We start from the raw sequence: 57671 nt of genomic DNA on the forward strand, positions 1-57671 counted from the left end.
AAATTTATAAAAAACAATCACATCCCTGAAGAATATAAAGATCCAACAGATCGCATAATTAATTATTTTCACGCTTTAAATAGTACCATTTCAAATGTAGATGAAGACATTGAGAAATTAAACTACCAACCACAAAATTCAATTAACGTTGTTGATGTACCCACAAAATATTCAGGTGATGTAAATAAAAAGCAACAAGATAAAATTACTACTTTCCTTAAGAAAAAAGGAATAGACACAGAAGTATTTAATAAATAAAACAAAATGTTTTTTCTATATCACATTATTTTACTTGCCCAAAAAAGATGTTGTACTAACATCTTTTTTGGGCTTGTTTTTGATATTCGAGTTAATTTCATCATCCCATCTTTTTGAAACATGCCTTCGCTATTTTGACAATTCAATATATTTATTACACAATAAAATTAATATAGCATATATATTTTTTCTAAATAAAAAGAAATGAGGAAAATCATTATGAAGATACGTTTAACATTTATTATCTTAGCAATACTATCCACCATCGGCTTAGTACTTGTTTTAGCAAAATATCCAACAGGCCCACACACAATCAACTATAACGAACCTTATACAGTACTCATAGCCATTACGACAATAGTTATAATGGCTTTACCAGCACTCATATTAGGTATATTTAATCATCTTGCATGTAGAATCATATCGGCGATATTACAAATAAGTGCACTGATGATGTGGGGGTTTTTAGTAATCATTAGCTTAATTATGGGACAAATTGTCATTATGCTTATGGCTTCCTTAACGATACTTGCATTACTTGTTAGTTCTATTGTCACACTTTCAGTGCACCCATCTACTTCAGATAAAATAAATTAATCAAATAAAGGGGCAAGAAAGGTAGAATTTACAGTGAAATTCTCTTTGTTGGGACCCCATCCCCAACTTGCTTTGCTTGTTGAATTTCTCAGTGAAATTCTCTTTGTTGGGGCCCCATCCTCTTGTAAAAAATGGTTTGATATGTGTGTATATTTTTAATTCTATCATTTGACTGATTGTATGTTATGAAAGCCTGGGACATCGATAATCTATGCCCCAGGCTTCACTCACAATCCTATATTATATATAACAATATTGCTACGGTTGTTTATAGACCTCAATCATACCTTTTGATAGAGAATTAATATCAATTTAGCCAGCAATTACAATTTTACAACTCACATGATTATATATGTATTCAAAACTTCATTTCTTTTTTAATTAAATATGGATAGCAATTATGAATTTCCGTCGCTAAGGCTTCTTCCTTAGTTATCATTTTAAAATAGACGAAAAAACATCTAATTACAACTTGGTGCGCAACTATCACTACACGTCTCTGCTGTTGATTAAGCTCATTTTCAATGAAAGTAACCACTCTATCATAGACATGTTGATAACTTTCTCCTTGTGGTGCTTTTTGCGAAAAGCTATGTCTAAAGTATTTATAATTAGGATCACGGAAATATTTTTCGAACCGTTTGTCTTTACAAACTTCTTCTTTATTTTTACCTTCAAAAACACCTAACGAACGCTCTCTTAACGTCTTTGTATATATTGTTGGAATATCATAAGGAAATAGCTCCTCATACGTTTGCCTTGTTCTTTTTAAATCTGATACATATACATTGTCAATGTATTTATTTTTAAAATAAACAGATAGTTCTTTAGCGCTTTTTATACCCCTTTCCGTCAAAGGGACGTCTAACTGTCCACAAAAATATAGATACCCGTGTTTATTATCATAATTGGACTGTGACTCACCATGCCTCACTAAATAAATTTCCATTCTGTCTCCTCATTTCTGACTTAGCTGCTTTTACTTAATAATAAATTAATAGATAAGCCAATTAAAACAAACCCTACAATATAATCAAATATAGCTTTGAATCTCGGTCTGCTGAATAATAATTTAATATATTGAAAGATGAATACACAAAATAAAAACCATAAGCATATAACTACAACAACTGAAAAAGCAAATAACGCAACTTCAGATTTCATATGTATATTACCGTTAGAAAGGAACTGCGGGAATATACTAACATAAAATAATAAAGCCTTAGGGTTAAGACTTGTACTTAAAAAACCTTGTCTAAAAGAAGTGATATAACTCACATTTCTGACATCAGCTAAAGCTTGTTTACTAAAATCAACAGAACTGTGCGCACTCAAAATACTTTTGATTCCGAGATAAATAAGATAACAAGCACCCAATATTTTTATTGTTAAAAAAACAAAGTGTAAACTCGTAAGTATGTATATAATTCCAAAAATAGCTAATGAAGAGTATAAAATATGCCCCGTAGTAATACCAAATGCGGCCATAAAACCATTCATTTTACTTGAATTAATAGTGTTTTTCATTACAATAATGAAATCTGGCCCAGGTACTATAATAATCAATAATGTGATAATAATAAATGTAATTAAACCGTCCATAAGAAACCTCCTCGATGTCGTTTTACAATTCATTATTACATATCACCAATGGCGAATGAAACCGAACAGATGCCTTTAAATCAAAGTAATAATTTTCTCAATTTTGTTGGAAATTTTAAAAATCAAAACCTTTAATGTTGTCAGATAAATAGCAATCTGATAATATTAAATTGTAGTTATTTAGTAACTACAAAGTCTTTTATATTCATGAACATAATACTCCTGGATGGCGTAACCCAGCGCCATCCTTTTTTATGTTTTATAACATGAAAAAAGCACCCACACCATTTTTATTGGTTTGGATGCTTTGATAACTATAATTAATGTAACTCAAACGATTAAAGACATCATCAACATCTATCATTGAGTTACGTGCGTATAGATAAACACACATGCTTTAATTGTGTTAATTGATTACTTTCAAATAATCAAGCAACACATTTTCTACCTAAATTAAACTTAATCTATACTTATTATTTTTTTCTTAGTGCTTTTAAAATTAATGAAATAATAAAGATTAAAATAATTGAACCTAATAATGCTGGAAAGATGTGAATTTTACCTAATTGTGGTCCCCATTCACCTAAAATCATAGTACCAACCCATGATCCTACAATACCAGCAATAATATTTCCTAGAATACCTCCTGGTACGTCTTTACCTAAAATTAAACCTGCGATCCATCCAATGATACCGCCGACAATAATCATACCTATTAATCCAAACATAATTGATTGTCTCCTTTACTTATATATTTTATTCACTAGTATGAGATACCCCATGTCAAAAATGATTAAACGTTTTGTAGGAATTTTTATTTTACTGATACAAGCTATTTTGCTTTTATTTTTTCAATATTTATTATTATCAACCTCAATCCTATTATGTTAAGCTATTAAAGATGACTAAAATGAACTATTTATAAAAATATTTAAAGTAGGTATTTTACATGCAACATAAAAATAAATTTCAACGTATTAACCAAATTATACAAATTATAGGTTTCCTTTCATTTTTAGCAATTCTCACTATCATTACACTTAACTTTTTTATAAAAGGACACTTACAAGGTCATTTTGAAATAGGTTTTAATATTCAAAGTAATCAAGTCTATGTAGTAACGACACTAATCATAGTTACAATCATCTGTACTATATTATCAGCTATTCTAAACATGCTTTCTAATAAAAAACAAAATTACAAACATTAAATGTTAATGATGGTGCTACAACTTCAAAGTATAACCCCATAGGTATACTAATTGATAAAATGACATCTTGATGTCAACGTAGATACTTTCATCATGAATAGAAGATGTGGCACATAAATTTACATATTTTATATAACTTAAGAACTAAAAGACATATAGAGATTGAAGAATTAACTACTAACTTAACAAGAAAAATGGCACGCATAACAAACCTCTTCAAATTTGGGAATGGTAAACTATTATCATCAATCAATATTTAAAGATGTTATGCACCTAACCATTTTTCAACGCATAATCTTAACTCATTTTGGGATTCAATCTCATAACATTACTGAAATATCGTCGAAGGATATGTATCTAAAAATCTAGCTTTCAAATTCACTGCTTTTTCTGCCCTTTTTAAATATTCAAAAACACAAAAATAACCCCGTAAGCCTATACTTACGGGGTTTTACAATAAATAATATATTATTGTTCTTCTTTAACATATGGTAATAAAGCCATATGACGAGCACGTTTGATAGCTGTAGTCAACATACGTTGATATTTCGCTGAAGTGCCTGTTACACGACGTGGTAAAATTTTACCACGTTCTGAGATAAAACGTTTTAATAATTCAGTGTCTTTATAGTCGATGTGTGTAATACCATTTGCTGTGAAATAGCATACTTTTTTACGACGACGTCCGCCTCTTCTTGGTCCACCTGCCATGGTTAACTGCCTCCTTTGACTCATTTTATTTTATTCGTTCATTATTAGAATGGTAAATCATCATCACTGATATCAATCGGTCCATTAGCATTTGCAAACGGATTATCCGACTGATTTGAGTTTGATGAATTATTGTTGTTGTAAGATGTATTTTGTCCTGATTGCTGACCACCAAATCCTTGACCGTAGTCTTGGAAATTATTGTTCTGTGAACGTTGGCCACCATGTTGTGCATTTTTAGGTTCAAGGAACTGAACACTATCACATACGACTTCAGTAACAAAAATACGACGACCTTCTTGATTTTCATAACTACGTGATTGTATGCGACCATCAACGCCAGCTAAACTACCTTTAGACAAGTAGTTATTTACATTTTCTGCTTGTCTACGGAAGACTACACAGTTAATAAAGTCAGCTTCGCGTTCCCCTTGAGCATTCGTGAAAGTACGATTAACTGCTAGAGTAAATGTCGCTACACTTACGCCTGAGGGTGTGGTTCTGTATTCTGGATCTTTCGTTAGACGACCTACTAATACAACTCGATTTAACATTTAAACGCCCCCATCTAAATTATTACTTATCTTGGTCTTCACGAATAACGATGTAACGAATGATATCATCATTAATCTTAGCTAAACGTTGGAATTCGTCAGTTGATTTATTGTTATCAGTTTTAATACGTACGATGTTATAGAAACCTTCTTTGAAATCATTGATTTCATAAGCTAGGCGACGTTTACCCCAGTCTTTTTCTTCTAAAACTTCTGATCCTTCTGAAGCTAAGATACCATTGAAACGTTCAACTAACGCTTTTTTAGCATCCTCTTCAATGTTAGGACGTACGATATACATAATTTCATATGTTCTCATAGTTTATTTGCACCTCCTTGTGGTCTATACGGCTTATCAATATTTAATGTGATAAGCAAGGAATAATTTTCATTACTCACAGAAAATAATTATAGCATAGAGCTTTACTTTTTACAATCAATTTCAGATGAATCTTACCCTTAAATATTGATGAGCATTATTTATTTTTGAAAATATCAATACATATTATTGGTTTAAGACTCCTCTGAGACTGCCCTCGTTGTTCAAACGCAATCATCCTATTTATGTTATACATTACTTTATATTCAAATTATATTAATGTTACTTAATAGATAGTTGATACTTCATTTTAGTTATAATAACATCAAAATTATATTTCATATAATTGCACTTAATATTAAATTCATTATAAAGGAGTCGTTTATGTTAAAGAAATTTTCTTACTCAATCATTTCACTTTCAATTTTCGCTACTAGCCTTAATTTTATAGATACTCAAGCACAAGCGTCTTCATCTTCTGTAAGCGAAAAAGGTACAATGGGGTATGGCTATCAACAATACTTAAAAGACCATCCTAAAAAGCAACCTCATAAAACACAAAATCGTTCTACTTTCTCTGCTGAATCTAATATTACTGAAACAAATAATGGTGAAAGAGTCTTAGATATTTCTGAATGGCAAGGACTTTTAACTAATGAACAAATAAAACAACTAAAGAAAAATTATGATTTTATTATTTTAAGAGCACAGTACGGTTCAGAATACGTTGATAAGACTTTTGAAAAAAATGCAGAATTATTAGAACAAAATAAAATGAAATACGGCGTGTACTCTTATAGCATGTACGAAAGTCCAAAAGATGCACGTTATGAAGCTAACACTTTATCTCAACGCGCCCCCAAAGCCGCCTTTTACATCAATGATTATGAAGAACAAACCGTTAAATCCGGAGATGATGAAACAGCGACACAAGCATGGGCAAACGAAATGAGAAAGCTTGCTGGAAACAAGAAGATCCTTTTTTATTCATATGAAAACTTCATGTTAAATCATGCATCAAATGCTGTCAGTTCATATGATGGCTACTGGTTAGCAGCATATCAAGCTGAGGAACCAAACCGAGAGAAAGTGCTATGGCAATATACAAATAGTTACTACTCTCCTGAATTAAATCAAAATGTCGATGCAAATTATATTGACGAAAATGTGAATTCGTCTTGGTTCACTTCATAAATACGAACACATACGAACAAAAACACTTCACTTTAACGAACGTTTGTTCTAAAATACATATGAGGTGTTTTTCATGAGATTAAATTTAGATTGGAATAAAGATTTCCAAGAGTTTCAAGATATCTTAAATAGTGGCATTCACCCAGAATGGCTATACTGCGCTAAAGCAAATTTAGTTCTCGAACCCGCATACACTGGTGAAGGCAAACAATTTTTTAGTACACAAGACATCATTAAAGCAAGCAAAATCATTCCATTTTTTTAAGAATTTGGAATCCTTACATAAGAGCAATGAAAGTTTGATGAAAAGCTTCATTGCTCTATTAATAAATAATTCTATTTCCTAACTACAAATGATCGCATCATTAATAATTATCATTGTAGTATGTTGACTAATTTATCTCCTAATTTTCAATTTTATTATCAAAAAAACACCCTAAAACTAGAATTTGCTTCTAATTTTAGAGTGCCTCATTAATATAAATACATGCTTTAAGTTAAACATTAAAACGGAAATGAACAATATCCCCATCTTGCATGATGTAATCTTTACCTTCTAAACGTTGTCTTCCCGCTTCTTTAGCACCATTTTCTCCACCATGTTGTACATAATCTTCATAGCTTGTTACCTCTGCACGAATAAAACCACGTTCAAAATCAGTGTGAATAATTCCAGCACATTGTGGTGCGGTCATTCCTTGTTTAAATGTCCAAGCGCGCACTTCTTGCACACCGGCAGTAAAGTAAGTAGATAAACCTAACAAATCATATGTTGTTCTAATGAGTCTGTCTAAACCTGGTTCTTCAATGCCTAAATCTTCTAAGAACATTTCTTTATCTTCATCATCTAATGTAGCGATTTCTTCCTCAATTTTTGCACTAATAACGATAACTTCTGAATCTTCGTTTGCTGCATATTCACGAATTGCTTTCACTTTATCATTATCTTTATCTCCAATTTCATCTTCGCCAACATTAGCAATGTATAACATTTTCTTAGATGTTAATAACTGAGCTTGATTAACCCACTTTTGATCATCCTCATTGAAATCAATACTGCGTACTGGTTTACCGTCTTCTAACGCTTCTTTAATTTGTGTTAATATACGTAATTCCATCTCAGCTGTTTTATCTTTTTGACGAGCCATCTTCTCTATTTTCGGTAAACGTTTTTCAACAGATTCTAAATCTGCTAAAACAAGTTCCATATTAATGACTTCTATGTCATCAAGCGGATTAACACGCCCTGATACATGTGTTACATTCTCATCGTCAAACGCACGAACCACCTGACATATAGCATCTACTTCACGAATATGTGAAAGGAATTTATTTCCTAAACCTTCGCCCTTAGATGCACCTTTAACAATACCTGCAATATCAGTAAACTCAAAAGTTGTAGGAATTGTTTTTTTAGGTTGAACCATTTCTTCTAATTTTATTAAACGTGAATCTGGCACTTCAACGATACCAACATTGGGATCAATCGTTGCGAAGGGATAGTTTGCTGCTAATGCGCCAGCTTTAGTAATTGCATTAAATAGGGTAGACTTACCTACGTTAGGCAAACCTACGATACCTGCTGTTAAAGCCATTATTCATTCTCCTAACTTTCTTTGTCTTGATGAGATTCAAGAACTTTTTTCATTTTCTTATTAAACACTTGCCGTGGAATCATAACACTGCGCTGACAATGTTCACATTTAATACGAATATCAGCACCCATTCTAATAATCTTAAAACGATTTGTTCCACATGCATGTGGTTTTTTCATTTCTACTATATCATTTATTCCATACTTTGACGTCATGAAATGACCTCCAATGATGATTAGCTTTTTTCTTCATTATAATTTGAAATGACTGGTTGTGGCATGCGAATACCTTCTTGTCTAAACATTTTTTGAGCTTCCTTACGAATAATACGAGCGCCTGAAAATCCTTCACCAGGAATTGTTTCCGCTGAAATTCGTATAGTAACCTTATTAGATTCTATCGCATCAATGCCATCAACAACTGGATCGCTGACAAATAAGTAATATTTACTACGTAAAGAAACAAATAAACGATTGAGTTTCTTTTCAACTTGATCTATATTTTCATCAACTGATACTGGTAGTTCTACAATAGCAGTCCCATTTGTAATTGAAAAGTTCGTAATTTCCCCCATGCTACCATTAGGTAAAATAGTCAGTTCTCCCGAAATTGTATTAATTCGCGTTGATCTTAAACCAATAGATTTCACAGTACCTTCTGCTACCGTAGTTCCTGAACTATTGATTTTAACATAGTCACCCACATCAAATTGATTTTCAAAGATAATAAAGAAACCTGTAATAATATCTTTTACTATTGTTTGCGCACCGAAACCAACTGCAATACCTACAACTCCAGCACTAGCGATGATACCTTCGACGCTAATACCAAACTTACTTAAAATTGTTGTGATAACAACAAACCATACGATATATTTTACTATGTTTTGTACAAGAGAAATCAGTGTTTTTGAACGTTTTTTATTTCCTTTTTTGCTTTTATTTTGAATTTTAAATGCTTGCTCAATAATCTTATTCAAAATTGCTATAACAACAATCGCTACAAGGATATAAATTAAAATCATTATTACTTTAGTAATTAAATTTTCATATGTTTCAACCTTTGTTAAAGGTTCGAACAATGAAGATAAAATATGTTTAAGTTGATTCATATAAAATATGCCCTCCCTTTCATTTTTTTCATAATTCATTTATTATAACTTAATTTATTCATTTAGATAATACGTCTATGGTTTTAAAATACTATCCTTTTGAGGTATATTTATAAAACTATGTATATGCTTCCTATTTATAAAGGCTAATTTTTTAATATTCCTTATAATCTTTATTAAGTTGACGAATCAAGCGTTTGAATTCTGCTTCAGATTTAAATTCAAACGTGATTTTCCCGACATTTTTAGATGTCGAAATATCTACTTTCGCACCATATTGCTTTTTTAAAAATCTTTCCTGCTGTTGAATCATTTTAGGTTTACTTTCCTTAGTCTCTTTGTCAACTTTCCTTGAGATGTCTTTACTGACTAAACCATTGACGTACTCCTCTAAATACCTTACACTCCAAGACTCCTGAGCGGCTTGTTTTGCCGTCTTTTTTATTTTACTGGCGTCTTTCAAAGTTAATAACGTACGCCCATGAGCACTAGATAACGCCCCGTGTTGAACCATTTGAGCAACATTTTTAGGTAACTGTAATAACCTAAGCATATTGGCAATATAAGGACGTGACTTACCTAATCGTCTCGCAACCTCTTGTTGTGTAATATTCAAATCTGTCATCATTTTTTTATAACTTTCTGCTTCTTCAATGGCATTTAAATCTTCTCTCTGTAAATTTTCAATAATTGCCAATTCCATCATATCTTCATCAGATAGTTCTTTAATAATAGCTGGCACTTCTGTTAATCCCGCCAACTTAGATGCTCTAAATCGTCGCTCACCCACAACAATATAGTAACCTTGAACAGTTTGACGTAATACAATAGGCTGTAATATACCATGTTGTTGAATTGATGAAGCTAAATCATTGAGTCGTTCTTCTTCAAACGTCTTACGTGGCTGATAAGGATTAGGTCTAATTAATTCTAGTGCAATAAATTGCACACTATCATCATTATTCATTTTCAACCTCTGATCATCTGTATATGCCATCTCTTTTCCACATCTTTCTATCTTAATTTAAGTATCTCTAATGAATAATCAATCCTCATTGATTCATTACTTATTTTAAAAAAGTTCAATCCAATAATACAAGCCTTTCAAATTAATACTAATGGCTTAATATGAAGCTTATTACGTCACATATTTTCAGATGTATTTCTGATAATAAATTAATTGTTAAATCAAAATTTTCAGAAAAATCATTGACAAATAAATTCAAACTATGTAATCTATGTATTAACAATTTAAAAAACATTTTACACACTGTAAAAAGGAAAGTAAAACTTACACTGCTTATACAGAGAGTCTTCACACGCTGAGAGAAGGCATTGAAAGAAAGTTTGAAAATGGCCTTGGAGTGTTGATGCCAATATGAGGTATCAACGGGTTCGCCCGTTATAGCGATACAGTATTAACATTGATGTTAAATGGCGTACTGGAAATTTTATACGTCACAATTTATCGTTAATACTCATTTATTCACATATGGATTAAATGAGTTTTTGTTTTATTTAATGATGTTACGATAAAAAGATTGTGTATCAGCTATTTTCAGTATACTGTTTTAACACTATGGCGTACTGATTGAGGTTACTTTAGCAATAAAGTAGCAAACAAAGGTGGTACCGCGAAGTTTAAGCTTTCGTCCTTTACATCCGAATCATTCGGGTCTAAAGGACGGAAGCTTTTTTATTTTTACTGAATAGGAGGAGCTAGCTATGAAGGATACAGATTTAGCTCAAATTGCTTTAACACAAGATCACACTGGCGCAATTGCCAATCCAATATATTTATCTACTGCATATCAGCATCCTCACCTAGGTGAATCAACAGGCTATGATTATACACGAACTAAAAATCCAACAAGAACAGCCTTTGAAGAAGCTTTTGCACAACTTGAAAAAGGCATTGCTTCATTTGCTACTTCCAGTGGTATGGCGGCGATTCAGTTAATATGTAATATATTCAAACCAGGTGATGAAATTCTCGTTGCATTTGACCTATATGGTGGAACATTTCGGTTATTCGATTTTTACGAAAAACAATATGGTTTGAAGTTTAAATATGTAGACTTTTTAAATTATGAAGAAGTGGAAAAAAACATCACTCCACAAACTAGAGCATTATTTATTGAACCAATCTCAAATCCACAAATGATTGAAATTGATGTAGAAACATATTATATCCTTAGCAAAAAACATCAACTATTAACAATTATCGACAACACTTTTTTAACACCTTATCTTTCGACACCACTCGAAGAAGGTGCAGATATCGTTCTGCATTCAGCAACAAAATATATTGGCGGACATAACGATGTGTTAGCTGGAGTTGTAACTGTTAAGGATGCTCAATTAGCTGAACAATTGAATCAATTCCATAATATGATTGGAGCAACTCTATCACCTCTTGATAGTTATCTTTTACAAAGAGGTCTAAAGACATTACATCTTCGCATAGAGCGTTCCCAAGAAAATGCTCAAAAACTTGCACAACGATGTCGCCAGTCAGATTCAATTGATGAAGTTTTATATAGTGGACGAACAGGCATGCTTAGTTTAAGACTGAACCAAGCATATAGCGTCGCTAAATTTTTAGAAAATTTAGAAATTTGTATATTTGCAGAAAGCTTAGGTGGTACAGAAACATTTATCACCTTCCCTTATACACAAACACACGTTGATATGCCAGATGAGGAAAAAGACAAACGTGGAATTGATGAATATCTCATCAGATTGTCCGTAGGTATAGAAGACTATAACGATATAGAAGCTGACATAATTCAAGCATTAGAGAATTCTAAAGTAGGAGTGATTTCATGAGTTTATCTAAAGAAACAGAAGTAATATTCGATGTGCGTAGAGGTAAAGACTACGACTCAGCTAACCCGCCACTTTACGATTCATCTACATTCCATCAAAAAGTGTTAGGCGGTGAGACTCAATATGATTATGCACGAAGTGGTAACCCTAACCGAACTTTACTTGAAGAGAAACTTGCACGTTTAGAAGGTGGTAAATATGCATTTGCTTATGCTTCAGGCATTGCTGCAATTTCAGCCGTTTTACTCACATTAAACGCAGGGGATCATGTTATTTTACCTGATGATGTTTACGGGGGCACATTTAGATTAACTGAACAAATACTCAATCGATTCAATATTGAATTTACTACAGTTAACGCTACACATATAGATCATATCACTGAAGCTATTCAATCAAACACAAAACTCATCTATGTAGAGACGCCTTCAAATCCACTTTTCAAAATTACAGATATTCATGCTGTAGCAACGCTAGCAAAGGAACATAAGATACTATTAGCTGTTGATAATACGTTTATGACACCTTTGGGTCAATCACCTTTAGCACTAGGCGCTGACATAGTTATTCATAGTGCAACTAAATTTCTAGGTGGACATAGCGATTTAATTGCAGGTGCAGCAATTACTAATAATAGAGAGGTTGCAAATGCATTGTACTTATTACAGAACGGCACGGGCACAGCCCTTTCTGCATATGATAGTTGGGCACTTGCAAAACATCTTAAAACATTACCAGTTCGTTTTAAACAATCTGTTCATAATGCTGAACGTCTTGTTCAATTTTTGAGTCAAAGAGAGGAGATTTCTGAGGTGTATTACCCAGGAAATAATCCTACACATCTCAAGCAAGCTTCAACTGGAGGTGCAGTGATAGGTTTCCGACTTAAAGATGAATCTAAAGCACAAAAGTTCGTCGATTCTCTTACTTTACCACTTGTATCAGTGAGTCTCGGTGGTGTAGAAACTATCCTATCACATCCCGCAACAATGTCTCATGCAGCAGTGCCAGAAGATGTGAGACGTGAACGTGGCATCACTTTCGGGTTATTCCGTTTAAGTGTAGGTCTTGAGAATCCAGAAGAACTCATCGCAGATTTTAACTACGCTTTAAAGGAGGCTTTCAATGAGTCATTTACTGAACCAATTAAAGAGCAACGTTTTAGTAGCTGATGGCGCTATTGGAACAATATTCTACTCGGAAGGTCTTGATACTTGTCCGGAATCCTACAATCTTACTCATCCAGATAAGGTCGAGCGGATTCATCGTTCTTATATCGAAGCTGGTGCAGACGTCATTCAAACGAATACGTATGGTGCTAACTTTGAAAAATTAAAGTCCTTTGGTCTTGAACATAAAGTTAAAGAAATTCACCAAGCTGCAGTTCAAATTGCTAAACATGCAGCAAATGAGGACACAATTATACTTGGAACGGTAGGTGGATTCAGAGGCGTCCGGCAAGAGGATATCAGTCTTTCAACAATTCAATATCATACAGAACTTCAAATCGATACATTAATTGATGAAGGTGTAGATGCCCTTCTATTTGAAACTTATTACGATTTAGATGAATTAACTCGCATCGTCACTGCTACACGACAAAAATACGATATTCCAATCATCGCTCAACTCACCGCTTCAAATACGAATTACTTAGTTGATGGCACTGAAATTAATGCGGCATTGAAATACGTAGTTGAATGTGGCGCCAATGTAGTTGGATTAAATTGTCACCATGGCCCACACCATATGCAACGATCATTTTCACATATAGAACTTCCTAAACATGCGTATTTATCGTGTTATCCAAACGCTAGTTTATTAGATATCGAGAATAGTGAATTCAAATATAGTGATAATGCTCAATATTTCGGAGATATAGCTCAAGAATTAATTAATGAGGGAGTCAGATTGATAGGTGGTTGTTGTGGTACAACACCTGAACATATTCGCTATATTAAATCAGCAGTTAAACATTTAAAACCCGTTAAAGATAAAAAGGTAATCCCTATTAATAAAGCTTCATCTCAAAAGCAAACGCGAGTTCTTAAACAAAACCTTACTTCTAAAGTTAAAAATGGCCCAACAGTCATCGTAGAACTTGATACACCTAAACATTTGGATACTGATACATTTTTCGATAATGTAGGAAAATTAGATGAAGCTGGCATAGATGCTGTTACATTGGCGGATAATTCATTAGCTACCGTAAGAGTGAGTAACATCGCAGCGGCAAGTTTAATTAAACAACGCTACGATATTGAGCCTCTTGTACATGTAACATGTCGTGACCGTAATTTAATAGGATTACAGTCTCATCTCCTAGGTTTATCACTCATTGGTGTCAATGAAATACTAGCTATTACCGGAGATCCTTCTAAAGTAGGCCATTTGCCTGGAGCTACAAATGTCTATGACGTGAACTCAAAAGGCCTTACAGAACTTGCACTAAGATTTAACAAAGGTATTAACACTGACGGCGATGCGCTGAAAAAACATACTAACTTTAACATCGCTGGTGCGTTTGATCCTAACGTACGAAAATTAGATGGAGCCATTAAACGACTTGAAAAGAAAGTAGCAAGTGGCATGAGTTATTTCATAACTCAACCCGTTTATAGTAAAGAAAAAATTATTCAAGTATATGAAGAAACAAAACATTTAAATACACCTTTCTTCATAGGTATCATGCCAATCGCAAGTTATAACAACGCACTTTTCTTACATAATGAAGTGCCTGGCATCAAAATGTCAGACGATGTACTTAACCAATTCAAAGCTGTTAAAGATGATAAAGAAAAGACTAAAGAATTAAGTTTAAGACTTTCCAAAGAACTCATTGATACAGTACATGAATACTTCAACGGTCTGTACATTATTACACCTTTCCAAAAGGTAGATTATTCATTGGAACTCGCAGCATACTCTAAATCAATCACTGCCAACAAGGAGGCAATATTATGACAACAATTAAAACTTCAAACTTAGGATTCCCAAGATTAGGTAGAAAAAGAGAATGGAAAAAAGCAATCGAAAATTATTGGGCACATAAAATTGACAAAGCAGAATTAGATCAAACACTGACTGATTTACACAAAGAAAATCTTTTACTTCAGAAAAATTATCATCTTGATAGCATTCCAGTTGGGGATTTCTCTTTATATGATCATATTTTAGATACGTCTTTATTGTTCAATATTATCCCTGAACGTTTCCAAGGACGCGAAGTCAATGATGATTTATTATTTGATATTGCTCGTGGTAACAAAGAGCATGTTGCAAGTGCACTTATTAAATGGTTTAACACCAACTATCACTACATTGTACCTGAATGGGACAACGTAGAACCTAAAGTTGAAAAAAATACGTTATTAGAACGTTTTAAATATGCACAATCAATTAATGTAAATGCGCATCCTGTAATTGTTGGTCCTATCACATTTGTAAAATTATCAAAAGGTGGTCATCAATCGTTCGAGGAAAAAGTTGAAACATTACTTCCTTTATATAAAGAAGTTTTACAGTCACTTGTAGATGCAGGTGCTGAGTATATTCAAATTGACGAGCCTATTCTAGTGACTGATGACAGCGAAAGTTATGAAGACATTACTAGAAAAGCATACGACTATTTCGCAAATGAAGGTTTAGGAAAATATCTCGTCATTCAAACTTACTTTGAACGTGTTCACTTAAAATTCTTAAGTTCATTACCAGTGGGCGGTTTAGGATTAGATTTGGTACACGATAACGGCTATAACTTAAAACAAATTGAAGATGGTGATTTCGATCAAAGTAAAGCACTTTATGCAGGAATCATTGATGGCAGAAATGTATGGGCGGCTGATATTGAAGCAAAAAAACAATTAATCGAAACATTACAACAACACACACAACAGTTAGTCATTCAACCTTCATCATCACTTCTACATGTTCCAGTATCACTAGATGATGAAACACTTGATGAATCTATTGCAGAAGGATTAAGTTTTGCTACTGAAAAGTTAGACGAATTAGATGCATTGCGTCGCTTATTCAATGATAATGACCTGTCAAAATATGAACATTACAAAGCACGTTATGAACGCTTCCAAAGCCAATCATTTAAAAATCTTGAATACGATTTTGAAAGTGTACCGACACATCGTAAATCACCATTTGCTAAACGCAAGCAATTACAAAACCAACGTCTAAATTTACCAGATTTACCTACGACTACGATTGGTTCATTCCCTCAAACTCGTGAAGTCCGTAAATTTAGAGCAGATTGGAAAAATAATCGCATTACAGATGCTGAGTATCAAGAATTTTTACAAAATGAAATCGCTCGTTGGATTAAAATCCAAGAAGATATTGGTTTAGACGTACTTGTACACGGTGAGTTTGAGCGTAACGACATGGTTGAATTTTTTGGGGAAAAACTTCAAGGTTTCCTAGTAACAAAATTCGGTTGGGTACAGTCTTACGGTTCTCGTGCAGTTAAACCACCAGTTATATATGGAGATGTGAAGTGGACTGCCCCACTTACTGTAAAAGAAACAGTATACGCGCAAAGCTTAACTGACAAACCAGTAAAAGGTATGCTTACAGGTCCAGTTACTATTTTAAACTGGTCATTTGAACGCGTAGACGTACCTAGAAAGGTTGTTCAAGATCAAATTGCCTTAGCCATTGATGAAGAAGTGTTAGCTTTAGAAGAAGCAGGTATCAAAGTCATTCAAGTTGACGAACCAGCGTTGCGTGAAGGCTTACCTCTACGCTCTGAATATCACGAACAATATTTAGAAGATGCTGTACATTCATTTAAATTAGCGACATCATCTGTGCATGATGAAACACAAATTCATACACATATGTGCTATTCTCAATTTGGACAAATCATTCATGCTATCCATGATTTAGATGCAGATGTTATTTCTATTGAAACTTCTCGTAGTCACGGAGACTTAATTCAAGATTTCGAAGATATTAATTATGATTTAGGAATTGGATTAGGTGTTTACGATATTCACAGTCCACGTATTCCAACCGAAGAAGAGATTACTACTGCAATTAATCGTTCATTACAACAAATTGATCGTTCTCTATTCTGGGTTAACCCAGACTGTGGTCTAAAAACACGTAAAGAAAATGAAGTGAAAGATGCATTAACAGTGTTAGTCAATGCAGTTAAAAAGAAACGTCAAGAATCTGAATCAACAACAGCATAATACGAGCTAGAGGTGAGGCAAATGTCACAGTATCCACTTTGGAATCAATTAAATACTTTAAAAGAGGCTCAGTGGGTCGATTTAACACATACTTTCGACCCAAATATCCCTCGTTTTAGCGAATTTGAAAAAGGTGAAGTCTCAACGCTATTCAATGTTAAAGATCATGGGTTTTATGTACAACGTTGGAGTATCGTAACTCAATATGGAACACACATTGATGCTCCAATCCATTTCGTTGAAAATAGAAGATATTTAGAAGAATTAGATTTAAAAGAACTTGTTTTACCATTAATTGTTTTAGATTATTCTAAAGAAGCTGCACAAAATTCAGATTTTATCGTATCACGTAAACATTTAGAAGATTGGGAACAACAACACGGTCGCATTGAAGCAGGTACTTTTGTCGCATTACGTACTGATTGGTCAAAACGTTGGCCAGATATAGAAAAATTTGAAAATAAAGATGTAGATGGCCATCAACATCTTCCAGGTTGGGGCCTTGATGCATTAAAATTTCTCATTGAAGAACGTGGTGTTAAATCCATAGGTCACGAAACATTTGATACTGATGCCTCAATTGATACAGCTAAAAATGGTGATATTGTTGGCGAAAGATATATCTTAGGTCAAGACACATTCCAAGTCGAATTACTTACCAATTTAGATCAATTACCTACCAGAGGTGCAATTATCTATGCAATCAGCCCAAAACCAAAAGATGCACCAGGCTTTCCAGTTCGTGCATTCGCAATAAAACCTTAATTGATGTCTTTCATCTAGCGTTCTCAACCACGTGGTGGTTCAAGTGGTGCACAACCGCTATGATATTATTCCATCAATGTTCATCATCATAATATTTGAATAGCAATGAACTCTTTCTAACTAAGTAAAAAGCTATAAACGAAGTTTTTAAAACGACTTCGTTTATAGCTTTTTTAATACACACTTTTATGATATAAAAACCGTGCTCCACTAAATGTTAAACTTCATATTTAGATACAACCGTAGCGATACCTTGACCGCCACCGATACATAAAGATGCCACACCTGTTGGCTTAGCATCACTTAATTGATGTAATAATGAAACTAAAGTACGCGCACCCGAAGCCCCTATCGGATGTCCTAGTGCAATCGCACCACCATTAACATTGACTTTATCTTGCGGTAATTGCAACTCACGGTTTACAGCAATTGATTGCGCTGCAAAAGCTTCGTTTAATTCAAAAATATCAACATCATTTATCACTTTATTAGAACGTTTTAAAGCTTTATGTATCGCTTCAACTGGACCAATACCCATAATTGAAGGCGCCACACCACTCGCACCAAAACTATCTAATACAGCTATAGGTTGTAAGCCCAATGCTTTCGCTTTGTCCTCCGTCATAACGAGCATAGCAGCAGCACCGTCATTGATACCGGATGCATTACCAGCAGTTACTGATCCATCTTTTTTAAATGCTGGACGGAGTTGTGCTAACTTATCAATTGTCGTTTGAGGTCTAATGCCTTCATCTTGAGAAATAATTAGGGGGTCGCCTTTACGTTGTGGTACCTCTACAGGTACAATTTCAGCATCAAATACACCAGCTTGTTGTGCACGTGATGCTTTTTGTTGAGAATCGAATGCAAATTGATCTTGTTCTTTACGACTAATCTGATACTGTTCAACTAGATTTTCGGCTGTGATACCCATATGGTAATCATTAAACTTATCAGTTAAACCATCAGCTATCATACTATCTTCTAAAGTTTGATTTCCCATTTTAAAACCGAAACGACTATTTTTAAGAAGCATTGGAGATTGAGACATACTTTCCATGCCTCCAGCGATAACAATCTCATTATCTCCCGCTACAATAGATTGATAGGCAAGTTGAATCGCTTTTAATCCAGAACCGCAAACTTTATTTACAGTAAAAGAAGGTACCGCTTCTGGCACACCACCATGAATCGCAGCAATACGAGCAGGATTTTGTCCTTGACCTGCCTGTAATACGTTTCCTAGAATAACTTCATTGATTTCATTAGGATCTATTTGACTATGTTCTAAAATTTGACGAATAACTGTTGCACCTAGTTCATAGGCAGGTATATCCTTAAATACACCACCAAACACGCCTATAGGTGTTCGATATGCTTCAGCTAATACTATGCGTGACATGTCATATTCATCTCCTTAATATAACTTATACTTTTCTAAAAATGAGGGAAGAAGCAAACCTTCTTTTCTTATTGTCATTATATTTGGATATTCAAATCTATTATTTAAGAGTTTATCTCTTACCTTCATTGTATTTAAATGAGTATTACATACTTTAATTGCAGTAAACACATTCCACATTATATTACCAAATTTACATAGAAAAATTCCATTATGATCTATCATCATCAAATGCATCACTTTCTTTCTAAGCAATGATCAATTTTAATTTCATAATCACTCTCACTTCACTAAATATAGTTAATCCATTGTTGTAAAAAAAGAGGAAACCATAAAAGAAATACTCATGTCTATACAAACGGGGTAGTCTAACCGTCCCACTTAACACAAGTCATCTTTATAAGATTTCCTTAACATCTACTATTATATCTACGATGATTTACATTTCTAAATTTTATTATGCAATCAGTACTTACTTTCCTTTATATTTGTCACCCATGCTTCATAATAGAAGCAAGTAATCTAAACTTACCTTTCCTATCAATTCACTGGTAAAGTGTTTTTTAGAATCACCAAAATCATTGATAATAGATTAAGAAGCCATATTTAATCGTCTTGATGTCCCATAGACTTTTATGAATAAGTATAAAACAATCGCCATTGTTAAAAAACAGTTGAGACATATCATCTATTATTTTGATTATTTATTCAAAACACGAAATCATTGATTTATTTGCACTATTTTTCCGAAAATGAATCCTATCAACGTATATTTATAAAAATTACATTAAAAGATTTTGACTAAAACCCTGATTTATTCAACAACCTTTTAATATAGATGAAAGTTATTTATTTTGATACTGCTTAATCGCATCTTGTATCGTATCGTGTAAACTAGGTTCTTGTAACCAATGTTGGAACTTTTCCATAATTTCCCTTGGAGTCGTAATGTTTTCAGGAAAATTAATATCTTTCATACCTTCAAACAAATCTCCAAAATGACTTTTTTCACCTTCAAAATTCTTCATAAAACGATAAAAGCTCAATACCCTAACCTCCTATATTTTGCAACAATAGGTATATATTACCAAAATGAAGGCATTTACAAAATACATTTGTTTAAATTTAAGTAAAAAATTAATAGTTGAGGTCTTATTTATATGTTAAAAGTATTTCTTTTTTAAAAACTAATAAATTTTATTAAAACTTGTATTACTAAAAATCAATTTTATACAATCCCTAAAAAGTCTATTATTTTTGTCATTTTGACTAATATACTTGTCATAATGACAAATATATTATATAGTTTATATGTAAGGAAGTGATACAATTTGCGCAATAGACTTAAAGAATTACGAGCCCGTGATGGATATAACCAAACAGAGCTTGCTAAAAAAGCTGGAATATCACGACAAACGGTGTCTTTAATAGAACGCAACGATTTTACACCATCTATATTAACCGCAATAAAAATTGCAAGAATCTTTGGTGAACCTGTTGAAGATATCTTTATTATGGAGGAGGAAGACTTTTGAAAATAAAAAGGTATGCACTTCTATGTTTATTAGGAGGATTAGTTGGAGGCATCATCGGATACATCATAGGAGCTATTAACTGGGAGAAGTTATTTAATTATGCACAGTTCGCTAACTTTAAAGTTGTGCTTTATACAACCATCGTAGCATCATTAATAAATATTATACTTACTGTGTATTTATTTATAGTCCAAAATGCGTCACTTCACTATAAAGCTAAAATTGACGCAAATATTTCAGATGATTTAGCAGATACATATGAAAATAAATCATACATCAAATCATTGAAAGTAAGATTTATTTACACAATGCAATTAATTGTCGCTTTTATTGCAATTTTAATACCCGTCATAGGAAATGCATCTGAGAATCACATCGCTCTAATAATGATTCCTTTCATTATTACAATCATTTCATCCATAATGATTGGGATATTTTATAGAAAATTTGATGCTCGATACCCTAAATTAGGAGAGAAACGTTACACTGAAAAAGCATTTAATATTATGGACGAAGGAGAGCGATACATCACACTCGTTTCCTCGTATAAAGTGCACCAGCAGAATATTGTATTACTTTTTATAGGAATTATGACCCTGGGGATATTCTCAATAACTACAGGCATGAATCAATCACTAGGCATAATTTTGTTTATCATTTTATTTATCTATAATTCATTGGGATATTTACTGAAAGTCAGTAATTTTTATAAATCAGAACAGAAATCCTAAAACTAATTTAAAGAAAAGGAGTAAATTATGGAAAACTTATTAGAAGTTCAGCAACTCAATAAATCATATAAGAATTCAGAATTCCAGCTTACTGACATCACATTCTCTGTTAAACCTGGCGAGGTAGTGGGTTTAATTGGGAAAAATGGTTCAGGTAAGTCTACCCTCATTAATACACTTGTAGGAAATAGACATAAAGATAATGGTTCACTGAAATTCTTCGATAAAGAGGTGACAGAGAACGACTTCAAATATAAAGAACATTTAGGTGTAGTTTTTGATGATTTACGTGTTCCAGATAAATTAACTCTACAATCTATCAATAAAGTTTTTACTGAAATATATGATGCTTGGAACAGCGATACATTCTTTTCTTTAATCAAAGCATTTGAACTACCAACAAATAATCAAATTAAGACATTCTCAAGAGGAATGCGTATGAAAGCAGCTTTAACAATTGCTTTAAGCCATGATGCTAAATTATTAATCTTAGATGAAGCTACAGCAGGTATGGACGTATCAGGACGTGAACATGTGTTAGAAATTCTAGAGGATTATTTAGGAGACGATCGTGCCATATTAATTTCATCACATATTTCTGAAGATATTGAACAGCTAGCTACTCAGCTCGTTTTTATGCGTGATGGTCGAATTATTTTAAAAGAAAGTAAAGAAGTTTTATTGAGCCAATACGGCATCATCGATCAACCAGTTGAGCATTTCAATATTTCAAATGAGTATCTAATCGCAACGCGCAGACGTAATGATCGACAAATCAGTTTAGTGAATAACTATCAAAAAGTACCTGATGCACAACCACTAAAGACAATCGATGATGCAACTAAAATTATTATGCGAGGTGAAGTATAATGAAAGGTCTTACTCTTAGTATATTTTATACAGCTAAAAAATCATTTTTCATCTACTTAGTAGTCGGAATTATTGCTGCAGTCGTTTTCTCATTTTTAAATCCAACGATGAACAGCTTTCTTGCTATCATTTTTTTAATATCTCCTATTACGGATAACTTCAAACGTGAAAAGGACTCAAGATGGATGAATTACATATCCACACTTCCTGTTAGAAGAGCTGATTATGTTAAAAGTTATTATATTATTTTTCTCTTGTGTGCATTAGTTGGGATACTTGCAGGCGTACCTAGTGTCGGTCTAATCACACAAAGTTTAAGTATGGTATTCATTTCACTATGTGTTGCCATTGGTGGCGCAGGGACTTTCTCCATTATGTTTCCTCTAACATTCAAATTCGGTTCTGAAAATTCAAATGTCATTGTGATGACTACAACATTTGCTGTCATTATTATCTCTTTCTTATTCTATATCGCATCAATGATATTGAGTAATCAAACAGGAAGTGGCTCTATGATTACAATGCTGAGCAACACACAAAGCTATGTTGTATATTCCATTTATGGAATACTTGGATTGATTTCAATTATTATCTCTTATATTTTATCGATTAAAATTTTTAACAAGCAAGAACTATAATATTAAAAACCCCCTAAATTTTCGGTAATTGAAAATTCAGGGGGTTATTTATATCTTTTAAGTTTTTAATAATTTATTTTCATTTAAAGATAATTATTTATTAATATATTTATAAATAGTTAATTAAAAATGGGATAAAGGAGTATTTTAATGACATTATTAACTAAAGTTTTAGATACTTTAACAGGCATATGTGTTGCTTTATTGTTTACCAAGTATTTTGTAAATTATGCAAATGATATGTTTGACTGGCACTTAAGATGGTATTTCCTAGAAAATGTACCTCATTTAGCACTCATTTTGTTTATTCTAGTATTTATCTTTGCTGTTCCTTCTGAAATGATTAAAGATAAAAATAAGAAAAAGCATAATGATTCATAATCAATAGGTATATAATCATCATATTTTAAGTGTCACTGGTTCAATAGAACCCAACTTATCGAATTAGATGATAAATAAATATATCTCGTAGGAGTTTAAAAAGAAAAAGGCACGCTTTTCCTATACTAATCTCGAACTACTTTATAAACATTCGTTACTCAATCTAAAACTTTGTTCTTCATTTCTATCAAAAAGGCCTACTGCATTTGAACTAAATTTCGAGTTATTAGTTGAATTATCAATTAATTCGTATATCAATGTCTCTAATAAACTCTAGATTTATCTTACTTCTCAGTTTTTACAACTAATACACTGATATGTTTATATATGTATTAAAGGAACAGATTAAAAAAGAGAAGACCCATATACATTAAATTTAAACTAAAACTTGTGATAACTTTTATCTTTAATGCATATGCTAGCTTTTTAATGGGTATTTTTAGTAATACCATCGATATAAGAAAGGGGGAATATGATGAGTAATATCACAGTTTATAATGTCATTGAATTGGGCGTAAACAATCTTTTAGCCGATTATGACAATTGGAATGTTGAAGAAGTATTAGATAAAGAAACTCAACATTTCCCAAACACTTTACATTGGCAATATGGTCATGTATTAACAATCTTTGAACAAGCATTATCATTGGGCAATCAACATGTCGTAGATGTTGAAAAATATAATAAATTGTTTGGATATGGTTCAAATCCTAGAGACTGGAAGGGACAAGATGTACCTGCTATCAACGAAATCAAACAACACATTCAAACATTACCAGAACGTGCTAAAAAATTAACACACGAGCAGTTAGCTCAAAAATTAGACCAACCTATCGCAGGTTGTAACACACTTGATGAATTATTAATGTTAAATGCTATCCATGTGCCATTACACACCGGTAAAATTGAAGAAATGACACGTGTACTTCGTGAAAAATAAGCACAATATATTTAAGCGTCTGGATTATCATCCCCAGACGCTTTTAAAATGTTTAGAGAATTATCAAATTTTATTTGAATGCTTTCGCTAAAACAAAGATAAACATATCTTTCGAGGAGTTTTATCTAGTATACGTACATTCTTCCCTCAACAAGCTAAAAACATAAATATCTGAGAATTCCCCTTGTAATCGTTCATTACTTCTCAATATACCTTCTTGCGTGAACCCAAGTCTAATTGGTATAGCTCTGCTTTTCTTATTTTTAGTAGACATTCGTATTTCTATACGATTAATATCATACACTTCATATACATAGCGAATTAACGCTTGAGTACATTTAGTCATAATACCTTTCTTTTGAAAGTCTTCAGCTAAATAATAACCAATTGAAGTTGTTTTATTAACTAAATCTAAGTAATGCAATCCTATGACTCCAATCAATTCTTTATTACTCCATATTCCACAATGAAATCCATTACCATCGATAAATTGTTGCAACGCCGAATGGATAAAGTGTTTACTATCTTCAACTTTCTTCGTATGTTCAACAAAAGGTAGAAATTCAGCTAAATAGTCACGATTGCTATCTACTAATTTAAATAACTGTTCGGCTTCTCGTTCTTCTAATATTTTTAATTTAATATTTTTATTTATTTGATAACTAAACATACAAAATCATCCTTTTTTAGAATTTTCTGTTATTTTAGTATACACGAATATAGGATTATGTCATAAAACTTGATTACTAGAATTCGATATTCTCTAAGTCACAAGTGTGTATGTAGTTCTCTTGTTTCTATTGTCTTATACCTACAACCAATATTAGAGTGAAAAAGCTTAACTTAAGATAGATCATCATCAACAACACAAACGTTAAAAACACTGAGATAACTTTTTAAAATATACTTCTCAATATTGATTAGTAAAATCCAAAATATGAATAATAAGTAGACATTAAACAATCTTTATTTTATTCTATAAATAATAGAAAATAAATTATTAGATTAAATTATTATTTTTTATTTCTAATTTAAGTTGAAACCGTATGTAATGGGAGGAAATCATAATGATATATTCTATCGGTAAGAATTTAGGTAATAAATTAACAGGTATAGAACAAGCTATGATCAATAGATTAAAGCTATTTAAAGATAATTTAGTCCCAAATAAACTCATATTCACATCTTGGTCACCACGTTTATATATGCATGCACATTCGTTAAACATCGATTCAAAAGATATTTTCAGTCTTTACGATTTTCTACAAGATAGTATTAACTTTGAGAAAAAACATATTGATTGGATAAATTATTGGCAAAATATATGTAATTATACCTTAAAATTCGTTGAAAATACGAATGATATTAAAATATACGATAACGACACATATAAAATGTATGTGCATTTTGTTGATTCAAATTATCAAACTTTAGACTATATTAACCATTTTGATATACAACAACGTAAAATTCGAAGAGATTTTTACGATACAAGAGGCTTTTTAAGTTGTAGTAGAATTTTAACCTCTCAACAAAAAGTCGTGATGGAACAATTTTTTACACCTACACAAAAAGTTAAATTTCAAAAATATTACAACCCTGAGCACGAACATCCTACGGTACAATCTATCATTTATAATACTTCACGAGGCGTTCGTTTTTTCAACGATGAAAATGAACTTTTAGCGTTTGCAATTAATGCGCTATATCATTTAGGAGACGTATTTTTATGTGATAAAAACATCGTTACAGGGCCAATCATTGATCAAACTGATACTAAAATACCAGTTCTCGCCGTTTTCCACAGTACCCACGTAAAAAATATCAATGATATATATCATTCTGAAATCAAACAAGCGTATAAACCTGTTTTAGATAACTTATCCCGATATTCAGGAATCATAGTATCTACTGAACAACAAAAAACAGATTTATCTGTAAAAATTAATAACGTTATTCCCATTTACGTTATACCTGCAGGTTATATTGATACAAATGAATCTCATCATAGTAGTGACAATAAACCATTGCCTAACAAAATGATTTCTATCGGCCGTTATTCTCCTGAAAAGCAATTAGGTCATCAAATAGAACTAATGTCTAAGCTAGTTCCAGCATTTCCAAATTTACAGTTACATTTATTTGGGTTTGGTAAAGAAGAAACACATTATCGTAAATTAATAGCTCAATATCATTTAGAAAATCACGTGTTTTTACGTGGCTTCATTTATGATTTAAATCAAGAAATAGAGACCGCCTATTTATCTTTATTGACAAGTAAAATGGAAGGGTTCAATTTAGGTGTACTTGAAACGATTGCTAAAGGCGTACCTACAGTAAGTTATGATACCAAATACGGACCTTCTGAGTTAATTGTTAATCATAAAAATGGCTTTTTAATTGAACAAGATAATAAAGAACAACTCTATCACAGCGTTAAAAAGTTATTACTCGATTCTAACTTAAGAGAACAATTTTCTAAGGAAAGTATTAAACATGCCCAAATATTTAATGACAAAAATGTTTTTGATACATGGCTCACTGTTTTCAGAACGTTAAAAGTTAATTTATAATCGCCAATTTATTAAGATATATAAGGGTGAAGAGAAGTGTGAAACATCATACATCATCTTCACCTTTAATTTATTCTATAATATTTCATCTTTAATCTGTGCCTTTTGATATTGAACATAGCCTGATATATAATGTTCGATATCATCAATCCGAACTCGATACCCATGGTGTTTTATGAAGAAACTACCAAGAATTCGCTTTGGATTTTTGAAGTACATTGCAATTTCAGGATAGAAAAATCCTACTCGTTGATATTCTGCTCTTGTATGAATCACATTGATTAATTTTTCTTCATCAATCAACTGAGTCACAAGCTCTTGACGATGTGTAGCTTTTGCTTTTTGAATAAGCTTATAGGTTGCCATTAACATTTCTAAAAATGTTGGGAATGTTGTTTCACGTTGTTCAATATATTCCAAATAGGTGTTCACATTCTTAATCCCAAATTCAAAATATTTATCTTGCGGACACAATTGAACTAACTCGTTCGTGCAATACCCAAGCCAATGATCATGGTATTGCCAATACTCTTTTTCAATAAATCGATCCATTAACTTCTTCACAACTTCCAACCATTTATCATTATGATCTTGGTGATATAAGCGTAATAATGCTAAAGCTGCTTCACCATCATAATAAATAATTCTAAATGATTCTTTCACAGTTAAATCCGGATAATTTAAAATATGAGTTGTTTCGTATGTATCTTGATTAATCATTGATAAAATTCCTCGAGCAACTTTTTGTGCCACGCATAAGTATTGCTTATTGGGGTTATGCTTTAAATATTCACAAACCGCAAATATAAAGGCAGCATTTTGTCCTAATTTTATTTCGTTAATATCTTTTGTATCATCAAAGATATATCCAACACCTTCATTATCATAGAAATAATTCTCAATAACGTAGTTAATTGCCTTTTCGACTATAGTTAAATCTTCTCCTAAATAATCTAAACCCTCTATTAATGCATAAGTTGAAGAAGCATGTCTTAATATATTATAGAAATTGATTTCTTTATCAAAATGTGGAAAATAACCATATTGATATCTTCCAGTATCTGATAGCATATTTCCTAGGAAATATGTACCACTTTCAATTAATTGGTCTATTTCTTTATGTAAATAATCGACCTTTCTTAATCCTTTTTTATAACCTTCATCGTGTAATTCATATATCTTTTGTTCGTCTAAGATAAAACCTTTAGTTTTGAACTTAATGACTTCTTTGTTTTCATAAAAATCATAAGCAAACTTTTTCTTATGGTTCGTATACTTTCTTAAATAGTTATTTATATTTTGTTCAGATAGAATAAGCTTCGTTTTCCCATCTGTTTTCACTGGTTTAATAAATGCATTAGTGTTTATTTCTTCAGGTAAAAATGATAAATTCCAGTATTGATCTAAAGCTATACCAAAATCAATATAATTTCTTCTAGTTTGCGTTAATTCATCTTTAACATCTTTAAATAAAGTAACTTCTTCTTCAGTAACAATGTCTATTTTTACCCATGAAGGAAACGCTCCTGTTTTCTGTCTAAACTTTTGAATTTCTTTAGTAATATCCCTTCTAAGGTAATTAGGCTTTTTTAATAATTTAACTTTGGCTTTTATATTAGATTTTCCAAGGCTTAAAAAAGTATATTCTTTTATTTCTATTGTTTTTTCAACATAATTAATCAATCTTTCTATATGATTTTCCATACTCATCTTTTTTCTCCTTTCAATTTAATATGATTTCAAACCAGGTCATATAGACCTGGCTTGAAACAACTTATAAATGAATCAATAGTGCTATTTTTCTTTATTATCTTTTTTACGACGTCTTCCTAATAATAATGCTCCTAAACCTGCAAATAAAGTTCCAAGTAATGTGCCTTTAGAATCATGATCTTCATTAGCGCCTGTATCAGGTAATTTATCTTTTGCATTTTTATCAGAGTCCGAGTCACTGTCTGCGTCTGAATCACTATCGGAATCAGAGTCGCTGTCTGCGTCCGAGTCACTGTCTGAATCCGAGTCACTATCGGAGTCCGAATCGCTGTCGGAGTCGGAGTCACTATCGGAATCCGAGTCACTGTCTGAATCGGAATCACTATCTGCGTCTGAGTCACTGTCTGAGTCGGAATCGCTATCGGAATCCGAATCGCTGTCAGAGTCTGAGTCGCTGTCTGAATCCGAGTCACTGTCTGAGTCCGAATCACTATCTGCGTCTGAGTCGCTATCTGAGTCCGAATCACTGTCGGAGTCGGAGTCACTGTCTGAATCTGAGTCACTATCGGAATCCGAGTCACTGTCTGCGTCGGAATCACTATCTGAATCGGAGTCACTGTCTGCGTCCGAGTCACTGTCTGAATCCGAGTCGCTATCTGAGTCCGAGTCACTGTCTGAATCTGAATCGGAGTCGCTGTCTGAGTCCGAATCACTGTCTGAATCCGAGTCACTATCGGAATCCGAATCGCTATCGGAATCCGAATCACTGTCTGAATCGGAGTCACTATCTGAGTCCGAGTCACTATCTGCGTCGGAATCACTATCTGAATCCGAGTCGCTGTCTGCATCCGAATCGCTATCGGAATCGGAATCACTATCTGCGTCTGAGTCACTATCTGAGTCAGAATCGCTGTCTGCGTCGGAATCACTATCTGAATCCGAGTCGCTATCGGAATCTGAGTCACTGTCTGAGTCAGAATCACTATCTGAATCCGAGTCGCTATCGGAATCTGAGTCACTGTCTGAATCCGAGTCACTGTCTGCGTCCGAGTCACTATCTGAGTCCGAATCGCTGTCTGAATCTGAATCACTGTCGGAGTCTGAGTCACTATCGGAATCCGAGTCACTGTCTGAATCCGAGTCACTGTCTGCGTCCGAATCGCTGTCTGAGTCTGAGTCACTATCGGAATCCGAGTCACTGTCTGCGTCCGAATCGCTGTCTGAGTCTGAGTCACTATCGGAATCCGAGTCACTGTCTGAATCCGAGTCACTGTCTGCGTCCGAATCACTATCTGAATCATCGTCAAAATAACCATTATCTATACTAAAGTCATCATGATCAGTAATCGTTACACGAACATCTTCCCCATCAGCATCTTTTTCATCATCATTTCCAGAATTTGCTGTAGTTTGAGTCATGCCTTCCGGTTTCTCAAAATGAATAATGTAATTACCACTATCTAAATTATCAAATTGATACTTCCCATTTTCATCAGTTGTTGTAGTGCTAATTATATTTCCTTTTTCATCCTTTAACGTTACTTTAACACCAGAAATTCCTTTTTCATTGTCATCTTGGATACCATCTTTATTTGTATCTTTCCATACATAATCTCCAACACTATATTTTGGTGTTTTGTAGAAACCACTATCAATTGTGAGATTATCAGCTCCGTTAATGACGCCTGTTGTTGTTATACCGTTGGAGTCTACAGTTATATCCTGACCTGAATTCGCTTTTGTCGGTGTATAACCTGATGGTGTCTCAAACTCGACTGTGTAGCTTCCATTTTCTAATCCTTTAAATTGATAATGACCACTTGCGTCTGTTGTCGTTGTGCCAATGGCATTTCCATTTTTATCTTTTAACGTCACTTTGACACCAGAAATCCCTTTTTCACTGTCGTCTTGAATACCGTCTTTATTTGTATCTTCCCATACATAGTCACCTAAGTTATATGTTGGCTTGTAGAAACCTGAGTCTATTGTTTTATTATCTGCATCTTTGACTGTGACTGTTGTTTTCGTACCATTTGAATCTTTACCTTCGTCACTTCCCGAATTTTGTTTAGTCGATGTGTAGCCTTCCGGCGTCTCAAATTCTATTGTGTAATCCCCGTTCTCTAAACCTGTGAATTCATATTTACCATTTGAATCTGTTGTCGTTGTGCCAATGGTATCTCCATTTTTATTTTTTAACGTCACTTTGACATTTGAAATTCCCTTTTCATTGTCATCTTGGATACCATCTTTATTTGTATCTTCCCATACATAATCTCCGACACTATATTTTGGTGTTTTGTAGAAACCACTATCAATTGTGAGATTATCAGCTCCGTTAATGACGCCTGTTGTTGTTATACCGTTGGAGTCTACAGTTATATCCTGACCTGAATTCGCTTTTGTCGGTGTATAACCTGATGGTGTCTCAAACTCGACTGTGTAGCTTCCATTTTCTAATCCTTTAAATTGATAATGACCACTTGCGTCTGTTGTCGTTGTGCCAATGGCATTTCCATTTTTATCTTTTAACGTCACTTTGACACCAGAAATCCCTTTTTCACTGTCGTCTTGAATACCATCTTTATTTGTATCTTCCCATACATAGTCACCTAAGTTATATGTTGGCTTGTAGAAACCTGAGTCTATTGTTTTATTATCTGCATCTTTGACTGTGACTGTTGTTTTCGTACCGTTTGAATCTTTACCTTCGTCACTTCCCGAATTTTGTTTAGTCGGTGTGTAGCCTTCCGGCGTCTCAAATTCTATTGTGTAATCCCCGTTCTCTAAACCTGTGAATTCATATTTACCATTTGAATCTGTTGTCGTTGTGCCAATAGTATCTCCATTTTTATTTTTTAACGTTACTTTAACACCAGAAATTCCTTTTTCATTGTCATCTTGGATACCATCTTTATTTGTATCTTCCCATACATAGTCACCTAAGTTATATGTTGGCTTGTAGAAACCTGAGTCTATTGTTTTATTATCTGCATCTTTGACTGTGACTGTTGTTTTCGTACCGTTTGAATCTTTACCTTCGTCACTTCCCGAATTTTGTTTAGTCGGTGTGTAGCCTTCCGGCGTCTCAAATTCTATTGTGTAATCCCCGTTCTCTAAACCTGTGAATTCATATTTACCATTTGAATCTGTTGTCGTTGTGCCAATAGTATCTCCATTTTTATTTTTTAACGTTACTTTAACACCAGAAATTCCTTTTTCATTGTCATCTTGGATACCATCTTTATTTGTATCTTCCCATACATAATCTCCGACATTGTATTTAGGAGTTAAATAAAAGCCAGTATCTACAGTCATATTATCAGCATTATTAATTGTTCCTTTGGCAACAACTACTTTACGTGTACCATCACGTTCACCATCTGAATCTATTGCATCATTTGTAGAATTATTTGCGGGAGATGGCGTGTAATTATCAGGAATCGCAAACTCGACTGTGTACGTTCCATTTTGTAAATTATCAAACTGATAATGTCCAGATTGATCAGTAGTTACACGTTGCAATTCTCTATTGTTACTGTCTTTAAGAGTAACATAAACACCTGCTAAACCTTTCTCATCATCATCTTGAACACCGTTTTTATTTTTATCTAACCATACATAGTCACCCAGACTATATGTAGGATTATCCCCTTGTGCTGTTGAAGAACCATTGAGATAAGACACCGTTGTAGACTTCGTTCCACGGTAAAAATCATTTGTATTGGTAGTACCATCTCTTGTTAACCAATATTCGGTATAAACATTTCCAGTTCCCGTTGGTCTCACTGCTTGAGTTACAATATACTTTTTACCATTTGCCATACTTCTAGCAAAATTGATATCAACTCTAGTACCATCTGCACTTACTTTAGGTGCAAATTGACTTGTCACATCTTTTACATTAGAACTATTTAAATCAGGATTGAAGCTATCTACCATCGCATTGGTATCCGTCACTTCGTAAACTTTCACTTCACCTGGTATAAATTTACCATTTTTTACTGTTGAGAAATATTTAGCATATTTAGGGTTTTGGTTATTTTGGTTTAGATAAACAACTTCGTTATGTTTATTATTTACATTATCCACATTTGCTACCGCTGCTGTAGTTGTATTGTCCTTTTTATTACCATAATCCACAATGAAGTCTTTTTTGACTACTTCGTTAGCAATCGTCACTTCCATAGGATAATTCTGATTATCCTTAATTGCTGTTTCCCTCTTAGGCGTCGCAATTAAATCAAAACTACCTGTAATATTTTGATATTGATCAACATAGTTAGTAAATGTATAAGTCGTCGTATTTGTAGTTTTATCATATACACCATTAGCTACAATAGAGCCATCCTTACTACGTAGTTGAGTTTTTATTGCAGGAAGTTCTAAACCACCCGGTCTAATATACTGACCATACTTAATAGTAAAAGTATCTCCCTCTTTTATGCTGTCATCTAATTCATAATTTGCTTTTAAATTAAATTGTTCGTTACTTGTTGGCCATATTACGTTATTAGCGTGATTATTACTCTTATTAAGTGAAAGCGTAGGGTTTGTGATTTTAACTTTATCATTCACATTTTTACCACTATTAGGCTCAGCAGCTAAACTCATTAAATTCATGCGTGGACTTGCACTCTTATGTGGTGAATTTTTTGATTGAGATGTGTTTAGAGCTAATGGCGTATCGACACCATAATCAGGGTTAGAAAAGTCTTTTTTTAGTGCTTCAGCAATGATTGCTTCATTGATTTGTTCTCTAGATGCAGCTTTTAAATCTAAATTATCTCTAACTGCATTTGTAATTGCTTCTGTTTCATTAGAATCAACACCTAAACTAGCTACAGCACTTCGTGTGTAATCTTGCTTATCATTGACTGAACTATCTGTTGAAACAGAAGGTGTTTTTAATTTAGTTGTCGTGTGTTCAACATCTTGAGTAGGTTCATCATTAAATTTTGTTTTATATACTTTTTGTTCTGATGGTTTTGAATCTAATTGTTTAGAAGGTGCTGACTGATTATCTGTACTGTCGTTATTTGCTTGTGATGAAGTTTTCTCACTTTGAGTTGGAGAGTCATTTGTGTCTAAATTTGATTTATTAGTAGACATTTGAGCTTGCTTAGTAGAATGTTCGTCTGTTTTACTTTCTTTAGATGTCGTTGAGGATGAATTTAAATTATCTTTTAAAGATGGATTATTCTTCTCAGTCGAATCTTGTTGTGTAGTTGAGGTTTTGGGTGTTTCAGCTATTGATTCCTCATTAACAGTTGGTGCTTCAACTTTTTTTACTTCAGTTGCATTGTTTACATTTGTTGTTTTCTCAGAACTATGTGATCCGTTGTCTAAATCGACTTGATTAAGTTTTGAGTTTTCATTATCACGACTACCTTTCTGTTCTTCTTTTGAAGCTGATTCTAATTGATTGTCTTCAGCCGCTTTAGCCTCATTGTCTGCGGCACCAAACATTAACGTAGCACCCACGAGTATTGAAGCTGTACCTACTGTGAACTTCCTAATCGAGTACTTGTTTACCTTGTTGGATAGAAAATCCACTCTCTTGTTAATTGGTCCTTGTCTTCTCTTTTTCATACTATACCTCCAGTTAAAATAAATATTTTACAAGGAAATAATTTGAATATTTACTTGTAAATTGCATTTACATTTTTATGTAAATACTTTATAAGCATAATTTATCCAATAAAGCAAAACAATACTTTTTTAAAAAAATAAATTAATATAATAATATAAATTACCCCAATTATTTTTATAATTACTTTTAATTCCTTTCATTTTTCGGCTTTTATTTCTATAAATAAAATTTAAAGATGCTTTATTATAAAAGTATAAAAGCATTTAACTTTTAGGAGTAAAAATGCTCTATAATGGAGGTTAGAAACTAATAATCTTTGCTACTAATTCTAAATTAGCAGTACAAAACAGATGAAAAATTAAATAATTATTTCTTTCTATAAAAACTTTAAAAGAATGATTATTTAATAATAAAATTATGTAATTTATTTTTATAGATATCTTAAAAACTTTACATTTTCTATAGAATTTTCGTTGGTAAGAGAGTTAAAACAAGGTTTTTACAAACATCTTGCAAAATAAATTGAACCACCACATATTTAAATTAATCTTTATCAAATTTCAATACAGTCTTAACTATAAATTTTTAATATTTACCAAATGTATTCATAAATAAAGCTTAAATTATAGGATTGTTTGGAAATATGAATCATAGAGAAGACTATTAGCTGTAAGTGCTAGAAACCTCAAAATAGTGATAGTCAATTTTATACAAAAACTCTATCTAATTTTTCAAACCCAAAGATAAAGCGATTGAGCTAAATGATTTTTCTTTCACAACTCTCCTGTAGAAAATCTTTAAGTTAAGAAATTTTTGAAATTATCTAATACGTTTAAAATGATATCTAGTCAATCTCTTGAAGAAGATCCTAAGAAATTTGAGGAATTCGAGTGATAAAATTTGTTTCAATTGAGAGGATATTCTATATATTTATTCATTTTAAAAATAAAACTTTCTCAAACACCAAATATTTTCTAAACTATTACAAAAATCTAATTGCTTTTCATTCATTAAATAATACAACAAATTATATTTAATCAAAAGAATTTTCTAATTAGATTATTTTAAATTATAAAAAATATACAATCTTTAACTTTAATAATAAATTAAACGTAATTTATCATACAATCTATATCTCCAACATTTAAAACTGTTGATAGCAAATAAACAGCTATGATTGTCACACAATTCTGTAAATTATACACATATAATCCAGCTGCTGTGGATAATCACACCCTAACTTAAAACGTTGCTATAACAACTTTTCTATTTTTTACCTATCTAGTTATCCACAAATCACTTCTCATCTTTAAAAACATTAATAATTTTTTAATCTTAATTTTATATTGAATTAATGACCTTGGATTACGATTGAAAAGAAAATGAAAATAAGGGATGAAAATATGGATTTCGTTAAATCAAAAACTGACTTATTTAGACTCATAGACAATGAAGCTCAAACATCGACATCTAAGATGGTTTTATTCTTAATATTAGGAACTATATTTTTAGATGCATATGATATTACTATTTTAGGTACAATGACTGATCAACTCACTCAACAGTTTCACTTATCACCAGCAACGCTATCTATAGTAATGACCTCTTTACCTATTGGTGCATTATTTGGTGCATTACTTGGTGGTACATTAGCACATCAGTTTGGACGCAAGCGTATTTTATCAATTGCCTTACTAACACTTACTGTAACCTCTCTTGGTGCGGCACTCGCACCAAATGTAATTATTCTAATAATATGTCGTTGTATAATGGGGTTTGCTATTGGAATGGATAGTCCAGTTGCTTTCACTTTTATTGCGGAAATAAGTAATTTAAAGCACAAAGGAAGAAATGTTAACTATTGGCAAGTCGTTTGGTATGTTGCAATAGTTACTTCTGCTTTAGTGGTCACTGCGTTCTTTATGCTAGGGGCTGGTGCACATTTGTGGAGATATGCAGTTGGATTTGGTGCACTTATTGCTTTTGTCTTGTACATCTTGCGAATTAAATATTTACACGAAAGTCCGACATGGGTGATTAATCATTATTCTTTAGAAAAAGCAACTGAATTTATAAGAAAATATTATCATAAAGACATCCACCTAGAGGGAACGCTTGAAGATGATTTAAATTCTGATGTGACTTCGCCACATAATTCTTGGACAGACTTATTTAAACCGAGATATATAAAAAGAATTATCCTGGCGACTGCGATTTCAACATTACAAGGTATGCAGTACTATGGTGTCGGTTTATACATACCTATTATTGCAACTTATCTTATTAGTAAGGATAAAATAGGTGTATTATTAGGTACTGCTATAGTCAATATAGCAGGTATTCTAGGCGCATATTTAGGTGCTCAATTGACTTATAAATTAGGTACACGCAAGCTTACAATGATAGGCTTCACACTTGTATTACTTTCAATGGTATGTGTAGGACTCTTTTATCATCATCTACCAATGCTTCTTAACACTTTCCTTATTGGATTATTTTTATTTGGCCATTCAGGAGGTCCTGGTACTCAAGGAAAAACAATTGGTGCCTTATCATTTCCGACTCATTTACGTTCACAAGCTACTGGCTTTGTAGAATCTGTAAGTCGTACTGGTAGTATCATAGGTACTTTTGTCTTTCCAATCATTCTTGCTACAGTAGGTCTAACGAATACTATGTTAATCTTGTCTATTGTCCCTTTACTCGGAATTATCATAACAGTATCTATAAAATGGGAAGCTGTCGGTAAGCATATTGAAGTAGAATAAGCATTAAAAAACCCCTTAGTACGTATGTCATTGAAAATATGCACTAAGGGGTTTTATTTAATTAGTTAGGAAATGTTCCAGGATTAAAACTACCGCCCCACCGATTAAATGGCCAGTATCTCAAAACTACTTTTCCAACAACTTGATTTTTATCTAAAAGACCTACTTCATCCATGCGACTGTCAATACTGTTTTGACGATTATCACCTAAAACCAAGTATTTACCACTAGGAATTTTCATATTGCCATTCGTACCCTTAAGATCTTTAGACTTAAAGTTTTCCGTTAGATATTCTCCAACTTTATGTTTTTTATTTTCACTTAAATAAGGCTCATCTACTTTTTTACCGTTTAAATATAGTTGATCTTTTTTATATTCTACTGAATCACCTGGTTTACCAATAAGTCGCTTAATATAATCTTGCTTCGCGTTAGCATGAAAAATCACTACATCTCCTGTATCAATATGATCAAGTGTTTTTGCTATACGACTTACTATCACTTTTTCTCTATTTTCAAATGTTGGATGCATAGACGCTCCTTTGACTGTATAAGAAGCAAATAAAAACTTTTGCACAAGTGTGACGATAACAATTGCAACGATTATGGCTACAATCCATTCTATTATTTCTTTCTTCATTATTATGGCTCCCTTGATATGTTTTTATGTCATTTATTACTAAGCTTACATGGGCTCATAAAAGATTACTGAACAACACCATTTTTAACTTTAATGTGTTTTCCTTTTTCAATTTTGTCATATTGTTTTTTAGGTACGACAACGACACGCTTTCCTTGTTTGGTCTTTACAGTAACAGTATAAAGTTTCTCATGAGGCTTCATTTGTTGTTTCAACATATGAAACTGAGCATCTACACTGTTTTTCTTTTCATGTTGATTTAAAAACGAATGTGCAAAAATATAATAGAATAATCAATTATTATAATAAGTTGTAGCAATATATTGAGATGAGTATGGTGCACTTGAATCATAAGGTCTTTGAGACGGCATCAAAGAACGAGATTGTGCTTTTTGTCTTGATACACTTTGTTGTCCTTTATTTTTGGTTGCTGTTACACGACTTGATTTTGTTGCTTGTTGGGCAGCACGCTGACTAGATTGTTGTGCATTGCGAGACGCATTTATTGCACTAGAACGACTCATACTTGTACTTGAAGAAGTTGAACCTCTAGATGCAGAAGCTGCACTGCTACTTGAACTAGAACTTGCCGAACTGGAACTACTCGTTCCTCCTGACGTTGTTGCATGAGAATATGTACTGACAATACTTAAAGAAGACGTGAGAAGTACCATTATTACGCAACTTGTTTTAAATAATAGCTGTTTCATTTTGTCACCTTTCTTTTACTTCGTAACTTCATCTTTCGAAACGGCTTTGCCTTCAACATCATCATCACCATAAATCATATATGGTGGTCGATATACATGAATTTTCTTCCCATCCTTTACAATATATGGTTTTTTATTACCATCACCTAGTATATGTTCATACACGTGATCTAAATCAGCTTTTTCTATATGTGATTTACCTTTTTTATCTTTATATTTAATCTCAACATTTGGCGTTTCAGAATCTCCATCATTTAATATTTCATAATAAACATAATCATATTTATCAGATTTTTGACTTTCCTTAGATGGCTCTTTTTGTTTTCCAGAACCTCCACATGCACTTAAAGTAACAGTTATGGTAAGTATACTTATGATCATAAAAACTTTTTTCATATTAATACTCCTTTTCTCCATTCATAAATTCATAATAAATTATAACAAACAATTTTTAAATTATTATTAATGATTAACTAAAACCTTATTTTTAAAAATTCAGTTTAAATTAAGCGCCATGGATAATCCGGAAAATTAAACCAAAAGCATTCACTTATATGTATTTTGATAAATTATAAAACAAGTATCTTTCAAACATGTAAGTTTCATGTCTATAAATGTAAGTTTAGATAAAGGCAAGGATATCCCAACCATCCTACAATTTAAATATAGATAACTAAAGGAGTGAGAGGATGGCTATTTTAACAGCAAATCAATTATCAAAAGTATATGGTCACAAACAAAAATATCGAGCTTTAAATAATATAAGTTTTTCAGTTGAAAAAGGGGAATTTGTAGCTGTCATGGGTCCTTCTGGATCAGGTAAAACGACTTTACTCAATGTGTTAAGTTCAATAGATACTATTTCAGGAGGAACTGTGGAAGTTGAAGGTAAAGAAATTAATAAACTGAGCCACAAAGAAGTGGCAAATTTTCGAAAACAATATCTCGGTTTTATTTTTCAAGATTATAGCGTTTTACCCACATTAACAGTAAAAGAAAATATTATGCTACCACTCTCAGTACAAAAATTCCATAAATATGAAATGGAACAAAATTATAAAGAAGTGGCTGAGGCATTAGGTATTTATAACCTGGGAAATAAATATCCAAGTGAAATTTCTGGCGGTCAGCAACAACGTACGGCGGCAGCCCGGGCATTCGTCCATAAACCAACGATTATTTTCGCAGATGAACCTACTGGCGCATTAGATTCTAAAAGTGCTCAAGATTTGTTACACCGTCTAGAAGATATGAATAAACAATTTAATTCAACCATTATGATGGTGACACATGATCCTTCAGCCGCTAGTTACGCTGAGAGAGTCATTATGTTGAAAGACGGTGATATACACTCAGAAATCTACCAGGGTAACGATTCAAAACAAACATTTTACCAAGAAATTATGAAACTTCAAACCGCATTAGGTGGTGTCAGTCATGACATTTAACCAACTTATCCTTAAAAATTTAAGAAAAAATATTAAGCATTATGGAATGTTTCTATTTTCATTATTGATTAGCATTATACTTTATTTTAGTTTCTCAACTTTAAAATATTCAAATAGTATTAATAACTCAGATTCTTCAACTATTATTAAAAATGGTGCTACAATTGGTGCCACAATTCTTTTTATCATTATTGTTGTTTTCTTAATGTATGCAAATCATTTATTTATTAAAAGGCGTACAAAAGAGTTTGCCTTATACCAACTGATAGGTTTAACACGTGGAAATATTCTAAGAATGCTCAATATAGAACAACTAGTATTTTTTATTGTAACAGGAATTTTAGGCACTTTAATTGGTATTTTTGGTTCAAAACTTTTACTTGTTATCGCTTCTAAATTAATGAAGTTAAACACACATATCTCTATTGGCTTTGAACCCCAAGCTATACTTATTACTATCGTAATGTTAGCTGTCGCTTTTTTATTGATAATGATACAAAATTACATTTTCTTAAAAAAACACAGCATTTTAGCTTTGATGAAAGACAATTATACCCCGGAAGCTACCCAAAAACGGATAACTACGTTTGAAGCAATCGGCGGCATTTTAGGAATTATAATGATAGTATTTGGATATTATATGTCTACTGAAATGTTTGGTGTTTTTAAAGCCTTAACAACTGCTTTGATTACACCTTTTAGCATACTTTTTTTAACTATTGTTGGTGCTTTCTTATTCTTTAGAAGTTCTGTATCACTTATTTTTAAAACACTAAAACATATCAAACATGGTCGTGTAAATATCACAGACGTTGTCTTTACATCATCTATCATGCACAGAATGAAGAAAAATGCGATGTCTCTCACAGTTATTGCTATCATTTCAGCTTTCACGGTTAGTATTCTTTGCTTCGCGGCAATTACACAATCTAATACTAATACAACTTTAGAAATGACTTCTCCAGATGATTTTAATATAAGCCAGAATAAAATAGCTGCGCAATTTAAACATAAACTAGATCAAGGAAATTTAAAATATCATCAGCGGACTTATGAAGTAATCAATCCAAAAACATTAAGCGACCACGTCATGAAGAGTAAAAATGGTTCTGATATGTCTACTAATACAACATCACTAATGATGAACTCACATCTCAAAGGTCATGAAGCTAAAATAACGAATATACAATCATCAACAGGATTAATAGATATTCATTTAAATCATAAGATTACAGTTAAAGGAAAATCTAAACAATCTATTATCGTTAAAGACAAAGATAACTCTAAAATATATCCATCCCAATTATCATTTGGAGCTCCTATAGTTGAGGTGAGTCCGGAGGTATATAACACATTAAAAACTGACAATATTGTTAATAAGATGTACGGTTTTAATTTCAACACTCACAAAGATGTGAAAAAAGCAGAAAAAATTGCCTCAAAAGTTAATCGTAATATTGTATCGCACGATGAATATAAGAAATTTATAAACCAAAGCAATGGCATACTTATCTTTGTAACATCATTCTTAGGAATAGCATTTTTAATGGCTGCTGGTTGTATTATTTACATTAAACAAATGGATGAAACTGAGGATGAACTTGATAACTTTAAGATATTACGCCGTATAGGATTTACCTACACTGATATGTCTAAAGGTTTACTATTAAAAATTGCATTTAATTTTGGATTACCGCTTCTCATTGCTTTATTACATGCATTATTTGCAGCACTTGCATTTATGAAACTTCTAGGAAATGTCTCAATGTCACCTATATTCATAGTAATGATTATATATACAATTGTTTATTTCATTTTTGCTATGATTTCATTTATACACTCGAGTCGTATGATTAAGCATTCTATTTAGTAACTCAATTCACAAAATTATTTTAATAAAGGACGGTTTTTATTATGAAATTCAAAGAATTAATCAAACAATCATATGAGGATTTAAAAAACTTAACAATTAATTGGTTTAACGTACTCAGTTTAACTGTAATCATATTTATTTTAAGTAACATTGTCACACCGCTTATTGGTATACCTGTGGGTTTACTCGGTGGTGCATATATCCTAAAGAGACGTGAAGAGAAAAATAAATAACCATAATACAAAAGCCCTCAACATAGAGGTCAGTGTGACCTCCCTATTGAGGGCTTCCTTACACTATAAATTTATTTATTTGTAATACCGTCTGCTTCTTCGATTCTCATGATATTATCCATAATACCTAGATAGAATTGACCTAATTCTCTACCTGTATGTGTTAAATCAAATGCATCCATACCTACTAAATCTAAATGGTCCCAATCATGTTGAACGGGTCTCACTTGCCAAACACCTTTATCAGTAGCTGGTGTATGATCATCAACTTTTTTAAAGGCTTGATTAGAAGGATGTTGTGATGATATAACTGGAACTACACCATCATTCGGTCTAATTTCTTTGTTTACATCTTTACCAATAATACGACTGGTTAAGTTCAATAAAAGAATTTCACTAGAATTAGGTAATTCATTACCAAGAGGTCCTGTGTGAGTCGCTGACCCTGTATAAGTAGTGTAGACAATATTAGGATTTAGACTTGTTTGTTGATTAATTTTTTCAGCACCTTGCGTTGTCAGATCATTAACAGCTTGATCTTCAGTATTCCAAATCTTACTTTTGGATACACGTTCCGCGTAATCAATGTAACTTTCATTTGGTTGTTGTTTTAATCCCCATTGAGAAAAACCTAAATCTATATCTACATCTTTACCACCACTTAATCTACCAATACGATTAATCGTTTCTTTTACAAGTTTACGTGTGCCAATTTTATCTGCAGCAGGTGTACCATTATGTGGTGTGCCAAGTGTAGTAATTGAAGCAACCATATTATCTTTACCACCTGTAAATAAATCGGATATAGTACCCCCATGTTGACGTTGATATTCTATTTCTTCTTGGTTACCATTTCTTAAGAATTCTTCCATTTGACGAATGGTTTGACCACCCATACTGTGACCTATAAAATGAATTTTTTTGCCAGGTTCCCAATCACGCATGATGCCCTTGTATGTTCGACCATAGCGATGATGACCATATTTAGCTGCATGCGCTGCACCGTAATCAACACGTCCTCCTTTGACATAGTAATACAATTCTACTGCGCGATCATAGTTACTACTAAAAGCACCAATATTTGCTTCATGTACATTGTAACCCTCATTAGTTAAATTTCTGTCAATATTGTATTTTGTACCACCCCAATATTTTGGAGCTAAACTAAATTGATTATCACCTGCAAAGCCTAGGAAACCATGGACAAATACTACTGGATATTGGTTTTTGAACTGTGCTTGATGTGTAGACTGATGATTTTGATTAGCATTTGATGATTGCTTTTGCGTCTTCCTTGTTGTACTTCTATTAGATTGTTCTTTTGTAGCTACTTGATGATGATTTTTCTGTGATGTTGATGTATCATTTTTAGGCTCTTGAGTATGTTTTTCAACATTTTGAGTGTCATTAGCTTTTTTAGAATCAACTTTAGTTGTCTGTTCATTTTCAGTTGTTTGAATTTGACGTTTTGTTGTTTTTTCTTGAGGGAGTTGTTTAGAACTATCTTGTTTTGTTTTTGATTGTGTTTGATATGTAGAATCATTAGACGGCTTTTGTAATTTCACTAATGGTTGGTCGATTTCTTCTGAGTCGCTGTCTTTTGTTCCTGTTGATTGATTATGACTGTTAGAAGTCTGAATATGTTGATTGCTCGTCTTTGAAGTTTGACCTTCACCTTTTATGTCATTATTTTCTCTCTCATTTGATTGAGTAGCTACGTCTTGTTGATTTACATTTTTAGACGGTTGGACGTCTTGTTTTACTGAGCTACTTTCTTCTTTTTTTGGCTGATTAGCTGTCTCATCACTTTTCAGTTGTGCACTTTCAGCTACAGAATGTTGGTTGTTTTGATTTGTTTTAGATTGATCAATTGTTTGTACTTGTTGACTATCAGCATTAACTTGTTTTGAAGCTTTTAACGTTTCTTCTACCTTATCATTTTTTAATTGTTGTGTTGTTTGCGAGTCTTCTGGGTGTGCATCCGCATGTTGCACTGAAGTTTCAGCTGCTTGAGCTTGTTGCCCTCCGATGAAAATTGTTACACCTGTAATAATTGATACTACTCCCACTGCGTACTTTCTAATGCTAAATCTTTTTATTCTATTATTATTTGTCAAAGAAATCACCTCTATAAGATTTTTCCCTTATAAAGAATAAAAAAATAACTGCTAAATTCAAAATAACATAAAAGTTATTAATTTTTTTAACTAATTTGGTTAAATTTTTGTTAACTTTTTAGTTTTTAAAACATTTTATTGATTCTATTACAGCATTTAAAATAATCTAATACATTATTTTCGATTATATTTATCTATTTTATCGCATTAATCACAATTAAAATTGATAAAATAATCTTATTTATTAATAACAATTCAAGTATCATTAAATGAAAAAAGTAGCATGCGAAACATTTTTAATAACTAATCTTACTTTTTGAGTTGAGTCTACTCAATGTTTAAAGTTATATATCATCTCAAATTTTCAAATTACCTTTCTATATTTCGCTCGATAGACAATACTCTTGTATATCCTGCAATAATGAGTTTTTACCTTACAAAATCAAAACCACCCGTACAAACGGATGGTTTACTTTGCATCTATAATTTTTTCTATTGATCAACCACTATTCGTGCGCTGATAGTAAGCTAACTACATTAACCTTTTTATTTTTCCTGCAAATAGTTATAAATACTCTTCTGTAAAAATTTAATCTACATCAATATTTTCTAATAATTAATTACGCATATAATGTTGAATCACTTTATATTTCCATATCCATATTTTAAATTCATATTATAAATTAATTAAAGATCGTGATAATTTTAGTTAATACATATACTGCTTTTTATATTTTTATTCAATTCATGAAAATTAAAAATTTTTTACATTCTTCAACTGATTGATAGATAGTCAGAAATAAGTATTCACATATATATTAACCCCCTCTACTTGTAACAGTGAGGGGGTATAGGTGATAAAGGCTAATAACTACTATGCTTTCAAATTATCGCGTGTACTTAACCATTGAGTATATAATGCAACAATATAAACACTAATAGCTGTGTTAACAAGAATTTCGACCATATAGTACCTTACGATAAATCATTCTATGCTATAGATTATTTAATAATATCAATTAATTCTTTTTTAGAAGCTGAACGTGCAGGTATCCAACCGAAAATGATGCCTATCAATGTTGATACACCTACAGCTAGGATGACGGAACCTAGACTGACGGAACTCTTAACCATTTCAGGTGTCACGAGATCAATCAATGTAGCAATAATAATACCTAGAATTAATCCGATGATACCACCTATGAGACATAACACAACACTTTCTACTAAGAATTGTATTTCAATATCTCGACCTTTAGCGCCAAATGCACGACGAATTGCAATCTCTTCTGTTCGTTCAGTGACTGAAATATACATGACATTCATCACACCAATACCTGCAATAAAGAGTGATATTCCCGCAACAGCAGCGACAAAGTAAGTAATCGTGTCTAAGACTGAACCTATCGTTTTCATCACCGCTTCATTATCTTCATAACTATATTGACCTTCAGATACGCCAGTTCCTTTTTTATTCAACACTTTTTCGACCTTTTTACCTACGTCTTTCTTATCTGAACCTTTTTCAACTGTAACTAATAATTGAGGCATACCTTGTGTCAAATTGCCCATATATTTATTAAATGTTTTTGAAGGTATTTGAATTAATGACTCAATAGGCATCCCACTTTCATCAACTTCTGAGCTTTCAGAGACGCCTACGACTTTAAACCCTTCTCCATTTATATAAATAGATTGACCCATTGCCTGATTATTGAATACTTTTTTAGCAATTTTTTTATCTATAACGGCTACTTTTTCTAGCACTTCATTATCATCATTCGTAAATCCTTTTCCTTCATCTACGTCTGTCAGTTTATCAACCTTTTTTAAACTAGCATCACTACTGCCATGTGTATTCGTAATTTTGACTGAATATGTGCTATCCTTATCCTCTTTTACTTTAGCACTCTTAACACCATTAACCTGTTCAACAACACTCATATCCTCTTGCTTAAATGGATTATTTTTAGGCGCTTCCATATTTTCTGTCATGTAAGAAATTGAAGCTTGATTTTTACCAGCACCAGCATCATTGAATTGCTCAGTCGTTGACTTCTTAAAACCGTTCCCCAACGACATGATAGTAATTACTGATGCAATACCAATAATTATTCCAATCATCGTAAAGATATTACGTCGTTTGTTTTTTAAAATGGAACGAATAGCAACTGATATGACATTTGAAAAGTTATTCACGTGTCAACACCTCTTCCTCTTGCACACGCCCATCCAAAATATGGATAATACGATCAGCTTTTTCCGCCACTTCACGATCATGCGTTACCATAATAATAGTTGTATTCTGTTCTTTGTTCAGTTTTACGAAAAGCTCCATAATATCTTGAGATGTCTTCGAATCAAGAGCGCCAGTAGGTTCATCGGCAATAATAAACTTAGGGTCATTAATAATTGCCCGGGCAATAGCTACACGTTGTTGCTGCCCTCCTGACAATTTATTTGGTAAGAGATTCTCTTTACCTTTGAGACCGACGTCATGAAGTCCGTCTAAAACTTTGCTTTTTCTCGCTTTATTACTCAAACCATTATAAATTAGCGGAATACTTACATTTTCTAAAATAGTGTTATTTTGAATCAATTTAAAATTCTGAAAGACGAAACCTACAGTATGATTTCGAATTTCTGCGAGCTTATTATCTGAGCTTTTTTGATAATTCTCATTGTTAAAAAAGTATTCTCCTTCATATCCACGATCAATAAATCCCAAGATATTAATTAACGTACTTTTACCTGAACCAGACGGACCCATGATAGCAATAAATTCACCTTCATCAATATGAATATCTATGTCTTTCAAAATATGATTTGATTCATTTCCATTTTTAAAGTGTCGATTGATTTTTCTCAATTCAATCATGATGACACCTCTACTTTTTCTCCATCATTTAAATTACCTTTTGGACTTTTAAGGACTTTATCGCCAGATTTCAATCCTTTTTTCACAATGATTTCACCATTATTACGTTCAATTTTAATTTCACGTTTGTGAACTTTATTATTTTTATCAACGACAAATACGTTATTATCTTTTGTTAACACGTTATTTGGTAGCTTTTTAGTTTTAAGAGGGATTTTAGCATCCATAGAGAAGCCTGATCTCACGGGTATATCTAAATCACCAATGATAACTTTATATTTTGATGTTTCGCCACTTTTACCACCTGTTGGCTGATTAATTGTAGGATTAGATGTCGTCATTTCAGTTCCTTCTTCACTATCACCTTGTGCCCCTGCTTGTGCCGATGATGCTGTACTATCGTCACTTGTATCATAGCTTGTAGGAAGTTCATCTATTTTAAGAATTTTTCCTTTTCCTTTTTTACCTGTGCTATTTACAGTGACATTTACTTCATCGCCTTCTTTAATTTTATTAATATCAAACTCTGTGATAGTTGCGTTAATTTGAGGATTTGAAGAAATTAATTGCAAAACAGGTTGCCCTTCGCCTACATCTGAATCATTTTTAATGTTAATTTTACCATCAAATGATGCATTCATGCTGTCATTGAGTTGTCTGTCATATTGTGACAATGACTGCTGAGCTTCATTTAAAGCACTTTGATCTTGAGTCAATTTAACTTGTAATTGATGATTGTTAGGACTTTGATTTACTTTTTGATAATCATCATTAACTTGAGATTGTGCTTGATTCACTTTGTTCACTAGTTGTTGGCGTTTATTCCCATTTGTATCATAATTGATGATACGTTCACCTTGTTTAACTGTTTGACCATCTTGTACTGAAACACTTAAGAAGTTACCCACAGATTGATTATTGTTATAAGTTTTCACAGATTCTGGAGACGCTTTGCCTTCTAAACTAATAGGTGTTTCTTTTCTTACTGTATATGTATCGTAAGCATTACTATCTTTACTACCTGAACCATTAACTTGTTTTAATATAAAAGCAGCAATGATTAATACGACAATAATTACAATACCAATAATGCTCCACAATAGTTTCTTATTCATATATATTCTCCTTGTGTAATAGATTCACAAGGAAATGATAACACATTTGTAAAATTATTAATCTTTTATATGTAAAAAAATTACTAAATCTTATAATTTTTAATATATTATCAATCATTTTGTCTTTAAATTAGTATTAGTAACTATATTTAATTAAATTTAAGGATTTTGCATTTTATATTATGTAATAAAATGTTACCATCAAACTAACCTTAATAAGTAAAGGAGATATATTACATGAGTACACAGGAATTAAAAGAAAATGATATTCAAAACTCAAGTATTCCATTTGTTAATCATTTTAACAAACTAAGACATCAGCCAAAATGGATACTTAAATCAATCATAGTGATAGTATTAGCTATTATTAGCGCTTTCATCACATATAATACTAGCAATGAACTATTAGATAACCAATCGATAACTAATAGCCAAATGGATGAAAATATGTTACGTATGTCTACAACTATAGGCGCTTTCATAGGAACAATCTTTAGTGTTGTTGTAGTATTTTTAATCTTTCTAATTATTTCTAAAATATTTAAATCTGACGCCAAAGCGAGCAGTTTATTCTCAGCAGCACTCTCTTATTCAATCATTATTTTAGGATTTACAACTATTATTTCTTTAATTCAAATAGTTTTTGGACTAAAGGTAACAGACTATAAGCTTGATAGCTTAAACATTTTTTCAAAGGATAATAAAACACTCATGGCTTTCAGTTTAACTAATCTTTTAAAAGCCTTTTTAACAGGTGTTGTTTATTACTCAACAAGTCGTTTATCTAAAAAAGCATCTGTGATATTAGGAATCGTTGCACTCATCATATTAATAGGATCAGGTATGATAGGTGGAATGAATAGCTAAACGCTGCTATTAAGTGCAATAAAAACTATGTAGGGAATATTTATGAAAACAATAATCATAATTTTGTATTATGTGTTGTTTCATATTTCCCATTATTATTATGAGTGGACAAAGCAATAAATAATCATTCTTAGAGTAGGCTGGGTGTCAAATTCAATAGGCATCCAGTCTATTCTCTTTTTGATTTTTATAAAAAATAATCAGTTAAAATGATACTTAAGTAACTTATACCGATGATCACACCAACAAAGAAAATAAAAGAAATTGAGGATGTCCATATATCTCTAAACTTACTTTTTTGCACCTCTTTAGGATCTTTACCATTAATAAAGGCTAATATCTTGTCGTATGTTTCAATATCATTTTTTATTTTAATTTTTTCTAATTTTGTAGAAGCAATGATACCTATTAAAAATACTAAATATGTTATTCCCATTCCTAACCAATGAAAGTAATGAGTCATAGGACCTATGAGAACACTTCCTAATACTATTGGAATTATCATCATACATGTCCAAAAGTCTAATTCTTTTTTAATACTTTTGATTTGCCCGTTTTTCAAATCATCCTCCACTAGTTCGTCTAGATATATCTTGAAAAGTTGACACATAATAAGTAATTTATGAATATCCGGATAACTTTTATCATTTTCCCAATTTGAAATAGTTTGTCTTGAAACAAACATTTTCTCAGCCAAAAATTCTTGTGAATACCCATCTCTTTCTCTAAATTTTTTGATTTGATTGCTAACATTCATTGCTTTAAACTCCTTAATTATGATTTGAAATCATTTAATATTATTATTAAATCAAATCAGGTTTTCTCTATAAAAGCTATCAAATAGTTTTTGCGATGTCACCTTTATCATTGTCAAAATGCTTTGACATAGTATGATTAAAGGTTTTAATAGACTGACCTTAGGCTAACCTGTTACATGAAAAACAAAAAACGCTCCTCGAAAGGAGCGTTTTTCATATCAATGATATATACGTAAAACTTGATTCAACATCTTTTTAATGTAATTTTCATCCAGAGTTTCAGGTTTAATTAATATATTAAAATAGATGGGTGAGAAGATTAAATCAATAAACAAATCTTGTTCTTCCTCTTGTATGTGCTTACGAACAATCTCTTTTAAAACTTTGCGATTATGATTAAAGTAATTAGTCATAAAAGTTTCTCTAGCTTCCATTTGTTGATGACTAATTAATATTTCAATCACAGCACTACCTAGTTTTGTTTTATAGATATCTTTTATTTTTACTAAAAACTGGAATAAATCATCATATAAATTATCTTGATTATGAATCGCAATATATTGAGATTGTTCAATAAACGCGGACATGATAATTGAAGATTTATCCTTCCAACGTCTATAAATAGTTGCTTTAGAAATACCAGTATTCTCAGAAATTTGATCTATAGTAATATCTCTAAAATGAGTCGTTTCCAATAAACGTTGAATCTCAGTATAAATTTTTTTATTGATTGTTGGATCTTTTGGTCTTCCAGCCATGTTTATCCCTTCTTTTATGTGCTATGAATTCCACAATTTCAAAAATAATCAATGCACTTACAAACCAAGCTACAAAACCACCAATAATACTCAATAGCCACATATGTGTAGCTTGTAGTAATCCCCAGGTTGCTAGTATACTACATAAAACTCCTATCATACCGAAGACTGCACCTCTGCTCACATGCATAGCTACCTCATTGCCAAATTGCATACCAGTAATACACATTGAAACTAAAAACACTGCGGGAAAGGTTGCAAATATACCTCCAAATTCCTTCCATGGAAGCACGACAGAAACAATATAACTAATTAAAACAGCTAAACCACCAACTGAAAATTTAATAATTGCTAACTTCATTTTTAATCCTCCAATTTAAATATGTCTGACTAAGAAAATCGCAACAGAAATCACAAACCAGCAAAGAATTGCAAATACTGTTCCACTTCTATAATTTTTCTTACCAATAAAAATTGAAGTAAAGAACACAGTTACAATACATGAGACAATCCCAACAATTGCTCCTGTACTTAAATGAATTGACATTTGAATAAGTTGCTGTCCTTTATGGTCTATAGCTAACGCTATAATAGCTGCAAGGTAGACTGCCGGCATAGTGGCAATAATACCACCTAATTTTCCTCCTACTTTATCAGCCATAATTGATGCAAGTGCAACAGCAAATCCTCCGATAACGAAATGTAGTATAGCACTAGAAATTGATATACCAAACACAATAACCCTTCTCATCCATATTTATTAAACGAAACGTATCGTTTACTTTTAGTTTATAGCGTAAATCAATTGTTGTAAATATATTGTTTAAATCACCTAATTTTCTAAATAATGATAATTTTTGTTTCACGTAAAACATTTTAAAGTCACTTTTTCATCATTTAAAATATTATACGTTTATCTAATATAACCGCTCTTTCATTGAGTGACGCAATACAAGTTTTCTTTGCTATGGTTAAGATGTTATTAGGTACATTTAATATGATTATTAATGTTGATATTTGCTATTTGGATATTTTATTGCACAGAATTTTCACCGTTATACTATTAAAGATAATGCACTGTAATACGATAAAAAGAGCCTAATACATCATCAAAATATGTACCAGACTCTTATAATTATTTCTTATATATCTTTATTTTAATTTCATAATAATCTTCATGTTCTTTATCTTTTTGTTCAACGCGTATACCTGATTTTTCTATCGTTTCAATACTCTTACCTAGTTCTTCTTTTGCTTGTGTTACATCTTGAGAAAATTGGAAAGTCTGCGCTTTTACTTTCTCTGGTCCAGTTTTCTGACGTACTCTATCCTCAGTTTGTTTCACATTCAACTTCTGACTAATAACTTGCTCGATTAATTCTTCTTGTGTTTCATCAGGTAATACTAATACCGCTCGTGCATGTCTTTCTGTAATCTTACCTTCACGTAATCTCTTAATCACATTGGGTGCTAACTTCAATAATCTAAGTTTATTAGCAATGAAGCTTTGGCTCTTGCCTAGACTTTTTGCTAATTCATTTTGAGTCGTTCCCCCGATTTCAAGTAACTTTTTATAAGCTTCCGCTTCTTCGACGACAGATAAGTTTTCACGTTGAATATTTTCAATCAATGCAACTACCGCTGTTTCTTCATCATCCATATCTCGAACAATGACATCTACTTGAGGTTTATGCAACGACTGTAATGCTCGAAATCGTCGTTCGCCGGCTATAATTTCGAACATATCTTCTTCAATTGGACGTACAACTATAGGCTGTAATAATCCATGCTCTTCAATAGACTCTGCTAATTCTTTAATCTTATTTGGCTCAAATACTTGTCTAGGTTGATAACGATTGGGTACGATACGTTCAATATGAATGGATTCTACATTATTATTACGTTCTTCTTCAGTATAACCAATGATGTCATCTTTATTTTTTAAACCAAATAATTTTGAAAAAGGTTTCTTCATTATCCATTCTCTCCCTCTCAATTATTTATCATACTATGATGTCTTAACTTTCAACTAATGGAGATTTGTTTGGCGTACCTGGTTTTCTTGGGTATTTTTTTGATGTCTGTCTACGTTTATCAATAATAATCATTTGTCGCTCACCGGCATTTTCAGGTAATTCAAAAGTATAAGTCTCTTTCACATTACCACCTAAAATGTTAATAGCAAACGTCGCTTCTTGCAATTCTTCTTTACCTTTTGATGATTTAAGTGCAAGGAACTGTCCACCTTTATTTACTAAAGGTAAGCACAACTCACTTAAGACAGTCAATCTCGCTACTGCACGAGCTGTAACAATATCATAAGACTCCCTGTAGACACCCTTGCCATATGTTTCTGCTCGATCATGCACAAAACTAACATCTTCAAGACCTAGTTCTGCAGCTAAATGATTTAGAAATTGTATTCTTTTATTTAGAGAATCTACAATCGTTACTTTCAATTCAGGGTATACTATCTTTAAAGGTATACTTGGAAAACCTGCACCAGCACCGATATCACAAAGACTTAATTGACCGTTAAAATCATAATAGAAACTAGGCGCTATTGAATCATAGAAATGTTTTAAATAAACATCATGTTCATCAGTAATACTTGTCAAATTCATTTTTTTGTTCCATTCAACAAGTAATTTATAATATTTTTGAAATTGCTCTTTTTGCGTATTAGATAGTTCTATGCCTTGCTCGCTTAATTTCTCTGATAACCATTCAATACTCATTATTGTTTCACCCTTTGAAGTTTACCTTGTTCTAAATAAACAAGTAGAATTGAGATATCTGCTGGATTCACACCTGAAATTCGTGAAGCCTGTGCAATATTTAATGGTTTAACTTCAGCTAACTTTTCGCGTGCTTCAGATGCTAAACTATCTACCTTGCTATAATCTAAATCCTCAGGAATTTTTTTCGCTTCCATTCTTTTAACTTTTTCTACTTGTTGTAAAGATTTATTGATATAACCTTCATATTTTGTTTGAATTTCAACTTGTTCCTCAACCGCTTCAGGAAGTTGATGTGATTCTTCTAAGATTTCTAAAATTGTTTCGTAGTTCATTTCGGGACGACGTAATAAATCAATCGCTAATATGCCATCTTTTAATCTTGAACCACCCTTAGCTTCAATAATTGCTTGCGTATGTTCATTTGGTTTAATACGTACATCGGTAAGTCGTTGTATTTCATCTTTGATTTGTTGACGCTTTTCATTAAATCTTGCATAGCGTTCTTCTGATATTAAACCTAATTCATACCCCATATCAGTAAGACGTAAATCAGCATTATCATGACGTAGTAATAATCGATATTCCGCACGTGAAGTTAATAATCGATACGGTTCATTTGTACCCTTAGTGACTAAATCATCTATAAGTACACCAATATATGCGTCTGAACGGCTGAGTATTTTTTCACCTGTACCTAAAACATTACCAGCAGCGTTAATACCTGCCATGATTCCTTGTCCCGCTGCTTCTTCATATCCTGATGTTCCATTAATCTGACCTGCAGTATACAAGTTTTTAATCGCTTTTGTTTCTAACGTTGGCCATAATTGAGTAGGCACGATTGCATCATATTCAATAGCATAACCCGCACGCATCATATCTGCTTTTTCAAGACCTGGAATGGTTTCTAACATTTGACGTTGAACATGTTCAGGTAAACTAGTAGATAATCCTTGCACGTATACCTCATTCGTATTACGTCCTTCAGGTTCTAAGAAAAGTTGATGTCTTGGTTTATCGTTAAAGCGGACAAATTTATCCTCAATTGATGGACAATATCTAGGACCTGTACCTTTAATCATACCGGAATACATAGCAGATAAATGTAAGTTATCATCAATGACTTGATGTGTATCTCCATTTGTATAAGTTAACCAACAAGGTAATTGATCTAAAATAAATTCGGTTGTTTCAAAACTAAACGCTCGACCTATATCATCACCTGGTTGGATTTCAGTTTTAGAATAATCGATGGTTCTCGCATTTACACGTGGTGGTGTACCCGTTTTAAATCTAACGATATCAAATCCTAATTTTCTTAAATTATCCGCTAGAGTTACAGATGGTAATTGATGGTTAGGGCCACTAGAATATTTTAAGTTTCCTAGTATAATTTCTCCACGTAAGAATGTACCTGTTGTAATAATGACAGCTTTAGAACGATATTCTGTACCAATATTAGTACGAACACCTTTAACTTCATTATCTTCTATAATGAGTTCATCAACCATACCTTGCATGATGTCTAAATTATCCTCATTCTCAAGTACACGCTTCATTTCTTGTTGATATAATACTTTATCTGCTTGAGCACGTAAAGCTCTAACAGCTGGACCTTTACCTGTATTAAGCATACGCATTTGAATGTGAGTTTTATCAATAGTTTTTGCCATTTGTCCACCTAAAGCGTCTATTTCACGTACAACGATTCCTTTCGCAGGACCACCTACAGATGGATTACATGGCATGAAAGCAATATTATCTAAATTAATTGTTAACATCAGTGTTTTAGCACCCCGGCGAGCTGAAGCTAGACCTGCTTCAATACCGGCGTGACCAGCACCAATGACTACTACATCATATTCTTGAACCACTCTTTTACCTCCCAAAAGTCATAAAATCTTGAATTTTAGACGTCTTACCGTCTTGTTTATATTTTTATATCATTATTTTCCTAAACAAAATTGACTAAATAGTTGATCTATTAATTCATCACTCGCTGATTCTCCTAGAATTTCTCCTAGAATTTCCCAAGTACGTGTTAAATCAATCTGTACCATATCCATTGGGATACCAGACTCAGCAGCATCAATCGCATCTTGAATTGATTGTCTCGCTTGTTTCAACAATGAAATGTGACGTGAATTAGATACATAAGTCATATCTTGATTTTGTACTTCGCCACCAAAGAATAAATCTTTAATTTGTATTTCTAATTCATCAATACCTTCTTGTTTAAGCATCGATGTTTGTATAAGTGGCATATCACCAATCATCTCTCTTAGTTCGCTAACATCTAATCGCTGTTCTAAATCTGTTTTATTAATGATTACAATAACATCCTCATTTTTAATGACTTCGAATAAAGTTTGATCATCTTCCGTCAGAGGTTCATTGTTATTAAGCACAAATAAAATTAAATCTGCTTCACTTAAAGCTTTCCTAGAACGTTCTACACCAATCTTCTCTACGATATCTTCAGTATCCCTAATACCCGCAGTATCTACAAGTCGTAACGGGACACCTCTAACATTGACATATTCTTCTAACACGTCTCTTGTTGTACCAGCGACCTCAGTCACAATTGCTTTATTATCTTGAATAAGGTTATTTAGCATCGAAGACTTCCCAACATTAGGACGTCCTACAATAACTGTAGATAACCCTTCTCTCATTATTTTACCTTGTGCTCCTGTTTCAAGTAACTGATTGATTTCTTCTTTAATACGCTTAGACTGTTCTAGTAAGAAGTCCGTCGTTGCGTCTTCTACATCATCATACTCTGGATAATCAATGTTAACTTCAACTTGGGCGAGTATCTCTAATATGGATTGACGTTGTTTCTTGATTAAGTCACTTAAACGTCCTTCTATTTGATTCATCGCAACCTTAGAAGCTCGATCAGTTTTGGAACGTATAAAATCCATAACCGCTTCTGCTTGAGATAAATCTATACGACCATTTAAAAATGCACGTTTTGTATATTCACCTGGTTCTGCCATACGTGCACCATAAGTCATAGTTAACTCTAATATACGATTAATTGTTAAAATACCACCATGACAATTTATCTCAATAATATCTTCTCGTGTGAAAGTTTTAGGGGCACGTAATACAGACACCATGACTTCTTCAACTGTTTCATTTGTTTCTGGATCAATAATATGACCGTAATTTATTGTATGCGTCTCAACTTCAGATAACTTTTTCTTACCTTTATATAAGATATCTCCGATTTCAATAGCTTGTGGCCCAGATAATCTCACAATTCCAATAGCACCTTCACCCATCGGTGTTGAAATACTTGTAATCGTATCAAAATCCATAAGAGTCTCGCCTCCTTATTAATGTAAAAATTCATTATAACATTGTAATTTGTTTCTTTTAAAAAAGCTAATAAACTGTTCAACATTCATATGTAAGACTTCGGTTTGTGTGACGTTAGACTTCGGTTTCTCTAAGTCCCCTGCCCTACTTAATCTTTTTATTAAACACTTTTGCAATTTTAAGCACATGCTCTAAACTACTTTGAATCTCCAGTGTATTCATATCTTTTGCTGGTTGCCTCGCAATAACTATAATATCTTTAGCGATAATATTTTGCTTATGCACTTTAAAATTCTCTCTTATCGCTCTTTTAATTCTATTTCTTGTAACAGCGTTGCCCAGTTTTTTTGAGACACTTATTCCTAAGCGAAAATGTTTTAAATCTCTATTTTTATAGGTATAGACAACAAATTGTCTATTTGCAACAGACTTCCCATTCTTGTATATCGCTTGAAAGTCTGAATTTCTCTTAATACGATATGCTTTTTCCATTAAACATCACTCGCTTATTCTAATCTATTCATTTTAATAGTAACAATTATCTATTAACAAAACATACGTATATATTATTTTGAAAATGATATCAGAACAATACTTAAATATCATTTTATTATTTAAACAAAAAAAAGACCACTGATGATTCAGTGATCTTATGCAGATAAAACTTTACGGCCTTTACGACGACGACGCGCTAAAACTTTGCGGCCATTTTTAGTGCTCATGCGTTTTCTGAAACCATGAACTTTACTATGTTTACGTTTATTTGGTTGATAAGTACGTTTTACCATGCAAAACACCTCCATCTGAATTCAATTACCAATATTTCCAACTTCCTACCTAGAAATTGGTTCATATAAATAGATAAATTAACGAAGTATTTATTAGCTTCAATTACTAACATACTTCATCTGAGCAATTGCTCTCTTATTGTGTCTGCTATTAAGAAATTTGTTCTATAGCTTATTATTATCTAGTCATAATTCAAGCAACTACTACAATATAACAAAATACCTTTTATAAAGCAAGATGAATTTACGAATATAACGATTGAAAATGACTTGTTGTGATTTAATATAAGCAATTTTAATAATAAATTGTCATATACATAGT

General features: G+C 32.3%; 54 protein-coding genes and 2 pseudogenes (1 of these 56 running past the window's edge). 23 read left to right on the forward strand and 33 right to left on the reverse strand.

Going from position 1 to position 57671, the window contains the following annotated elements:
• Positions 1-258, forward strand: partial view of an NDxxF motif lipoprotein gene (locus FNL83_RS11645; protein WP_002437175.1) — the final stretch only. 366 nt of this gene lie to the left of the window's left edge; only the last 258 of its 624 coding nucleotides appear in the window; its start codon lies beyond the left edge, outside the window; its stop codon occupies positions 256-258.
• 219 nt (positions 259-477) lie between these two features.
• Entirely contained in the window at positions 478-855 is a 378-nt protein-coding gene (locus FNL83_RS11655; RefSeq protein ID WP_002437185.1) for a hypothetical protein, read from the forward strand.
• A gap of 358 nt (positions 856-1213) precedes the next feature.
• Here the strand turns inward: FNL83_RS11655 and FNL83_RS11660 are convergent, their stop codons facing one another.
• Both FNL83_RS11660 and FNL83_RS11665 read right to left on the reverse strand, forming a co-directional pair.
• On the reverse strand, positions 1214-1804 hold the full coding sequence (locus FNL83_RS11660; RefSeq protein WP_002437189.1) for a histidine phosphatase family protein: 591 nt from the start codon (positions 1802-1804) through the stop codon (positions 1214-1216).
• Positions 1805-1824: 20 nt separating this feature from the next.
• On the reverse strand, positions 1825-2457 hold the full coding sequence (locus FNL83_RS11665; RefSeq protein WP_001830914.1) for a LysE family translocator: 633 nt from the start codon (positions 2455-2457) through the stop codon (positions 1825-1827).
• Positions 2458-2619: 162 nt separating this feature from the next.
• Between FNL83_RS11665 and FNL83_RS12275 the strand changes: the two are divergent.
• Positions 2620-2709: pseudogene (locus tag FNL83_RS12275) on the forward strand (hypothetical protein); the annotation flags it as partial.
• Positions 2710-2930: 221 nt separating this feature from the next.
• Here FNL83_RS12275 and FNL83_RS11675 read toward each other — a convergent pair.
• Positions 2931-3185, reverse strand: a complete 255-nt coding sequence (locus FNL83_RS11675; RefSeq protein ID WP_001832461.1) for a GlsB/YeaQ/YmgE family stress response membrane protein — start codon at positions 3183-3185, stop codon at positions 2931-2933.
• 221 nt (positions 3186-3406) lie between these two features.
• On the opposite strand from FNL83_RS11675, the gene FNL83_RS11680 reads away from it, so the two are divergent.
• Entirely contained in the window at positions 3407-3667 is a 261-nt protein-coding gene (locus FNL83_RS11680) for a hypothetical protein (protein ID WP_002437194.1), read from the forward strand.
• Between the two features lie 468 nt (positions 3668-4135).
• On the opposite strand, the gene rpsR is transcribed toward FNL83_RS11680, so the two are convergent.
• From rpsR to rpsF, 3 genes are read right to left on the reverse strand one after another with little or no spacing between them, the layout of a single operon-like run.
• Complete coding sequence (gene rpsR / locus FNL83_RS11690; RefSeq protein WP_001831354.1) at positions 4136-4378, reverse strand: 30S ribosomal protein S18; 243 nt, start codon at positions 4376-4378, stop codon at positions 4136-4138.
• A gap of 44 nt (positions 4379-4422) precedes the next feature.
• Positions 4423-4932, reverse strand: coding sequence for a single-stranded DNA-binding protein (gene ssb, locus FNL83_RS11695; RefSeq protein WP_001831333.1), 510 nt, complete (start codon positions 4930-4932; stop codon positions 4423-4425).
• A 22-nt stretch (positions 4933-4954) separates the two neighbouring features.
• Positions 4955-5251 (reverse strand): 30S ribosomal protein S6, encoded by a 297-nt coding sequence (gene rpsF, locus FNL83_RS11700; RefSeq protein WP_001831345.1) that lies wholly within the window; start codon positions 5249-5251, stop codon positions 4955-4957.
• Positions 5252-5635: 384 nt separating this feature from the next.
• Between rpsF and FNL83_RS11705 the strand changes: the two genes are divergently transcribed.
• Entirely contained in the window at positions 5636-6445 is an 810-nt protein-coding gene (locus tag FNL83_RS11705) for a GH25 family lysozyme (protein WP_002437208.1), read from the forward strand.
• 73 nt (positions 6446-6518) lie between these two features.
• A complete protein-coding gene (locus FNL83_RS11710; RefSeq protein ID WP_001831355.1) occupies positions 6519-6710 on the forward strand; it encodes a hypothetical protein in 192 nt (63 codons plus the stop codon).
• A 232-nt stretch (positions 6711-6942) separates the two neighbouring features.
• Here FNL83_RS11710 and ychF read toward each other — a convergent pair whose 3' ends face one another.
• The 4 genes from ychF to FNL83_RS11730 all read right to left on the reverse strand — a co-directional run bounded on the left by ychF (position 6943) and on the right by FNL83_RS11730 (position 10148).
• On the reverse strand, positions 6943-8040 hold the full coding sequence (gene ychF / locus FNL83_RS11715) for a redox-regulated ATPase YchF (protein ID WP_001831336.1): 1098 nt from the start codon (positions 8038-8040) through the stop codon (positions 6943-6945).
• Positions 8041-8051: 11 nt separating this feature from the next.
• Complete coding sequence (locus FNL83_RS11720; protein ID WP_001831361.1) at positions 8052-8255, reverse strand: DUF951 domain-containing protein; 204 nt, start codon at positions 8253-8255, stop codon at positions 8052-8054.
• Between the two features lie 20 nt (positions 8256-8275).
• Positions 8276-9151 (reverse strand): mechanosensitive ion channel family protein, encoded by an 876-nt coding sequence (locus tag FNL83_RS11725; protein ID WP_001832526.1) that lies wholly within the window; start codon positions 9149-9151, stop codon positions 8276-8278.
• 154 nt (positions 9152-9305) lie between these two features.
• Positions 9306-10148, reverse strand: a complete 843-nt coding sequence (locus FNL83_RS11730) for a ParB/RepB/Spo0J family partition protein (RefSeq protein ID WP_002437214.1) — start codon at positions 10146-10148, stop codon at positions 9306-9308.
• A 728-nt stretch (positions 10149-10876) separates the two neighbouring features.
• On the opposite strand from FNL83_RS11730, the gene FNL83_RS11740 reads away from it, so the two are divergent.
• The 5 genes from FNL83_RS11740 to FNL83_RS11760 are packed head-to-tail and all read left to right on the forward strand — an operon-like array spanning position 10877 to position 17952.
• The gene (locus FNL83_RS11740; protein WP_002486191.1) at positions 10877-11980 is read left to right on the forward strand and encodes a PLP-dependent transferase; all 1104 of its coding nucleotides are present in this window, start codon (positions 10877-10879) and stop codon (positions 11978-11980) included.
• Positions 11977-13152, forward strand: coding sequence for a cystathionine beta-lyase MetC (gene metC, locus FNL83_RS11745; RefSeq protein WP_002437219.1), 1176 nt, complete (start codon positions 11977-11979; stop codon positions 13150-13152). The genes FNL83_RS11740 and metC overlap by 4 nt, the downstream gene beginning before the upstream one ends.
• Positions 13106-14944, forward strand: coding sequence for a bifunctional homocysteine S-methyltransferase/methylenetetrahydrofolate reductase (locus FNL83_RS11750; protein ID WP_002437221.1), 1839 nt, complete (start codon positions 13106-13108; stop codon positions 14942-14944). The genes metC and FNL83_RS11750 overlap by 47 nt, the downstream gene beginning before the upstream one ends.
• A complete protein-coding gene (gene metE, locus FNL83_RS11755; protein WP_002437223.1) occupies positions 14941-17187 on the forward strand; it encodes a 5-methyltetrahydropteroyltriglutamate--homocysteine S-methyltransferase in 2247 nt (748 codons plus the stop codon). The genes FNL83_RS11750 and metE overlap by 4 nt, the downstream gene beginning before the upstream one ends.
• Before the next feature lie 21 nt (positions 17188-17208).
• The gene (locus FNL83_RS11760; RefSeq protein ID WP_001831362.1) at positions 17209-17952 is read left to right on the forward strand and encodes a cyclase family protein; all 744 of its coding nucleotides are present in this window, start codon (positions 17209-17211) and stop codon (positions 17950-17952) included.
• A 217-nt stretch (positions 17953-18169) separates the two neighbouring features.
• Here FNL83_RS11760 and FNL83_RS11765 read toward each other — a convergent pair whose 3' ends face one another.
• From FNL83_RS11765 to FNL83_RS11775, 3 genes are all read right to left on the reverse strand, one after another.
• Positions 18170-19354, reverse strand: coding sequence for an acetyl-CoA C-acetyltransferase (locus tag FNL83_RS11765; RefSeq protein ID WP_001831350.1), 1185 nt, complete (start codon positions 19352-19354; stop codon positions 18170-18172).
• Between the two features lie 15 nt (positions 19355-19369).
• On the reverse strand, positions 19370-19582 hold the full coding sequence (locus tag FNL83_RS11770) for a hypothetical protein (protein ID WP_002456823.1): 213 nt from the start codon (positions 19580-19582) through the stop codon (positions 19370-19372).
• A 617-nt stretch (positions 19583-20199) separates the two neighbouring features.
• A complete protein-coding gene (locus FNL83_RS11775) occupies positions 20200-20400 on the reverse strand; it encodes a sterile alpha motif-like domain-containing protein (RefSeq protein WP_001831332.1) in 201 nt (66 codons plus the stop codon).
• Between the two features lie 285 nt (positions 20401-20685).
• Here FNL83_RS11775 and FNL83_RS11780 point away from each other — a divergent pair, with 285 nt between their 5' ends.
• From FNL83_RS11780 to FNL83_RS11805, 6 genes are all read left to right on the forward strand, one after another.
• A complete protein-coding gene (locus FNL83_RS11780) occupies positions 20686-20889 on the forward strand; it encodes a helix-turn-helix transcriptional regulator (protein WP_001831346.1) in 204 nt (67 codons plus the stop codon).
• On the forward strand, positions 20886-21620 hold the full coding sequence (locus FNL83_RS11785; protein ID WP_002437234.1) for a DUF3169 family protein: 735 nt from the start codon (positions 20886-20888) through the stop codon (positions 21618-21620). Before FNL83_RS11780 ends, FNL83_RS11785 begins: the two co-directional genes overlap by 4 nt.
• Before the next feature lie 27 nt (positions 21621-21647).
• A complete protein-coding gene (locus tag FNL83_RS11790) occupies positions 21648-22490 on the forward strand; it encodes an ABC transporter ATP-binding protein (protein WP_002437236.1) in 843 nt (280 codons plus the stop codon).
• Complete coding sequence (locus FNL83_RS11795) at positions 22490-23128, forward strand: ABC-2 transporter permease (RefSeq protein ID WP_002437239.1); 639 nt, start codon at positions 22490-22492, stop codon at positions 23126-23128. Before FNL83_RS11790 ends, FNL83_RS11795 begins: the two co-directional genes overlap by 1 nt.
• 150 nt (positions 23129-23278) lie before the next feature.
• Positions 23279-23509: an epilancin biosynthesis-related protein ElxI1 gene (gene elxI1, locus FNL83_RS11800; protein ID WP_001831347.1), complete on the forward strand. Its 231-nt coding sequence runs from the start codon at positions 23279-23281 to the stop codon at positions 23507-23509.
• Between the two features lie 475 nt (positions 23510-23984).
• Positions 23985-24449, forward strand: a complete 465-nt coding sequence (locus FNL83_RS11805; protein ID WP_001831338.1) for a bacillithiol transferase BstA — start codon at positions 23985-23987, stop codon at positions 24447-24449.
• Between the two features lie 121 nt (positions 24450-24570).
• Here the strand turns inward: FNL83_RS11805 and FNL83_RS11810 are convergent, their stop codons facing one another.
• Positions 24571-25119 carry a GNAT family N-acetyltransferase gene (locus FNL83_RS11810; RefSeq protein ID WP_002437244.1) on the reverse strand — a complete coding sequence of 183 codons (549 nt, stop codon included), beginning with the start codon at positions 25117-25119 and terminating at the stop codon, positions 24571-24573.
• Between the two features lie 397 nt (positions 25120-25516).
• Between FNL83_RS11810 and FNL83_RS11815 the strand changes: the two genes are divergently transcribed.
• A complete protein-coding gene (locus FNL83_RS11815) occupies positions 25517-27022 on the forward strand; it encodes a glycosyltransferase family 4 protein (RefSeq protein ID WP_002456822.1) in 1506 nt (501 codons plus the stop codon).
• Positions 27023-27097: 75 nt separating this feature from the next.
• Here the strand turns inward: FNL83_RS11815 and FNL83_RS11820 are convergent, their stop codons facing one another.
• The gene (locus FNL83_RS11820) at positions 27098-28732 is read right to left on the reverse strand and encodes a hypothetical protein (protein ID WP_002437250.1); all 1635 of its coding nucleotides are present in this window, start codon (positions 28730-28732) and stop codon (positions 27098-27100) included.
• An 84-nt stretch (positions 28733-28816) separates the two neighbouring features.
• A complete protein-coding gene (locus FNL83_RS11830; protein WP_083553763.1) occupies positions 28817-34327 on the reverse strand; it encodes an SdrD B-like domain-containing protein in 5511 nt (1836 codons plus the stop codon).
• A 1404-nt stretch (positions 34328-35731) separates the two neighbouring features.
• Between FNL83_RS11830 and FNL83_RS11835 the strand changes: the two genes are divergently transcribed.
• Positions 35732-37096 carry an MFS transporter gene (locus FNL83_RS11835; RefSeq protein ID WP_002489776.1) on the forward strand — a complete coding sequence of 455 codons (1365 nt, stop codon included), beginning with the start codon at positions 35732-35734 and terminating at the stop codon, positions 37094-37096.
• Between the two features lie 61 nt (positions 37097-37157).
• On the opposite strand, the gene lepB is transcribed toward FNL83_RS11835, so the two are convergent.
• From lepB to FNL83_RS11850, 3 genes and pseudogenes are all read right to left on the reverse strand, one after another.
• Positions 37158-37736, reverse strand: coding sequence for a signal peptidase I (gene lepB / locus FNL83_RS11840; RefSeq protein ID WP_002437258.1), 579 nt, complete (start codon positions 37734-37736; stop codon positions 37158-37160).
• 65 nt (positions 37737-37801) lie between these two features.
• Positions 37802-38446, reverse strand: a pseudogene (locus FNL83_RS11845) (proteophosphoglycan 5).
• A 15-nt stretch (positions 38447-38461) separates the two neighbouring features.
• Entirely contained in the window at positions 38462-38842 is a 381-nt protein-coding gene (locus FNL83_RS11850) for an LptM family lipoprotein (protein ID WP_001831755.1), read from the reverse strand.
• A gap of 293 nt (positions 38843-39135) precedes the next feature.
• On the opposite strand from FNL83_RS11850, the gene FNL83_RS11855 reads away from it, so the two are divergent.
• From FNL83_RS11855 to FNL83_RS11865, 3 genes are read left to right on the forward strand one after another with little or no spacing between them, the layout of a single operon-like run.
• Positions 39136-39894: an ABC transporter ATP-binding protein gene (locus tag FNL83_RS11855; RefSeq protein WP_002437267.1), complete on the forward strand. Its 759-nt coding sequence runs from the start codon at positions 39136-39138 to the stop codon at positions 39892-39894.
• Positions 39884-41764, forward strand: a complete 1881-nt coding sequence (locus FNL83_RS11860; RefSeq protein WP_002437268.1) for an FtsX-like permease family protein — start codon at positions 39884-39886, stop codon at positions 41762-41764. Before FNL83_RS11855 ends, FNL83_RS11860 begins: the two co-directional genes overlap by 11 nt.
• Positions 41765-41808: 44 nt before the next feature.
• Positions 41809-42000 carry a VraH family peptide resistance protein gene (locus FNL83_RS11865; RefSeq protein ID WP_001831751.1) on the forward strand — a complete coding sequence of 64 codons (192 nt, stop codon included), beginning with the start codon at positions 41809-41811 and terminating at the stop codon, positions 41998-42000.
• A 71-nt stretch (positions 42001-42071) separates the two neighbouring features.
• Here FNL83_RS11865 and lip read toward each other — a convergent pair whose 3' ends face one another.
• The 4 genes from lip to FNL83_RS11890 form a co-directional block, all read right to left on the reverse strand.
• A complete protein-coding gene (lip, locus tag FNL83_RS11870; RefSeq protein WP_002437272.1) occupies positions 42072-44117 on the reverse strand; it encodes a YSIRK-targeted triacylglycerol lipase in 2046 nt (681 codons plus the stop codon).
• Positions 44118-45119: 1002 nt separating this feature from the next.
• Entirely contained in the window at positions 45120-46316 is a 1197-nt protein-coding gene (locus FNL83_RS11880) for an ABC transporter permease (protein WP_001831769.1), read from the reverse strand.
• Positions 46309-46995 carry an ABC transporter ATP-binding protein gene (locus FNL83_RS11885; protein ID WP_001831756.1) on the reverse strand — a complete coding sequence of 229 codons (687 nt, stop codon included), beginning with the start codon at positions 46993-46995 and terminating at the stop codon, positions 46309-46311. Before FNL83_RS11885 ends, FNL83_RS11880 begins: the two co-directional genes overlap by 8 nt.
• A complete protein-coding gene (locus FNL83_RS11890) occupies positions 46992-48110 on the reverse strand; it encodes an efflux RND transporter periplasmic adaptor subunit (RefSeq protein WP_002437277.1) in 1119 nt (372 codons plus the stop codon). The genes FNL83_RS11885 and FNL83_RS11890 overlap by 4 nt, the downstream gene beginning before the upstream one ends.
• A 237-nt stretch (positions 48111-48347) precedes the next feature.
• Between FNL83_RS11890 and FNL83_RS11895 the strand changes: the two genes are divergently transcribed.
• On the forward strand, positions 48348-48977 hold the full coding sequence (locus tag FNL83_RS11895) for a YIP1 family protein (RefSeq protein WP_002437279.1): 630 nt from the start codon (positions 48348-48350) through the stop codon (positions 48975-48977).
• Positions 48978-49164: 187 nt separating this feature from the next.
• On the opposite strand, the gene FNL83_RS11900 is transcribed toward FNL83_RS11895, so the two are convergent.
• The 10 genes from FNL83_RS11900 to rpmH all read right to left on the reverse strand — a co-directional run bounded on the left by FNL83_RS11900 (position 49165) and on the right by rpmH (position 57349).
• Positions 49165-49734, reverse strand: a complete 570-nt coding sequence (locus FNL83_RS11900) for a helix-turn-helix transcriptional regulator (protein WP_002437281.1) — start codon at positions 49732-49734, stop codon at positions 49165-49167.
• Positions 49735-49953: 219 nt separating this feature from the next.
• Positions 49954-50493 carry a TetR/AcrR family transcriptional regulator gene (locus FNL83_RS11905; protein ID WP_002437284.1) on the reverse strand — a complete coding sequence of 180 codons (540 nt, stop codon included), beginning with the start codon at positions 50491-50493 and terminating at the stop codon, positions 49954-49956.
• Positions 50459-50854 carry a DUF3147 family protein gene (locus FNL83_RS11910; RefSeq protein ID WP_001831775.1) on the reverse strand — a complete coding sequence of 132 codons (396 nt, stop codon included), beginning with the start codon at positions 50852-50854 and terminating at the stop codon, positions 50459-50461. Before FNL83_RS11910 ends, FNL83_RS11905 begins: the two co-directional genes overlap by 35 nt.
• Before the next feature lie 15 nt (positions 50855-50869).
• On the reverse strand, positions 50870-51229 hold the full coding sequence (locus FNL83_RS11915; protein WP_001831810.1) for a DUF3147 family protein: 360 nt from the start codon (positions 51227-51229) through the stop codon (positions 50870-50872).
• Between the two features lie 399 nt (positions 51230-51628).
• On the reverse strand, positions 51629-52468 hold the full coding sequence (gene noc, locus FNL83_RS11925; protein WP_001831794.1) for a nucleoid occlusion protein: 840 nt from the start codon (positions 52466-52468) through the stop codon (positions 51629-51631).
• Between the two features lie 43 nt (positions 52469-52511).
• A complete protein-coding gene (gene rsmG, locus FNL83_RS11930) occupies positions 52512-53231 on the reverse strand; it encodes a 16S rRNA (guanine(527)-N(7))-methyltransferase RsmG (protein WP_002437291.1) in 720 nt (239 codons plus the stop codon).
• Positions 53231-55108, reverse strand: coding sequence for a tRNA uridine-5-carboxymethylaminomethyl(34) synthesis enzyme MnmG (gene mnmG, locus FNL83_RS11935; RefSeq protein WP_001831818.1), 1878 nt, complete (start codon positions 55106-55108; stop codon positions 53231-53233). The genes rsmG and mnmG overlap by 1 nt, the downstream gene beginning before the upstream one ends.
• Before the next feature lie 72 nt (positions 55109-55180).
• Positions 55181-56560 (reverse strand): tRNA uridine-5-carboxymethylaminomethyl(34) synthesis GTPase MnmE, encoded by a 1380-nt coding sequence (gene mnmE / locus FNL83_RS11940; protein WP_002437296.1) that lies wholly within the window; start codon positions 56558-56560, stop codon positions 55181-55183.
• 145 nt (positions 56561-56705) lie between these two features.
• Positions 56706-57053, reverse strand: a complete 348-nt coding sequence (gene rnpA / locus FNL83_RS11945; protein ID WP_001832522.1) for a ribonuclease P protein component — start codon at positions 57051-57053, stop codon at positions 56706-56708.
• 158 nt (positions 57054-57211) lie between these two features.
• Complete coding sequence (rpmH, locus tag FNL83_RS11950; protein WP_000240855.1) at positions 57212-57349, reverse strand: 50S ribosomal protein L34; 138 nt, start codon at positions 57347-57349, stop codon at positions 57212-57214.
• Positions 57350-57671: the final 322 nt, after the last annotated feature.

The sequence above is a fragment of the Staphylococcus epidermidis genome (assembly GCF_006742205.1).
In the GTDB taxonomy this organism is placed as follows: domain Bacteria; phylum Bacillota; class Bacilli; order Staphylococcales; family Staphylococcaceae; genus Staphylococcus; species Staphylococcus epidermidis.

Excerpts from the sequence above, each read along its gene's own strand:
- FNL83_RS11655 (WP_002437185.1), top strand. The coding sequence starts at position 478 with ATGAAGATACGTTTAACATTTATTATCTTAGCAATACTATCCACCATC.
- FNL83_RS11660 (WP_002437189.1), bottom strand. The coding sequence starts at position 1,804 with ATGGAAATTTATTTAGTGAGGCATGGTGAGTCACAGTCCAATTATGAT.
- FNL83_RS11665 (WP_001830914.1), bottom strand. The coding sequence starts at position 2,457 with ATGGACGGTTTAATTACATTTATTATTATCACATTATTGATTATTATA.
- FNL83_RS11675 (WP_001832461.1), bottom strand. The coding sequence starts at position 3,185 with ATGTTTGGATTAATAGGTATGATTATTGTCGGCGGTATCATTGGATGG.
- FNL83_RS11680 (WP_002437194.1), top strand. The coding sequence starts at position 3,407 with ATGCAACATAAAAATAAATTTCAACGTATTAACCAAATTATACAAATT.
- rpsR (WP_001831354.1), bottom strand. The coding sequence starts at position 4,378 with ATGGCAGGTGGACCAAGAAGAGGCGGACGTCGTCGTAAAAAAGTATGC.
- ssb (WP_001831333.1), bottom strand. The coding sequence starts at position 4,932 with ATGTTAAATCGAGTTGTATTAGTAGGTCGTCTAACGAAAGATCCAGAA.
- rpsF (WP_001831345.1), bottom strand. The coding sequence starts at position 5,251 with ATGAGAACATATGAAATTATGTATATCGTACGTCCTAACATTGAAGAG.
- FNL83_RS11705 (WP_002437208.1), top strand. The coding sequence starts at position 5,636 with ATGTTAAAGAAATTTTCTTACTCAATCATTTCACTTTCAATTTTCGCT.
- FNL83_RS11710 (WP_001831355.1), top strand. The coding sequence starts at position 6,519 with ATGAGATTAAATTTAGATTGGAATAAAGATTTCCAAGAGTTTCAAGAT.
- ychF (WP_001831336.1), bottom strand. The coding sequence starts at position 8,040 with ATGGCTTTAACAGCAGGTATCGTAGGTTTGCCTAACGTAGGTAAGTCT.
- FNL83_RS11720 (WP_001831361.1), bottom strand. The coding sequence starts at position 8,255 with ATGACGTCAAAGTATGGAATAAATGATATAGTAGAAATGAAAAAACCA.
- FNL83_RS11725 (WP_001832526.1), bottom strand. The coding sequence starts at position 9,151 with ATGAATCAACTTAAACATATTTTATCTTCATTGTTCGAACCTTTAACA.
- FNL83_RS11730 (WP_002437214.1), bottom strand. The coding sequence starts at position 10,148 with ATGGCATATACAGATGATCAGAGGTTGAAAATGAATAATGATGATAGT.
- FNL83_RS11740 (WP_002486191.1), top strand. The coding sequence starts at position 10,877 with ATGAAGGATACAGATTTAGCTCAAATTGCTTTAACACAAGATCACACT.
- metC (WP_002437219.1), top strand. The coding sequence starts at position 11,977 with ATGAGTTTATCTAAAGAAACAGAAGTAATATTCGATGTGCGTAGAGGT.
- FNL83_RS11750 (WP_002437221.1), top strand. The coding sequence starts at position 13,106 with ATGAGTCATTTACTGAACCAATTAAAGAGCAACGTTTTAGTAGCTGAT.
- metE (WP_002437223.1), top strand. The coding sequence starts at position 14,941 with ATGACAACAATTAAAACTTCAAACTTAGGATTCCCAAGATTAGGTAGA.
- FNL83_RS11760 (WP_001831362.1), top strand. The coding sequence starts at position 17,209 with ATGTCACAGTATCCACTTTGGAATCAATTAAATACTTTAAAAGAGGCT.
- FNL83_RS11765 (WP_001831350.1), bottom strand. The coding sequence starts at position 19,354 with ATGTCACGCATAGTATTAGCTGAAGCATATCGAACACCTATAGGCGTG.
- FNL83_RS11770 (WP_002456823.1), bottom strand. The coding sequence starts at position 19,582 with ATGATGATAGATCATAATGGAATTTTTCTATGTAAATTTGGTAATATA.
- FNL83_RS11790 (WP_002437236.1), top strand. The coding sequence starts at position 21,648 with ATGGAAAACTTATTAGAAGTTCAGCAACTCAATAAATCATATAAGAAT.
- FNL83_RS11795 (WP_002437239.1), top strand. The coding sequence starts at position 22,490 with ATGAAAGGTCTTACTCTTAGTATATTTTATACAGCTAAAAAATCATTT.
- elxI1 (WP_001831347.1), top strand. The coding sequence starts at position 23,279 with ATGACATTATTAACTAAAGTTTTAGATACTTTAACAGGCATATGTGTT.
- FNL83_RS11805 (WP_001831338.1), top strand. The coding sequence starts at position 23,985 with ATGAGTAATATCACAGTTTATAATGTCATTGAATTGGGCGTAAACAAT.
- FNL83_RS11810 (WP_002437244.1), bottom strand. The coding sequence starts at position 25,119 with ATGTTTAGTTATCAAATAAATAAAAATATTAAATTAAAAATATTAGAA.
- FNL83_RS11815 (WP_002456822.1), top strand. The coding sequence starts at position 25,517 with ATGATATATTCTATCGGTAAGAATTTAGGTAATAAATTAACAGGTATA.
- FNL83_RS11820 (WP_002437250.1), bottom strand. The coding sequence starts at position 28,732 with ATGAGTATGGAAAATCATATAGAAAGATTGATTAATTATGTTGAAAAA.
- FNL83_RS11830 (WP_083553763.1), bottom strand. The coding sequence starts at position 34,327 with ATGAAAAAGAGAAGACAAGGACCAATTAACAAGAGAGTGGATTTTCTA.
- FNL83_RS11835 (WP_002489776.1), top strand. The coding sequence starts at position 35,732 with ATGGATTTCGTTAAATCAAAAACTGACTTATTTAGACTCATAGACAAT.
- lepB (WP_002437258.1), bottom strand. The coding sequence starts at position 37,736 with ATGAAGAAAGAAATAATAGAATGGATTGTAGCCATAATCGTTGCAATT.
- FNL83_RS11850 (WP_001831755.1), bottom strand. The coding sequence starts at position 38,842 with ATGAAAAAAGTTTTTATGATCATAAGTATACTTACCATAACTGTTACT.
- FNL83_RS11855 (WP_002437267.1), top strand. The coding sequence starts at position 39,136 with ATGGCTATTTTAACAGCAAATCAATTATCAAAAGTATATGGTCACAAA.
- FNL83_RS11860 (WP_002437268.1), top strand. The coding sequence starts at position 39,884 with ATGACATTTAACCAACTTATCCTTAAAAATTTAAGAAAAAATATTAAG.
- FNL83_RS11865 (WP_001831751.1), top strand. The coding sequence starts at position 41,809 with ATGAAATTCAAAGAATTAATCAAACAATCATATGAGGATTTAAAAAAC.
- FNL83_RS11885 (WP_001831756.1), bottom strand. The coding sequence starts at position 46,995 with ATGATTGAATTGAGAAAAATCAATCGACACTTTAAAAATGGAAATGAA.
- FNL83_RS11890 (WP_002437277.1), bottom strand. The coding sequence starts at position 48,110 with ATGAATAAGAAACTATTGTGGAGCATTATTGGTATTGTAATTATTGTC.
- FNL83_RS11895 (WP_002437279.1), top strand. The coding sequence starts at position 48,348 with ATGAGTACACAGGAATTAAAAGAAAATGATATTCAAAACTCAAGTATT.
- FNL83_RS11900 (WP_002437281.1), bottom strand. The coding sequence starts at position 49,734 with ATGAATGTTAGCAATCAAATCAAAAAATTTAGAGAAAGAGATGGGTAT.
- FNL83_RS11905 (WP_002437284.1), bottom strand. The coding sequence starts at position 50,493 with ATGGCTGGAAGACCAAAAGATCCAACAATCAATAAAAAAATTTATACT.
- FNL83_RS11910 (WP_001831775.1), bottom strand. The coding sequence starts at position 50,854 with ATGAAGTTAGCAATTATTAAATTTTCAGTTGGTGGTTTAGCTGTTTTA.
- noc (WP_001831794.1), bottom strand. The coding sequence starts at position 52,468 with ATGAAGAAACCTTTTTCAAAATTATTTGGTTTAAAAAATAAAGATGAC.
- rsmG (WP_002437291.1), bottom strand. The coding sequence starts at position 53,231 with ATGAGTATTGAATGGTTATCAGAGAAATTAAGCGAGCAAGGCATAGAA.
- mnmE (WP_002437296.1), bottom strand. The coding sequence starts at position 56,560 with ATGGATTTTGATACGATTACAAGTATTTCAACACCGATGGGTGAAGGT.
- rnpA (WP_001832522.1), bottom strand. The coding sequence starts at position 57,053 with ATGGAAAAAGCATATCGTATTAAGAGAAATTCAGACTTTCAAGCGATA.
- rpmH (WP_000240855.1), bottom strand. The coding sequence starts at position 57,349 with ATGGTAAAACGTACTTATCAACCAAATAAACGTAAACATAGTAAAGTT.